The organism is Candidatus Anaeroferrophillus wilburensis (genome assembly GCA_016934315.1).
Classification (GTDB): domain Bacteria; phylum Desulfobacterota; class Anaeroferrophillalia; order Anaeroferrophillales; family Anaeroferrophillaceae; genus Anaeroferrophillus; species Anaeroferrophillus wilburensis.
In genome coordinates this window covers 57,672-107,418 of the sequence record JAFGSY010000010.1, presented here as the reverse complement: position 1 = coordinate 107,418, position 49,747 = coordinate 57,672, and the positions used below count along the sequence as shown (strand labels likewise).

Genomic DNA, 49,747 nt, shown 5'->3' with positions numbered 1-49,747 from the left:
GGGGTAAATTGTGGGGTAAGCGAATTTTGAAAAAGAAAAAGCACCTAGCAGAGCTTGCTAAGTGCTTGATATTATCTGGAGCCGATGAGCGGACTTGAACCGCTGACCTACTGATTACGAATCAGTTGCTCTACCACCTGAGCTACATCGGCACACCATGAGGGACATTTTCTAGCATGGGAATTCCAGCCAAGTCAAGCGAATATCGCTGATCTTGAGGCAGATTGCGGGCGGCAACAGACAGCCATTCAGCGGTGAATCCGGGTGAATTTTGCCCCCTCAATGGTCAGGTTATACATCAGACCTTTGTTGCTGAAGACAAAGCCGACCACAGGGTCCTTGATATCGATTGTATTGATGTCTTCACCGGCCCCCCACTTGACCAGGGCAACGGAACCGTCGACGCCGGCTTTCCATCCCTTGCTCCGCTGAAAATCAGCCAGGGCCTGCTCCTGCATAAACACCAGCACAACCGATTTTGACTGTGCCCCAAGCTGGAAACCAATTGAGGCGGCAGCGGTACTGTAGTAGGCTGTGGTCTTGCCACCGATCCGCAGCGCTCCCTCACCATATTCGCCGCCAACACCAAAACCGGCTTTATAGACCTTGGGAAACGCCAGGACGCCTTTGGCTTTTTTGAGAAATTCTCCCCCTCCGGGAACTTCCTGACGAAACCGTTTGAGGGTTGCATCGACGCCGATGGTAATCTCCTCAGCAGAAGCGGCATGCAGATTCCCTGGAAACAGGACGACCATAAAAATCGCTATCAACAGGGCAACAGCCCTCATAAGCAGCCAAAAACGAGCAAATGTTTTCATTTTTTCATCCTTTCATCTCATCGTCTTATGAAGACCAAATATTATATCACTATGACATTTTTTTACCTGCATGGCAACTCCACCCTCGACAACCAGCTGTTTTTCCCGGCAAAACAGTCCACAAGCACCAGATACCGCAACAGGATGCCATTAGCCGTTTTTAATCCCTCTAGCAGGACAAATACCTTGACATTTTACGACACTCTTCTTACCTTCAAGGCGTTAACTATCCACATCATCAGGAGGCCAGCATACTATGAATCAGGCAAAAACCGTCGCCCTGTTGACCGGCTTGACGGTCCTCTTTGTTTTCGTCGGCAGGATGCTGGGCGGCAACCAGGGAATGGTTTTCGCGTTCGTTCTTGTTTCAGCGATGAACTTCGGCTCCTACTGGTTCAGCGACAAGATAGTTTTGAAAATGTACCGTGCCCAGGAAGTTTCCGCCGCCACTCATCCCGATCTTTTTTCCATGGTCGGCGAGCTTGCCCAGCGGGCAGAACTGCCAATGCCAAAAGTGTACGTCATCCCTCAGGACACTCCCAACGCCTTTGCTACCGGCCGGAATCCTGAACATGCCGCCGTAGCGGTCACCAGAGGCATCCTCAGGCTGCTCAGCCGTGAGGAGTTGATGGGGGTCCTGGCCCACGAACTGACCCATGTGAAAAACCGCGACATTCTCATCGGCAGCATTGCCGCCACCATTGCCGGCGCCATCTCCATGATCGCCAGCATAGCTCGCTGGGGAGCCATCTTTGGCGGCTTCGGCGACGATGAAGACGGCGGCGGCAACATCATCTTTGTGATGATCTTTACCATGATCGCCTCCTTGGCAGCCATGTTGATCCAGATGGCCATCTCCCGCTCACGGGAATACCTCGCCGACGAGGGCGGCGCCACCATCAGCGGCAATCCCCACTACCTGGCAGCGGCACTGGCCAAGCTGGACGCCTACAGCAAACGGCTGCCCATGCAAAAGGCTAATCCAGCCACCGCCCACATGTTCATTGTCAACCCCCTGACCGGTGCCAAGATGAGTCAGCTCTTTTCCACTCACCCCTCCACTGAAGAGCGGATCAGTCGCCTGGAAAGGATGGCCAGGAACTGAAGAAAAAAGCAGATTTATCACGCATGTCGGCCGGCAAAAAAAGCGGATCGCAAGCGGCAACCATGTCGGTCATCAAAATTGCTTGGCAGGCACTGGTGGCCCTGGAAGCCAATCCGGCACCCACCGACCATTTCCTAGATCAGTTGTTCAGCCACCAGGGATCAGCGCTTGCCCCCCAGGGCCGGGCCAGAATTACCAACCTGGTGGCCGGCACCATCAAGTGGCGGCGGCGGCTGGACTGGATTATCGACCAGCTGGCCAGCCGCACAAAAAAAGTCGACCCCAAAGTCAGAAGCTTGCTGCGCCTGGCCCTTTACCAGTTGGAGTTTCTCAGCGGCACACCGAACTACGCCGTCGTTTCTGAGACGGTACAGTTGGCCAAGGCAGCAACCCCTGGCCGTGAAGGGTTCGTCAACGGCCTGCTGCGGACCTTTTTGAGGACTGGACAAGAAACCCTGTTTGCCGGTTTGACCGGCAATCCGACCGAGGTTCTTGGCATCACCCATTCCCTGCCGTCCTGGCTGGTCACCCTGTGGCTAGCGGATTACGGCTATCAGCAAACTGAAAAACTCTGCCGCCAGGCAAACAACTTTGCCGGAACCACCTTCAGGGTCAACCGGCTGCAACTCAGCCGTGATGCATTTCTGCAGCAAATACCCGGATACCAGACGGAAACGGCGGCGACTGGGGATATCATCCCTACCCGCTATGCCCCCGACGGCTTCACAAGCCAGCAGACCGGGAGGTGGCTTGCCTCACCGGCGTTTGCCAACGGTACCATCACCGTTCAGGATGAGGGTGCCCAGATGATCAGCTATCTGCTCAATCCGGTACCTGGACAACTAATTCTCGATGCCTGTGCCGCCCCCGGCGGCAAGACCGGCCATCTGGCCGAACTGAGCAATGACCAAGCCACCATCGTTGCCGCTGACAGCAGCCGACAGCGGCTGGAGCTCCTGGAAAAAACCAGAAGCCGTCTGCAGCTGCACTCCATCCAGCCTCTGCTGACCGACCTGACCAAACCATTACCCGGTTACGCACCCTGCTCCTTCGATGCCATCTTGGTTGACGCCCCCTGTTCCGGCCTTGGAGTCATGCGCCGCCGGGCAGACCTGCGCTGGCGCAAACAGCCGCGGGAACTGGAGCAACTGGCCACAATTCAATTGCAAATCCTGACGAATTGTTCTACATACCTGAAAAAAGGAGGGCGACTGGTCTACGCCACCTGCACCAGCAATATCAGGGAAAACCAGGGGGTGGTACGTGCGTTTCTGGCAGCCAACCCGTACTTTTCCCCCCTCCCCCGGCAGCAGAGCGGGCCGGACTGGCTGGCTCCCATGCTTTCACCCAGCGGCTGTCTGGAAACCTTTTTCCATGAAGAGGGAAACATGGATGGTTTTTTCGCCGCTGTCCTGACCCACGCGTAAGCAAGACCTGCAAAATCACTGGATCATCCCGTAAAAGGTAGCCCCATGCGCATGATTGCCCCCTCCATCCTGTCAGCCGACTTTGGTCGGCTGGCGGAAGAAATCCACGCGGTCGACCAGGCCGGTGCCGACCTGATCCATATCGATGTCATGGATGGTCATTTTGTCCCCAACCTGACCATCGGTCCCTTGGTGGTCAAGGCATTGCGGCCGCACACCAAGCTGCTCTTCGATGTCCACCTGATGATTGACAACCCGGATCGCTACATCGACGCCTTTGCCGAGGCCGGCAGCGATATTATCACCGTCCACGCTGAAGCGACAGTCCATCTCCACCGGTTGGTGCAGCAGATCAAGGAACATGGCCTCAAAGCCGGCGTTTCACTCAACCCTGCCACCCCGGTTTCGGTGCTGACGGATATTCTCGGCGATCTTGACCTCGTGCTGGTGATGACCGTCAACCCCGGTTTCGGCGGCCAGCGGCTGATTCCCAACACGATACAAAAGGTGGCCGCCCTCCGCCAGCAGATTGACGAACGGCAGCTGCCGGTGATCATCGAAGTGGACGGCGGCATCAATGTCGATACCATCGACGAGGTGGATGACGCCGGCGCCAACATCTTTGTCGCCGGCTCGGCGGTTTTCAGCACTGATAATTACACCGGCATCATCGCCCGGCTCAAGGGTAATTAAAAAGGCCGGCTGAGATACTCAGCTGGCCTTTATTGTCAACTCTCACCTTTTACAAGGCTCATCCTCTTTTACCACTCAAGAAACCCTTTCAGCTTGCGGCTGCGACTTGGGTGGCGCAGTTTGCGCAAAGCCTTCGCTTCGATCTGGCGGATCCGTTCACGGGTCACATCAAAATCCTGCCCCACCTCTTCCAGCGTATGGTCACACCGCTCACCAATGCCGAAACGCAGACGGAGTACTTTCTCCTCCCGGGGCGTCAGACTGGCTAGCACCTGAGTGGTCCGGCTTGCCAGATCGGAGGTTACCACCGAATCCAGTGGATTGATGGCCTTTTTGTCCTCGATAAAATCCCCCAGATGGCTGTCTTCCTCTTCGCCGATGGGGGTTTCCAGGGAGATGGGTTCCTTGGCAATCTTCAAAACCTTTTTCACCTTCTCCAGGGGAATATCCATCCGCTCCGAAATCTCAGCCGGAGTTGGCTCGCGGCCCAGCTCCTGCAGCAGGTAGCGGGAGGTACGGATCAGCTTGTTGATCGTTTCAATCATATGCACCGGAATGCGGATCGTCCTGGCCTGATCGGCAATCGCCCGGGTAATCGCCTGGCGGATCCACCAGGTGGCATAGGTGCTGAATTTATAGCCCCGCTGGTACTCAAACTTATCAACCGCTTTCATCAGGCCGATATTGCCTTCCTGGATCAGATCTAAAAACTGCAGTCCCCGATTGGTATATTTCTTGGCAATGCTGACCACCAGACGAAGATTTGCCCGGATCAGCTCATTTTTAGCCCGCTCAGCCCGACGCTCACCGGCACACAAGCGGCTGTTGACCCGCTCAAGGTCGGTAAGATTCAACCCGGTCTCCTGGCGGATCTGGCGAATTTTTCCCGCCAGGTTCTGCACCCGAAAGATGAGATCCTCAACATCCTCGGCACTAAGGGAAAATTCCTTCATAAACGCTGTCTTTTCAGCCTCATCCACAAGACAACGCTTGCACCTTTTCTCCAGCACGCGAAACCGCAGGGCAAAATTAGACTCCAGCCGCTCGACCATCTTACCCAGGCTCTGGCCGAGGGTGACAAAATCTTTTAAGGTGCTGACAATTTCATCAATATGCCGCTGTTTCAGGTTGATAGCTACAAAGGAGGTAAAAATTTCCTGCTCCTGGGATCTCATCTGGACGCGCAATGCCTGCCTTGAGGCAACACTTTTGAGACTCTTATCAGGATGCTTCAGCCGGTTGACAATCACCCGGTTATCTTCAAAGAGTGTTACGATCTGCTCAATGTGAGAGAGAATTTTCTGCCGCAGATACTCATCGTCACCAGCCCCATCGCCAGCCTCAACAGCCTCGACAGGGGCATCAGCAACAGCATCGCCCTCATCATCGTCATCATCACCATTTTCATCTTCGTTATTGCCCACAACAAGGTCATCATCAATCTCTTCTTCAACATCCTTGGTAATATCTTTTACCCGCAGGAGTCCTTCTTCCAGTTGCTTTCCCTTGTCCTGCAACATGGCAATGGTCAGATACGATTTAAGCAGGGTCTTGACAACCTCGTGTTCACCTTCATCAATCTTTTTAGCTATTTCAACTTCACCCTCACGGGTTAACAGCGGAACCGATCCCATTTCCCATAAATACATGCGAACCGGATCATGCTGGCGATCGCTAGTTACCTGCAGGGTGGCAGTGCTCTCCTTTTCATCAACATCATCATCTTCATCACTGTCCAAACTGTCGCCGGCTCCCGCAACACGCAGTTGTTTTTCGGCATCAATAATTTCCACATCCATGTCGGAAAAAAGCATGATAATCTCATCCAGTTTTTCCGGCGAAACAGCTTCAGCTGGCAGAATATTATTGATCTCACTATAGGAAAGGTAACCTTTCTCTTTTCCCTGCTTCACCAACTGGTTCAAGCCCTTGATATCAATTTTTGCCAACATTTCCTTATCGGTACCAGTCAATACTGCGCCGCTTTTGCTGTCACTCATGCATTCCCTCGTTTATTCTGATAGCACCATGTGCCTGTTTCATCGTAATCCAACTTTCGCCAGAATAAGGTACTGTCCCGTCTTACCCTATGACCTGTTCGCCCTGCCCAGGAAAATTTCGATAATTATCTCTTTACCTCATGGAGACAATCGTTGCCTGCCGTCGCTATTTTTTGTAACGCTGGATGACCTCCATTTTAGAACGCAGCAACTCGACCAAAGCCTCATCATCAGAACACTCTGCAATGCGACGATCTATTGCCTGCTTTTGCTTGTGAAAATGCTGCATTTTCAATTTATCCCGGCAATCATCCAGGACTTTAAGGGCAATTTCCTCATCTTCAGGAAGATTCATCATTGCCAACCTGGAGTAAAGGGTCAGCAACTCATCGTGCTGCGGGTGAGAAGCAAAAATTCCCGCGAGTTTCTGTTCACCCTCGTCCGCAAGCCGCAGCAGGGGAAGGAAAACACTCGACAGCTCCCGCTCAAAAAACTGCTCTATGCCATCGAGACGATCAAGGTGGCCGGGGAATCTGCTCAGCACCCCCAGAATCAGATCTTCAGGATCAATCACCAGTTCCTGTGATGCGGCGGCCCGTGGTTGATCCTGGCCAGGAGAGGAGGACCTCTTTCTCTGCTGCTTCCTGAGCTTCTGCAGAACCTCCAGGACAACCTCCTCGGCCAGGTGCAGCCGGTCGGCAACGGTCCGCAGAGTCATACCCGCCATGCCCTGATCAGGGATGACCCCAATAAGCCTGACAATCTCCTCCAGAACAGCCAGCCGTTCAGCATAGCCTTTGCCACGGGCTTTGCTTTCCTGCTCGCCCAGGTAAAAATCAAAAAGATCGACCTGGTCGGCCAATGCTTCGTGCAGCTTCGCCGACGGCAGATCACGAGCCAACTGATCAGGGTCCTTCACGCCGGCCGGCAGCAGGACCATAGAAGGAAACACTCCGGCTGCCAAAAAAATCGGCAGCGCACGGCAAGCAGCTGCCATGCCTGCCTGGTCGTTATCAAAAAATACGGCAATCCGGTTACCGTATCGTTTTACCAGGGTAAGATGCTCCTGGGAGAGCGCTGTCCCCAGGGTAGCCACCACATTATGAATTCCGCGGGCATATAGGGAAAGGGCATCCATATAGCCTTCCACCATAAAAACCTGGCCCTGTTCACCTATGGCGCGCTTAGCATGAAACAGGTCATAGAGAAGCCGGCGCTTCTGAAACAACGGTGACTCGGGAGAGTTGAGATACTTCGGCTCCGCATCAGCCAAAGTCCGGCCGCCAAAACCCACAACCCGACCCGCAACATCCCGGATGGGGAACATCAGCCGGTCCCTGAACCGATCAAAAACCTTACCGTTTTCCTTTTTTACAATTAAGCCTGCCTGGACGGCAATGTCAAGGTCAGCTGGCTTTTTTATCGCCTTGACCAGATTGTCCCAACCCTCCGGAGCATAACCAAGGGCAAACTGATCGGCATCAGCTTCCGTCAGCCCCCGTTTTTTCAGATATGCGCCGACAGGGCCGTCCAGCGACCGCTGCAACTGGCGCCGGTAGAAAATATGAGCCCGTTCCAGCACCACCGCCAGCTGTTTTTTCAATGATTGCTGTTCAGCAGCATTTTCCGTTCCGGAACCATGCTGCTCATAGGGGGCTACGTCAAGACCGCAGCGGAGCGCCAAACGAAGGATAGCCTCCGGATAAGGGAGATTATCCATCTTCCTGATAAATGAAATCGCGTCACCGCCAACCCCACAGCCAAAACAGTGATAAATCCCCTTCCCGCCATGGACCATGAATGAGGGGGTTTTTTCCCCATGAAAGGGGCAGAGCCCCTTGTAATTGCTGCCGCTCTTCACCAGTGAAACATAGTCGGCAACAACCTCGACTATGTCCACCCGCTCACGCAGATCGTCGACAAATTCTGGAGGAAAAAAGTATGATGTCATGTAGGGAAAATAGGAAAAGGCTGTAAAGAAAACCCCCTACAGCCGGAATTGCATATTATGCTGATGGTAAAACACGAACACAGAGCCATACAGGCATTCCGTTGATTTGTCAAGATCTTTATCCGCTAGATTTTCTCCGCAGATTACCTCACCGTGCACCGCTGACAGTACATACATAAATCCCTGGCCAGCATCGCTGATGGCTCAGCCATCTGCCAGCGTTCCCGAAAAATCATCAAGGGTCACCCCACTTTTTTTGCCGGCCAGCTCAACGTTCAGGCGGGCCATTCCTTTGTAGATGCCAACATAGTGCGGCATCTTTTCTTCCAGTGCCCGGAGATGACCGGCAATAGTCTCGTTATCACCACGGACGATAGGGCCGGTCAGTGCTTCCACCGGCCCGCTTTGGGCCAGATTTTCGAGGCTGCCGCGAATCAATGGCAGAAGCATCTCCCGGGCACTTTGGGGGTCAGCCCCCACCTGCTCCATCATCGAGATCGCCAGATACTCCAGGGCAATAAAAAAGTTGGAGGCGACTACCGCCGCGGCATGGTAGAGGGGTTTGTCAGCGGCGGCAATCCGCAAGAGATGGCCATCAAGGGCGGCCACCAGCCGGACAGCCAGAGAGTAAGCACCGTCATCACCCTCAAAACAGTAGTAGGAGCCCGGCAGCACCCTGATGGCCGCAGCCGGATCGGCAATGCTTTGCAGGGGATGGAGGGAAAAGGTTTTGGCTCCCTCGGCGGCGGCTGAATGCAAAACTATAGCCGTCAGGGAGCCGCTCGCATGGGCAAACAGCTGGGAAGCGCGGATCGCCCCGGCCGCCGCCAGTTGGCAACAGACAGTTTCGATGAAGCGATCCTGGGTGGTGAGAAAAACCACCTGGGCCGCAGCGGCCGCCGCGGTGGGGTCGGTGGTGCATAAGGGAGAACCAGTCAGCTCCTTTGCTGCCCGATCAAGTTTTTCCTGGTTGCGGTCGCACACTGCAGCTACCGAAAAACCGGCCCGCTCAAGCAACACCGCCAGGGCGCTCCCCACCCGGCCCATGCCGATAAACGCCAAGGTTTCTGCCATACAAGAACCCCTTTCTTCACGCTCATTGCCGCCGTTTCCCGGATTCGAGCCACACAATACACTGGCAACCCTCCAGAAAATCAACAGCGGCAAGCGGTTCGTTTTGCGGATAGTACGGCTGGATGCCGGTTCACGCTTATTCTCGCCGGCCACCCCTGGCCGGCTCCGAGGCTGACTGCCGAAAACCGCTTTGAACCGGCATCCAGTCGCACCCGGCGATCACATTGGTTGAACCATCTATCTATCGACCGAATCTGCCCCTGTCAAATAAAAAAAGGGAAGTGCCAAACGGCACTTCCCTTTTCACGCTACGATGACCAATGTATTAGAAACGCATGGTCATGCCGCCATTAACATAGATTACATCGCCGTCGGTATCGTACAGGTACGGCTCGTCATCACTGTAATCCAGGTAGCTGGCGTTGAGGTTGAAGCTGATGCTGTCAGTAAGATTGTAGACAGCGCCCAGGCTGTATTCAACCTGGTTGATCTCCAGATCGGAATACTCTTCAAAAGCCGGCAGCGCAACGTAATGGTTCATACCAGCAAAACCGGGGTCGGTCGCCGTCGCGCCAGGATTGGCACCGGTATAGGTTCCGGCATTAACATCATCCATTTCCGCTTTGCCTTTGTTCCAGACAATGCTGCCGTTGAAATTCAACTTGTCGGAAAATTCAAAATCAGCGCTGAGCATCAGAGTGTGAACGTCGGTATTGTACTCAATCTCATCCAGTGTGTACCCAAAACTTGGGTGCAGGAATGAGCCTGCTCAGCCGCCGTAGGCTGGTATGGAGAGAAACGTCTCATCCTCCATCTTCTGGAACTGGTAGGCCAGGGTAAAGACCAGCCGGTCGGTGGGCGCAAACCACAGGTCAACGCCGGGGCTGAACATCTCCTTGTCATAGCTGTTGGAGAACCCGGGGATATCCATATCCACCTCTTCCAGGAGATACTTGAAATGGACGTTGGCTGACAGCTTGGGCGCAATGGTCCAGGTGGCGTTGGCCGTCAGCTCATGGGTATTTTCCGGCTCAGATGTCAGGGTTGCCTCACGGCTGTTGTACATGACAAAGTACTCGGTGGCGTCTGATATCCACGGAAGAGCCAGACGGGCAGACGAATAAGGCGCCGCCGGACATGGATCAGGATTCGTTGCCTGCTCGGCCGCCAGCCAGGCGCCAATCGCTTCGGCATCGGCCAGCGCCGCCCCTTCGTGGGCAAACGGTTCATCAATGTCCTGATACTGATACTTCAACCTCAGGCTCAGGTTTTTGAAGTAGCGGCTGTTGATCCCGATACTGAAGGTATCGGTTTCCGTTTCGCCCAGGGCTTCATCCTCACGGTCGATCTCTTCCCGCTCGTAGCCCAGCAGCAGATTGGTCCTCGCAAAAAGGCGGTATTTGAGATTGATGCCATAGGTGTCAATATCCCGATCCAGGGACGACTCCCGGGTGAAGGGAAAACCGTCATGCTCCTGGTCATAGCCATGCAGGCCGAAGGTGGCAGGGTCGACAACCGTTGCCCCGGTGTCAAAAAAGGCCTCGAAAAGGGCATCATCGTAATCAATTTCCACCGTATTGCTGTCCAGCTCTTCATGGGAATAGCGCATGGAAACAGTAAGGTTCTTGATCGGCGACGAGGTCAGCCGGAAAGCCGCCTGATCATAATCGAATTCCGGATCATCGCTGACCGCGAAAGCACCATTGTCGTAGTCATGATTATACTCGGTGGCTGATTTGTTCTCCACCGTCGTATTGACATAGGAACCGAGAATGGTGGTATTGAGCGGCAGCGCCAGCTGAGCCTTGATAATATGGGAATCTTTTTCGGACTCGGGGGTTGCATCGTAAGGGATATAACCATCCGAGTAGGGCGCGAACGTGTCGGCACTATCCCAGATAATCTTCTCGTCGGCCAAGCCGCCGCTGTTGCTGGCGGTATCATATCGGTTGGTTGGCGCAGTGGCACGATCATCAAATTCACGGTAGAAAAAGGTATAGTCAACGGTCAGCAGCCCGAGGTGGGCAGTGGCACCAATCTTGAAGTCTTCAGTGAGCTCATTGACCCGCCGTTCCTCGGCATAGAAATGGCAGCCGGAGCATTTGTTCATCGTCCGGCCCTGCTCATAGCCGCGCCGGGTTTCCCGCCGGTAATCGGCATGGATTTTGATAAACTCGGCCCCGGGAATCAGGAACTCATTCTTACTGGTGAACTCCTCACGGATGATATGGAGGTCCTCACCCCAGGAATCGTGCTGGGCAACCGCCACGTTGGCGCCAATAAGGTCAGGACGGCACATGATCGCTTTGGTGGCCAACGCGGTATAGAACATATTGTCGGGGGCCATTGCCGGAAAGGCAAAATCAGGATCGGTATTCCAGTTCACCAGATCATCATTTTCCAGCCAGTGTTTGAACCGCTGGTAGCTGTTTTCGGTCCGGAAGTAGCGCTTCACATCAAGGTTCAACGCCCCGGACATCTCATCTTCCTCAGTGTAATTTATCATGGCATCATATTTGATGCCCTTCTGCCAGCCATCCACCTCGGCATCAAGGGTAACACCAATCCCCTGTTCCAGATGGTTGAATTCGCCGGCCCCTTCTTTGGAGTCGTCCACATCCACACCCTCAAACCCTACGCTCACCTTCCCGGTAGTCTGGTCGGCTTTGGCAAAGCTGGGTGCCAGGATCAGGCAGACTGCCAACAGAGACAATAAAGCAATCCGTTTCATGATTCCTCCTTACTTTCACGCCATTATCTGGTTAAGCCCCGACCCTGTCCGGGAACTGTCTGGGACGGCAGGTCACTGCCATGAATCTGTACGTGGCACTGGGTACACTTGGTGGCATAGGCCTGGCCCCAGGAATGTTCAGTGATAACCCGCGGGTCGACGGTCGTCGTGTCTACAGTACCTGTGGGAGCAGCAATCGTTCCACTGGGGATACCAGTCCGCCCTGAATGGAAATGGGGTTCGTGACACTGCAGGCAGAGATACGGTTCATTTTGAATTTTCAGGTTGTTGGCCACCGTCCCGTGGGGATCATGACAGATGGTGCAGTCATCGTTAACCGGTGCATGCTCAAAAACAAACGGACCCTGGTAGCGGGTATGGCAGTTGAGGCACAGGTCATTGAGGCGTTCATCGGTTTTCAGGTTGTTGACCATGGAACCATGGTTGGCGTGACAGTCGCTGCAGACCATCTTCCCTTCACGCACCGGGTGGTGGGAAGGATAGTACATCTTGGCCCGTTCCAGCTGGTGGCACTGGTAGCAGAGTTCCGGCTCCGCCTGCTTCAGGGAAGCGGCCTTGACCGGCGCATCGTGCACCTGGTGACAGGTGGTGCAGGCGACATCGTTGAAAGGATGGGCGGTACCGGCCCAGTCCATCTGCTCGCCGTCGCTGTGGCAGCGGAGGCAGACCGCGGAGGACTGATCGGCATCGAGCGTTTTAAAAGAGATAACCATTTCCGGATCTTCACTGTCGGCATGTTTGCTGGCCGGGCCGTGACAGGTTTCGCAGCCCTGCATGCCGATGGCCGTTTCGCTGGCCAGAATCCGGTCGTGGATGGAACCAGCAAATGTTGCCACTAACTGGTCGTGGCAATCGGCACACGCATCGTTGCCGACATACTGGGCTCCTTCAACGGGCACCGGCAGCTGCAGTGTACAGGCCCGCTGACTGGTAAACGTAGTACAGGCAGATGCGGTGAGCAAAACAGCCCCCAACATGCCCATACCCAGCAAGAACCAATTTTTCTTTATTTTCATAACCACTCTCCTATTAAGATTCCTCGTTAAACCCTCTCTCCGTTATATGTGCAGATAACAGAAAAAATGTAAGCGATCACCTCCTCTCTCATGTGGCAAATATATATCGATGCAATAAATTGGGTTAAAGCACTCAACTATGCAGTCAAAACACCATTAAATCCTCCTAATCTGACTGGAGAAATAATAAAACTCACCCATAATGTCAACTAATAAATGAAAACTATTTAATTTTTTTGTGAATAAAATATTATAGCTATATTCAAATACTTAACGCCGGATTACAGCCTGCAACGACCAGAATAAAAACAGCATCAGAAAAAAAAGGAAAAATCCCGGCCTAACTCCCTGAAGCCACTGCTTTTTACTTGACAATCCCTAACATTTTTTTTATTACTCTCCCCTTGCGTAATGGCCGGCAGCCGGTTATCATTACCATACAATAGAGACATGCATCGACACGCTGATGTGGCAATAATCCAGCCACACGCACAACACCGATAGTTAAGGAGAGTTTCCATGGCCGTACCAAAGAGAAGAACATCAAAAGCCAGAAAAAGACAACGTCGGGCGCACCACGCCTTGACCAGTCCGGCTCATGCCACCTGCCCCACCTGTCAGGCGCCGATCATCCCGCACCGCATGTGCGCCAGTTGCGGCACCTACAAAGGGGAAGTTTTCGTTTCAACCAGCACTGACTAACAAGGCGGTCCGATTCCCATTTCCGCATCCCGCTTTTTTTCAGATTTTCATCATGCAGCCGCACTTCACGCACCGCTTCATCGTTTTCTGATGGCGCCCCGAACCTGACGCCGGTCGACAGCATGACAGTAATGTGCCAATAGAAGCTTGAGGGCCCTTTTTTGCCGCATTACCCCAACTGGAAAACCACGCGCATGAGAATAGCCGTTGATGCCATGGGCGGTGACAACGCCCCTGAGGAGATCGTCGCCGGGGCAGTGGACGCAGCTCGGGATTACAATATTCATGTCATCCTGGTTGGTTACCGGGAGCGGATTGAGCACGAACTGCAGAAACATCAGATCAAAAACCTGCCGATCTATATCCAGCATGCTTCGGAAGTTATCACCATGGAGGATTCGCCGTCAAAGGTTCTGCGGCGGAAAAAGGATTCCTCGTTAAGGGTGGGGATTGATCTGGTTCGCGATGGCCGGGCCCAGGGAGTGATCTCAGCCGGCAACTCCGGTGCTGCCATGGCGCTGGCCATGTTCAGCCTGAAAAAGCTGGAACATATTGACCGGCCAGCCATCGTCGCCAACCTGCCAACCCTGAAAAACTCAACCGTTCTCCTCGATGTGGGCGGGAATGTTGACTGCAAACCCCTGCACCTGGCCCAATTTGCCGTAATGGGCAGCGTCTATGCCACCCATATCCTTGAAAGAACGGCCCCCAAGGTCGGTCTTTTAAGCAACGGTGAAGAGAGCAGCAAAGGCAATGAACTGACCAGGGAAACAGACGCCCTGCTCAGGAAAAGTTCTTTGAACTACATCGGTTATATTGAGGGTCGCGACATCTATCCCGGCGAGATTGATGTGGTAGTCTGCGATGGTTTTGTTGGCAACATTGTCCTGAAGACCAGCGAAGGGTTGGCCCTGGCAATAACCGATCTCCTTAAGAGAGAGCTCTCGGCTGGATTTACCCGTAAAATTGGTGCTCTGCTCAGCAAAAGTGCCCTGCGAAACGTAAAAGCCAAAATTGATTATACAGAATACGGCGGCGCCCCCCTGCTGGGAGTCAACGGCAACTGTTTCATCTGCCATGGATCATCGTGCAGGAAGGCGATCAAAAATGCCATCCGTCTCAGTGCCGAATTTGCCAAACAGCGGGTCAACGATCACCTGATCGAAGAGATGAACAAGAATCAGGAGATTCAGAAGCTCCTGCCGAAGAAAAAAATCTGGAACCAGCTTAAGGAACGAATTATCAGCAAAGATCGCGACGAAGAGGATTCTGAATAACAATGGCAATGACCAAAGCAGCAATTGCCGGCACCGGTTCCTATGTGCCGGCAACAATACGCACCAATCACGATCTGGAGAAACTGGTGGACACCTCCCACGACTGGATTGTGGCCCGCTCCGGGATCAGCGAACGGCGGATTGCTGCCGACCATGAACAGACCTCCGACCTGGCCTGCCATGCCGCCCGTCAGGCTCTGGCCATGGCAGCGGTTACCCCGGCTGACCTGGACATGATCATCGTGGCAACCGTAACTCCGGACATGCCCTTTCCCCCGACTTCATCAATTCTACAACATAAACTAGGAGCCAACGGGGCTGCCGCTTTTGATATCAATGCTGTCTGCAGCGGCTTTCTTTACGGATTGTCAGCGGCCAACGGATTTATTCAGAACGGTACGGCCAAAACCATTTTGGTGGTCGGAGCTGAAATTCTCTCCCGCATCGTCAACTGGCAGGACCGAACAACCTGTGTTCTTTTTGGTGACGGTGCCGGAGCAGTAGTCCTGCAGCGGACGGAAAAAACTGATCGTGGCATCCTCTCAAGCCACCTCCATGCTGATGGTCAGTATGGTCCCCTGCTGATGCTCCCCGCCGGCGGTTCGCAGCAACCGGCCAGCCATCAGACAGTGGATGACCGGCTCCATTATATTGCCATGCAGGGCAACGAAATCTTCAAGGTGGCCGTTCGCTGTCTCACCGAGGTCGCCTTCGAAGCCCTGGCACACAACAACCTTGCACCCGAAGATATCGACCTCTTCATCCCCCATCAGGCCAACATGAGAATTATCAAAGCGGTGGACAGCCGCCTTGGTCTGGCACCGGAAAAAGTTTTCACCAATGTCCACAAATACGGCAACACGTCTGCCGCCTCCATCCCCATCGCCCTCGATGAAGCCAATCGCATGGGCCTTCTGCATCCCGGCGACACCCTGCTGCTCGATACTTTTGGCGGCGGCCTCACGTGGGGGGCAATGGTTCTCCGCTGGTAACAGCGAACGCATCAAGCCATTTTCAACTCAAGGCAATTCTTTTTCTGACGACTATCCACTAAGCTGATGTGAAGCCGCGCGGCGCTGCCGAGCGGCAGAGAAGAGAACCACAGCAGAGGAAAAAAATCGCTATCCAATTAAAATCTTTTAATTTTTTTATTTTTTGCTTGACTTTTATCTGCAAAATACTGTTTAAGCGGATAATTTTGTCAAACTATACTCTTTCAATCAACAAAGAAAGACTGATCAGGAAGTCACCGTTTCCTGACAGCAGCCTTTCTGCATAAGTGATGAGCCAACAAATCAACACAAGGAGTTTTTCAGCCTTGGAAAATGAAAAAATTGCCCTTTTATTTCCCGGCCAAGGTTCACAGTATGTGGGTATGGCAAAAGAGCTCCATCATACATTCCAGGCTGCCAGAGAGGTTTTTGCCGAAGCAGGCGATTCCCTCGGACAGGACCTGGCCCACACCTGCTTTGACGCTGACCGGGAAGAACTGAATGAAACAGCGAACACCCAGCCGGCAATTCTGACTGCCAGCATCGCCACCCTTAAGGTGCTGGGGCAGGAATTCGGCATTAAACCGATAATGCTGGCCGGGCACAGCTTGGGCGAATATTCCGCCTTGGTGGCTGCCAATGTGGTTTCCTTTTACGACGCGGTCCAGGTAGTGCGGGCGCGGGGCAAATTCATGCAAAGCGCCGTTCCCCTGGGCCATGGGACCATGGCTGCCGTACTGGGGATGGAGACCGGACACATCGAGGAAATCTGCCACGCCACCACCGACACAGAAAAAGATAAGGTTGTCGAGCCGGCCAACTATAACTGCCCGGGACAGATTGTCATCTCCGGCCATATTTCAGCGGTTGATGAGGCCACCCAGAAAGCCAGAGAAGCCGGAGCCAGCCGGGCAGTGAAACTACCGGTCAGCGCACCCTTTCACTGCTCACTAATGGAACCAGCCGCCCGCAAACTGGCGGAGAAGTTTTCCGCTGTCAGGATCAGCGAGCCGGAGATCCCGGTCATCTCAAATGTTGACGCTGACACCAACTATTCTGCCGCAGGAACCCGTGATCTGCTGGTCCGCCAGGTAAGCAACGCGGTACGATGGGAGGAGTCCATGAACCTCATGATTGCCCGCGGCGTCACCAGGGTTATCGAGGTGGGGCCCGGCAGGGTGCTTTCCGGCCTGATGAAACGCATCAACCGCCGCATTAAGACCCATAATATCGAAACCTGTGCCGATCTGAAAAAACTTGCAGAGGCATTGGGATGAGTACGATTACCGCTGCGTTTGACTTTTCCGGCCGGACCGCATTGGTTACCGGCGGAACGAGAGGTATCGGTAAAGCCATCGTTGCCACCCTGGCTGAACTGGGTGCAACCGTCTATTTCTGTGGCACCAACCGGGAGCTGGGGGGGAAAGTTGCCCTGGAGTTGGAAGATACGGCCGGCAAGGTGCGTTTCCTGCCAGCTGACATCAGCTCCCTGAGCCAGAGCCAGGAGCTTGTCAAAACGATCATCGGCAATGATGAGAAACTTGATTTTCTCATCAATAATGCCGGCATTACCCGCGACAATCTCATCCTGAGGATGAAAGAAGATGAGTGGGATGAAGTAATGGCCGTCAACCTGAAAGGTTGCTTCAATTGCACCAAGGCGGCGGTCAAGGGAATGGTCAAGCAGCGCTTTGGCCGCCTGGTGTTCCTTTCATCGGTCGTCGGCATCATGGGCAATGCAGGACAGGCCAACTATGCCGCTTCCAAGGCGGGAATCATCGGCTTCAGCAAGGCAATGGCCCGGGAACTGGCCGCCCGCCAGATAACCAGCAATGTCATTGCCCCCGGCTACATCCAAACAGAAATGACTGAAGGAATGACCGACAAGGCCAGGGAAGCCATGATTGAGCTGATCCCTAGCCAGCGGTTGGGTACCGTCGGCGACATTGCCAGTGCGGTGGCCTTTCTACTCTCACCCCTTGCCTCATACATTACCGGCCAGGTGCTGCAGGTCAATGGCGGCCTGCTGATCTCCTGATGGCCCTATAATCCATCAATCAATCGCAGAAAATATTCTTATTTAAGGAGGAAACACCACATGTCTATTGAGCAGAAAGTAAAAGAAATCATCGCTGAACAGCTGGGAATTAAGGATATTGCGGAAATCAGCAACGAAGCCTCTTTCATCGATGATTTAGGCGCCGACTCTCTGGATACGGTAGAGCTGGTCATGGCTTTTGAAGAGGAATACGGCGTTGAAATTCCGGATGAAGATGCTGAAAAAATCCGGACCGTTCAGAGTGCCATCGACTACATTAAAGAACATCAGGAATAGCCCCTTTATAACTGCCAGAGAGTACGTTCATTGGTCATGCCTAGAGACGTTCACCACCCCGGTGAACGTCTTTTTTCCTTTACAATTAACCGAAATAATACTACATGAAAAGGCTGCTGTTACAAAGCTCACCTCGTCAAAAACATGAAGGAGGAAGAGGGTGAAAAGACGGGTTGTGGTAACGGGAATAGGCATGGTCACCCCGCTGGGTACGGGCGTTGAAAAAAGCTGGCAGGCGCTGATTGCCGGGCAAAGCGGTATTGGCCCGATAACCAAGTTTGACACTGACGCCCTGGCAACCAGGATTGCCGGTGAGGTAACCGATTTTGATCCTACTGACTTCATGCCCGCCAAAGAGGTCAAACGGGTAGACAGCTTTATCCAATACGGTCTGGGGGCAGCCCAGATGGCCATGGAGATGGCGCAACTGACAATCAGTGACCACCTGAGCACCCGGACCGGGGTCTCTGTTGGCGCCGGCCTTGGCGGCCTGCCATCGCTTGAACATTATTACCGGATCCTGGAGACCAGCGGTCCGCGGCGCATCTCCCCGTTCTTCATCCCCGGCATGATTTCCAATCTTGCCCCGGGAAACATTTCCATCAGATACAATGCCAAGGGACCGAATCTTTCTGTTGTCACGGCCTGCGCCACCGGTAGCCATTCCATCGGTGAGGGGTTTAAAATCATCCAGAGACATGATGCCGACATCATGATTACCGGCGGCACCGAATCAGCCATCACCCCCTTGAGTGTGGCTGGTTTCAACGCCATGAAAGCACTGTCCACCCGCAATGATGATCCCGAGAAAGCCAGTCGTCCTTTTGATGCCGGACGCGATGGTTTTGTCATGGCCGAAGGAGCAGGTGTACTGATTCTTGAGGCCTTGGAATTCGCCCTCGACCGCGGAGCTCCTATTCTAGCTGAAATCACCGGTTATGGTTCGACGGCCGATGCACACCATGTCGCTGCTCCCGCCCCCGGGGGTGAAGGGGCCGCTAGGGCCATTCAGATGGCCCTTGACGACGCTGGCATCACCCCGGAAAAGGTTGATTATGTTAATGCCCATGGGACCTCTACCTATTTCAATGACCTCTATGAAACCCAGGCTTTGAAAAAGGTTTTTGGAGATCACGCCTGCAAGCTGTTGATCAGCTCGAGCAAATCGATGACCGGCCATATGCTGGGGGGAACCGGGGCAGTGGAAGCGGCAATTACCGTTTTGTCCCTGCATCGCGGCATGGTTCATCCGACAATCAACTTGGACAACCCGGATGAAGGCTGCGACCTGAATTATGTTCCTCAGCAAGCCAAAAAGGCCGACCTGCATGCTGCAATTTCCAACTCTTTCGGTTTTGGCGGCACCAATGCCTGTCTGGCCTTCTCCACCTACCAGGAGTAACGTCCGGCCAACAGACAACAATAGGGCCAAGATTTGTCGCACAACTCATACTTTGTTATTTCATGGATGCTGCAGCACCTCACGTTATGGGTTAAAGATAGTTTCTGCTAACCGCCAACATTACCCTCTTGAATCATAATGGATATCCAGTCAACAACCAGCTCATTGCCACCTCTGCTGATCGCCAGTGATCATGGCGGCTATGCATTAAAGGAAGAACTGAAAACAGTCCTCTCGGCAACCTATGAAATTGTCGACCTGGGAACCAATTCCGATGCTTCGGTTGATTATCCGGCATTCGCCTACCAGCTCACGGACCTGATCGCCAACGGCAGTTATTCACGGGGTATCATCATCTGCGGCACCGGCATCGGCATGTCCATTGCGGCAAACCGAAATCCGAAGGTTCGGGCGGCGCTGGCCACCACTCAGTTTATGGCCCAGATGGCCCGGGAACATAATGACGCCAATGTTCTGGTGCTGGGCGGTCGTATTCTGACCTGCGATGAAGCTATTGCCATTACCAAAACGTGGCTGACCACCCCTTTCGCCGGTGGGCGGCATGAGCGTCGGGTAGAACAGCTGGGAGACAATGGATATCGGCCGCCGGCATCAGTGAGGAACGCGCCGCTAGCGGCAGCCGACCGGAAAATCCACCAGCTGATCATGGCTGAAACCCGCCGGGAAGAGGAAAAGCTGGTGATGATCGCTTCCGAAAACTATGTCAGCCAAGCGGTTCTGGAAGCCCAGGGAAGCGTGTTAACCAATAAATATGCCGAAGGCTATCCCTTCAAACGATATTATGGCGGCTGCCAGGTGGTCGATGAGATTGAACAACTGGCCATTGACCGGGCAAAAGATCTTTTTGGCGCCGAGCACGCCAATGTCCAGCCGCTCTCAGGTTCCTCGGCCAATATGGCCGTCTATCTGAGCGTCCTGGAACCAGGGGATACTATTCTCGGAATGAACCTGGCCCATGGCGGTCATCTGACCCATGGTGCAGCGGTAAGTTTTTCCGGCCGGCTCTTTCGCTCCGCTTATTACGGGGTTGACCAGCAAACCAACTACCTGGATTATGATGAAATAGAAACCATTGCCGTTCGAGAGCAACCGAAAATTATTATTGCCGGTGCCAGTTCCTATTCCCGTGAATTGGATTTTCCGAAATTTCGCCAGATTGCCGACCGAGTCAACGCCCTCCTGGTAGTTGACATGGCGCACATTGCCGGCCTGGTGGCTGCCGGCGCCCATCCGTCACCGGTACCTTATGCCGATTTCGTTACCACCACCACCCATAAAACCCTCCGGGGTCCCCGGGGCGGCATGATTCTGTGCAAACAGGAATTCGCCAGCCGGATTGACAAGACAATCTTTCCCGGCATTCAGGGAGGACCCCTGATGCATGTTATTGCCGCCAAAGCGGTTGCCTTTCAGGAAGCAATGACGGAGCAGTTCCGCCAGACTCAGCACCAGACAGTCACGAATGCCCGCCACCTGGCTGCCTGTCTCCAGCAGCATGGTTTCACCATCGTTTCAGGCGGCACCGACAACCATCTCTTTCTCATTGATCTCACTACTCAGCCGCTGAAAGGGAAACGGGCCGAAGAGATTCTTGATGAAGCCGGGATTACCATCAACAAAAATGGTATCCCCTTTGATCAGCGGCCGCCCACTGATCCCGGCGGCATCCGGATCGGCACCCCTATCGTTTCAACCCGCGGCATGCAGGAAGCCCAGATGGAAACCATCGCTGACTTCTTTGCCGCAGTCCTCCGCGATCCGGAAAACGATCACCTGAAACAGGATGTCAACCGGCAGGTAAAAGAGCTGTGCAGCCAGTTTCCGGTGTACCGGAATATTCTTACCTCCTGAAATAACTGACGCGATGGAATCTGAACGCTCTCGACCTGATTGGCACACCTACTTTATGCAGATCGCCCAGCTGGTAGCCACCCGCTCTACCTGTCTGCGTCGCCAGGTGGGGGCAGTGATCGTCAAAAACAACCGGATCCTGTCAACCGGTTACAATGGTACTCCTTCAGGGATAACCCACTGCCTTGAACGGGGCTGCATCCGAAGCGAACGGCAGATCCCCTCGGGAGAACGCCACGAGCTGTGCCGCGGCCTCCACGCTGAACAGAATGCCATCATTCAGGCAGCATATCATGGGGTATCGGTCAATGATGCCGATATCTTCTGCACCAACCAACCCTGCATTATCTGCTCTAAAATGATTATCAACGCTGGCATCAAAAAGATTTTCATTAGCGACTCCTACCCTGATGAACTGGCTGAAGAGATGCTCAAAGAGGCGGCGATCTCCCTGGTTCTCCTATGAAATGTCCCTTTTGCAGTTTTCTGGAAGATAAAGTTATTGATTCGCGCCTTTCTAAAGACCAGAGCACCATCCGGCGGCGGCGGGAATGTCTCTCCTGCGGCAAGCGGTTCACCACCTTTGAAAACATCGAAATCTCCATTCCCCTGATAGTAAAGCAGGATGGCCGACGGGAACCCTATGACCGGCAAAAGGTTGAGGTAGGACTTAAGAAAGCCTGTGAGAAGAGGCCGGTGGGCATCGAGGAAATTGAAAAAATCATTACGATCATCGAACTGCACTTGCAGGAAAGCGGTGAAAAAGAGATTCCCAGTTCAGTCATCGGCGAAAAGATCATGCAATTGCTCAAAGAACTGGATGAGGTGGCCTACATCCGCTTTGCCTCAGTATACCGGCAATTCAAGGATATCAATGAGTTCATCCAGGAACTGCAAGGCTTAATCAACAACAACCAGAAGAAAACATGATGGCTTCGTAACAACTTCATCTTCTTTGTTGCGCTGCAACCGTCGTCACTGCGGCGTGCTCACCGTACGCCTCATTCCTCAAATTTTGCACGCCTCGAAGCTGACGCCGTTACTGTGCCATCCGGTTTTCAAAGCGTTGTACCGGTTATTGCGAGTTTGTTAAACATGACTGCTGAAGAGTATCTTGACTTAGCCCTGCTGCTGGCAGCCAAAGCCAAAGGCCGCACGTCACCCAACCCCATGGTTGGCGCCCTGATTGTCAAAGAAGGGGATATTGTCGGCCGGGGATTTCACCCGGCAGCCGGTCAACCCCATGCCGAAATTTTTGCCTTGCGGGAAGCGGGCGAACAGGCTCGCCAGGCGACCATGTATGTTACCCTTGAGCCGTGCAACCATCAGGGACGCACGCCCCCCTGTACTGAAGCCATTATTGCCGCCGGCATCAACAGCGTCGTTATCGGGATGAAAGACCCGAATCCCAAGGTCGCCGGTCGAGGCATTGCCAGGTTGCAGCAGGCAGGGATCAAGGTCACCGTCGGCATCCGCGAGAAACAATGCCGGCAACTAAATGAGGCATACTGCAAATTCATTACCACTGGCATGCCCTTTGTAACCCTTAAAATTGCCGCCAGCATGGATGGCCGCATTGCCACCCGCTCCGGCCACTCCCACTGGATTACCAATGAAGAATCACGCCACTATGTCCATCAGCTGCGCGACGAAACCGACGCCATCCTGATCGGCATCGGCACCCTGCTGCATGACAATCCGAAACTAACCACACGTCTGCCCCATGGGCAAGGCAGGAACCCCTATCGTATTATTGTTGACTCCCACCTGAGGACTCCCCTGCATGCCAATATTTTTGGTGATGATGCCCGGGAAAAGCTGATTCTGGCAACCTGCGTCAGTCAGCAGGATGCCCTGCGTTCCTACCAGGAGAGAACAAAAAAGATTCTCCAGATTCATGCTGACGAGAATGGTCAACTTGACCTGCCGGTGCTGATGAAAAAGCTGGCCAGCATGGGAATCATGACCCTTTTGGTGGAAGGTGGCTCTGAGATCAGCGGTTCAGCACTTGAGGCAGGCATTGTGGATAAAATCTGCTTTTTTTATGCCCCTATTCTCATCGGTGGTCGGGGAGCAACGGGCATGCTGGGGGGACAGGGACATGATTCCATCGCTGACTCCCAGGCGGTAACCGGGATAACCATTAAACATTTTGGTACCGATCTCTGCCTGGAAGGCTACCTTCGGCCCCAAAGCAAAAGCGATAATGATTAACACTGCAAAACGCCTGGGCTGCTATCTTCTCTATCCACCATCACTAGTATACCAAGCACTAACCACCGGCCGCAACCTTCTCTATGATTTTCACCTGCTAGAAACAAGCGGCGTCCCTGTCCCGGTCATCTGCGTCGGCAACCTAACCGTCGGTGGTACCGGTAAAACCCCAATGGTCGCCTGGCTGGCCAACCATTTCATCAGCCACGGGAAAAAAGTCGCCCTCCTTTCCCGTGGCTACCAGAGACGAAACAACAACAATCCACTGATGCTCCTGCCCGATGAACCAGCCGACAGAGATTTTTTGATTGATGATCTGGGGGATGAAGCGGCGCTGCTGCACAGCCGCTTTCCCGACGCAGCCTTGATTCTTGATACCAACCGCCGGCGGGGAGCCACAGCGGTCTGCAGCCGTTGGCAGCCGGACATTATCATCATGGATGACGGCTTTCAGCATCGCCGTCTACAGCGTGATATCAATCTGGTTATGATTGACAGCCAGCGGTTGTTCGGCAACGGCCATCTGCTGCCAGCCGGCCCTTTACGGGAATCGCTGGCGGCCCTTGAGCGGGCTGATCTGGTGGTCTTGAATAAATTTGACCTGCCCCACCCTGACTTCGGCGGACAGATCGGCAAGCTCTTTAACCACATCTCCCCCCGGAGGGTCTGCACGGCAATGTACCGGCTGAGTAGCTTCCACTTCCTGAGCAGAGAGAATCCGCCGATGGCAGCCCACCAGATGGCTGGCCAAACCGCGGTGGCCTTCGCCGGCATTGGCAACCCTGACTATTTTTTTCAACAGCTTGAAGGATTGGGAATCACCCTGAAAAAAACCCTTACCTTCCCTGATCATTGTCCCTATACCGCTGCCGCCCTGGAAAAAATCAGCCGGGCTGCAGCCGGCTGCGACCTGGCCATCACCACAGCTAAAGATGCCGTTAAAATAGCTGCCATTCCTGCTGCCGGCGAGCTGCTGCCCCAACTGACCATTGCTGACATTGAGCTCCAGATCAACCAGCCGGAGCGCTTCAACAAGCTCCTTGAATCCCGCCTGGCTTTGCGCTATAGTGCCAAAAAAACCCACCAGCAGATATCCTTGGCGGATAATGATAAAAATGACAGCTGAAGCTTGTCCGGCGGCCGTATTTCTTGACCGGGATGGCACCGTGACCGAAGAGGTCGGCTACGTCAACCATGTTGACCGCTTAAAGTTGATCCCTGGTGCCGCCCAGGCTATCCGCCGCCTTAATGAAACACAGATACCGGTTATTCTGGTTACCAATCAGGCCGGAGTGGCACGCGGTTATTTCCCCGAATCGCTGGTCACCGAAGTACACCAGCGTCTTACAGAGCTGTTGGCAGCCGAACACGCGCACCTGGATGCCATCTACTACTGCCCCCATCATCCAACCGTCGGCAGCCCACCCTATTGCCAGCCGTGCGGCTGCCGCAAGCCGGACACCGGCATGGTGGAACAGGCAATTGAAGACCTGAACCTGCACCATCGGCATTTTTTTGTCGTCGGAGATAAATACTCTGACATCAGGATGGCAACCAGGATCGGCGCCCGGGGCATCTTTGTTTTAACCGGCTACGGCAAGGGGGAGTATGAGATGTTTTCGCCATCATGGAAGGTGCAGCCGGATCATATCGCAGCTGATCTCCTGCAGGCAACCGAATGGATTTTACAACAGTTAAGCAGGAATAACCCAGCACCACCTCATACGCAGGAGAAACAAGATGGTCCTCAATCATGAACTAATGAATCTGCTTGTCTGCCCCCAGTGCAAGAAAGAACTGGAACTCACCGCCGATGAGCAATGGCTGCTCTGCCACAGCTGCCAACTGCGCTACCCAATCCGCAATGATATCCCGGTCATGCTTATTGATGAAGCCGAATCGATGGCTGCCAAAGAACAGTAAGAGCATATCCCTCCAGGAAAACAAGCCCCGCTCTAAAACGGTCCCAGACCATACTTGTCCAGCCGCACTGGTGTCGCCTCGCAAGAACCGGCAGTAATCTTTCGCATCACCCCGAAAAAACAGCAGGCTTGTCATCAGGCTTTCAGCTATGGCAATTGACGTCACAAAATGATATGAAGGCAACAACGTGCATAACGCTTTTTAACCTTGCTCTTCTTGCCAAAAAGATGAAAACACTCACTTCGGAACACATTGCTAAAATCATGATCCGCACCACCAATTGGCTTGGCGATGCGGTTATGACAACCCCGGCTATGGCACAGATACGCGCCTCTTTCCCGGAGGCTGAAATAGTAGTGATTGCCAATCCGCTGGTTGCCCAGTTATTCACCTGCCACCCGGATTGCGATCGGGTGCTGATTTTTGACAAGCGCAGCAAGGACCGGGGAATAACCGGTTTCCTGCGCTTCAGCCAGCAGTTACGCAGGGAGCAGTTTGACCTGGCGTTGCTGTTTCAAAATGCCATTGAAGGCGCACTTATGGCCTTTTTGGCCGGCATCCCCCGGCGAGGGGGTTATCCTACGGACGGCCGCATGCTCCTGATCAACTATCGCTCACCGATGACTACCGCAACGAAAGAGCTGCATCATACGGACTATTACCTCCAGATGCTTGCCGGTCTTGGCCTTGAGGGCAGCAGGCCGCCACTGCGGCTGGCAAGCACAGAAATGGAACTACAGCAAGCCCATGAAATCTTGGGCGGCGGCAGGTGGATCGCTATCAACCCTGGAGCCAGTTATGGCTCTGCCAAACGCTGGTTTCCCGAACGTTTTGCCGCTGTAGCCGACCAACTTGCCGAGAAGCACCAGGCGCGGATTGTGCTCATCGGCGGACCTGGAGAGCAGCAAATCGGCCATGATATTGCAATAAAGATGGAACAACCGGTGTTAAACCTGATCGGCAAAACCTCAGTCAGAGACATGATTGCTGCCATCAGCTGCTGCTCGCTGATAATTACCAATGATTCCGGTCCCATGCATGTTGCAGCGGCGGTCGGCACTCCAATTGTGGCAATTTTCGGCCCCACGGACCATACTACCACCTCGCCGCTGACCACGGATTTTACTCTCATCAGAAAACCGACGCCATGCGCCCCCTGCCTGTTGCGGCAATGTCCGAAAGATCACCAGTGCATGACCGCAATCACCGCTGATGAGGTGTTTGCCGCTGCTGATGCCATGCTGGGTGCCAGGTAATGAAAATTCTGATTGTCAAGGTCAGCGCCTTGGGCGATATTATCCATGCCTTGCCAGTGCTTGCCTACCTGCACAGCTGTTCGCCAACCATGACTATTGACTGGCTGGTGGAAGAATCATTTGCCACTCCACTTGAAGGACATCCACTGATCAGCAAAGTCTGCTCAATAAATACCAAAGAGTGGCGACGGCAGGGGCTGCTGAGGGTAGTCAAGGGCTTTGGCAAAACGATCCGCAGGCTGCGACAGAAAAAATATGATGTCGTTCTCGATCTGCAGGGAAACAGCAAAAGCGGCTTCTTTACCCTCTTTTCCGGCGCTCCGCTGCGCTACGGCTTTGATGCCCACGGTGCCAGAGAATGGCCAAACACCCTGGCAACAAACCGGAAAGTAGGTAAAAAGAAGGAACTCATCCATATTACTGAACAGAACATCAGCATTGCAGCTGAGGCGTTCCCCGGAGGAAAAACCCGTCTTCTACAAGGTCCTTTGCAAGCGTCCCCGCTTTGCCATGAACCGGTGGAAAAAAAGCTGCAGAATATCGACCTTGGCAATGGACCCGTGGTAATCTGCCATTATGGCACCACCTGGAAAACAAAATTATGGGCAATCGACCAATGGCAGGAACTGCTGCAATCCCTCTGGCAAACCAGGACCATCACTCCTCTGCTGACGTGGGGCAATGAAGAAGAGCTGGCAGCAGTGCAGGAGATTGCTGCGGGGTGCCGCCACGCCGTTATTTGGCCCCGGGGCAGCTTGGGAGAATTTATTGCCTTGCTGGAAAGGGCTGATCTGGTGGTCGGCGGGGATACGGGGCCCATTCATCTAGCAGCGGCATTGGGCACTGCGACCGTATCCTATTTTCGCGCTACCGACAGCCGGCGCAATGGCCCACGCGGCCCCGAACACATCTGCCTGCAGGCAGCCAAAACCTGCTCGCCATGCCTGCAGCGGACCTGCCCGCAAGACAATGAATGCCGACACAGCATCCTGCCCGCAGCCATGCTCCAAGCCATAAACACCCTGCTGGACAAACAGGACTCCTGAAACCGATATACCATGACACCAACACCTGCCACTCAGTTCAGGCAACCGCCAGAAATTGACCAAAACGGTTTATGGCTGAGCCTGCTTGGCAAGTACCATAAAGGAATGAGAAAAATAGGTCCGGAAAAATTGTGGCCACGTTTTGAAAAGCTGCTTCTTTGATTGCAGCCAATAGATGGCATAAGGGTCCAAACCTGACATCCGGCAGAGGTGGGATAAAGTGGAGGGGTCGAACCAGCAGGTATGTTCCTCGTGTACCGATGGTTGATTACGACGTAGAATTTTCCAGATCTGTTTGCAGTAGAAGGGGTTCGGAGTTGAAATAATCAGGGTTCCTGTCGGTGTAAGATGTCTGCCCATATTGCGCAGAAACTGGCCAGGGTTATCCAGATGTTCAATAATTTCACCGGCAATAATAGTGTCAAACCGCTGTTCGAGAGACATGGTCACCACGTCGGCAGTTTGCACATGAAAACCCTGCTGGCGGAGGATCTCAATACCCTCGTCATCAATGTCAACCCCGAACGCCTGGACATTAATCTCGCATATCTGGCGAAATAGTAAGTTGGGCTTTTTCGCCAGCCTGTCCAACGTATCATGGCGCAACCGCCGGCTGTCCACCACCCCAAGATCGAGGACACTGCCCTGAGCAACAAAGGGACGAATAACCGCCATCCGATCTGTTATCGGCGCCTTAAAGTTCAAGCCTTTCATTGTTTTCATCGTCACCTGCCCCGCTCGTGGTCACCATCCCCAATAAGCCCTGTCAGATACATCACCTGGTAATCATGGTTACTTTTTTTACCGCATTTCCAACCAACGATTCATAAAAGGCGGCAACGCCGCCCCGCCAGCACCTTTTTTATGGGTGCTGATAACCCGCTGCAAAACCTTCTGCCAGAAATGCCGATGTTCCGTCAGACTCTGCCGCCAGGACATGCCATCATAGACAGCAATAAAACGGAGCACATCACTTCTGGTCAAATGAATGTTGCCCGGCGCATGCAGGGTAGAATAGAGGAGACCGGCAATATCCTTAACAAGCCACCGTTCAGGAGTAGCGGGACGAACCTCAAGCCGGTGCAGGTCCATGACATAAATGCGTGGCTTGTTTTGTTGCTGCGCCAATGCGGCCAGGTCAATCCGCAGGTGACACAGATAATAGTCCCGGTGATTGATGCCGTTGCTATGCAAGGTTCTTGAAATGCCGGCAACGGTGCGAATCACCGCCCATTTCAGGAGAACATCCTCTTGTGCCGACGTTAGCGTCGGCAGCCAGGACTCAAGGTCCTCCGTCTGTTCCAAGGCATCGGTTACCACAAATGATTTCCGGGTAGCAGGGTTTACCCCTTGCTGGCCATACGCGGCAAGCCTCATGGTAGGCACTCCAAGATGCTCCAAAGCGAGGATTCCCTGCCACTCATTCTTTGCCCCCAGAACCGGCAGTCGCAGCTGAAGTAGATTTTTCACTATCTCTTTCCAGCCAACCCCAAGGTGAGCTTTGAGGTAAAAGCCACGGCCACCCCGTTCAAAATAGATGGTCCGGCGGTCAGCAACCACCTGTTTGACCGGTCGGCCATCAATTGCCAAAAAAGCATCCACCGTCTGTTCGCTCTTGAAGACCGTTTTGAGATCGTCACGAATGAAGATCATTGCTTTTCCCGATCCTCCCGGTTTTTTGCTGCCCGGGCAACTATTATCCGACTTGCCGCTTCGATCAGGCTGTAAAGATCATGCTTCTCACAGTAGGCTATCCCATTGCGCCGCCACTGTTCCTTTTCCCCGGAAGCAACCATCTCAGCCAGCCGTCTATTCAGATCTTGCTGGTCAAATGGCTCCGGACAAACCACTCCGGCCCCGGCCTCAACGATGTGAGCGGCAAATCCGCAATTGGCGGTCGTCAGTACCGGCAAACCGCAGACCATCGCCTCAAGGAGAACCGTGCCGGTATTTTCCACATAGGGAGGGTGAAGGAGCACATCGGCACTATAGTAATAGGAGCCCATATCAGCTTGCGAACCGGCAAAAACAACCCGGTCGCCAAGACCAAGACTGTTGGCCTGGCGACGATAAGCTGATTGTTTATCGTCGCCGACAACCACCAGGCGGATTTTTTTGCTCCATGCGGCAGGCAGACTCGCCACTGCCAGCAGGGCCCGATCCAGACCTTTGGTGCGAAAGCGTGAGCCAATAAATAAGAGCATGATTTCCCCTGGGGCAATGCCCAGTGTCTGCCGCAACGCCTGAATTTCACCTGGACGTGGTTTGCTGCTCAGCAGCCGTTCCCGGTTGATCCCGGGGGGCAGCAGGTGGAAACAACCGGGGTAGCTCTGATAATAGCGGATAAACTTATCCTGTTCCTGATGAGCAATAAGGAGAAATTCGGTGCCAGACCCCCGGGAAAAAACAGCCTCTTCCTGGCGGCGAAAAGCCCGATGCCTGGGGCTCAGGGTAAACAGAAACCCCTTGGTTTCTTCAACCCGGGCAGCATAGCAGGGATCACCAGCATAGTACACATCCAGGCCGGGGATTTTGGTGAATCCCACCAAACAATCATAGCAATTATTCATCGTTTCCCGTTTAAATGTACGGGCCAACTTATCATTGCTGCCATGGTTGGTCAGTGACCAGGTATTGACTTCGTGAATGCCGATCTTTTCCGGCCGTTTTCCCAGCCATTTACCGGTATAGATATCCACCTGATGCCCTTGTCTGGCACACTCGAGGGCGATCCGCAGCATGGTACGCTGCATGCCGCCGTACTCAAAATAGAGTGACACCACAAAGGCAAGTTTATAGGTTTTATCAGCCATAAAGAGAATTACAATAACACCCGTTCAGCTGATGAACGGCTTTTTTTCTGTTTGCCCAATCGAGCCCGGATCTGCGCTGCCTCTGGAAGGGGAGCCAGATAGGTATCGATAAAGTGTTGCCACTGGGCATGGGAAAAATCCGTATGCCGATGCAGCTGACCCAGATCCCGGACAATATTGCGCTGTTTTAAGGGGAAAAAACGGACTTTTTCCAAATCAATAAACACCGGGCTGACCCTGACAGAGGATGGATCAGTTGCCTCCGAACAGATCTCAGCCGGTGGTGGCGTCAGTCTGACAAAAATATGCTTGCCATACAAACAATTATGGCGAAACCCCTGTTGGTGCATATTCCGGATCATTCCGCTAAGGGGAGGAAAGAGTAGCTGGGCAAGAAAAGTCTCTGGCAACCCCCTGATCCGCCATTCTCGCAGCAGTTCATCAAGGCTCTGGTAACCAGTCAATTCACGGGTAATCAGGATTCCCTGCGCCCTCCCCTGGAAAACCCGGTCTGCACCATAGATTATTTCCGGCACTGGCAGAGCAGCAGCCCGGAAACGGATAAGATTAAGCAGCTCTTTACGGGAGGTTGGAATTCCCCGGAAAGGGTGACGGAGGGTCCGTGCCATATGGTTTTCCTGACGCTTCATAAAAACCGACAGGACACTGCCACCTTCCCCCTTCAGTTCCAGACGGCAAACCCCGCTCCAACCGCCACGACGTCGGTTGGGGGGCTCAAACCAGTCGTGCTCAAGATCCCAAAGGGTGTCAAAATCATTAAGTCCATTATCCTGCAGCAGTTGCAACCAGTGAGGATTAGAGTAACAATGGCGGTACTTCATGGTCGGCATTTACTGGGGAGAAACGCCAAGAACATAGACGCGCCACATGGAATAGAACTTAAGGAAGTCAATCTTGCCAATGATATTTATACCAACCTGTCGAAACTCATTCTCCACCTGCTGCCGGGGCAGAACAAAACGGTTCTGATAAGCCCTTCCCTGGCGGGAACGTTCCATTTTCTTCCGCCGCCATGACTTGAGATTGCCATCGACCCATAATGACAGAATAATGGTTCTGCTGGCAACCCGGGAAAACTCCCGATAAATTGCCAGCCTATCTTCTACCTGACCAATATGGTGCAGCAGGCGCATGCAGAATATGCTCTCCACCGTTTTTTCGGGAAGTTTAATGGCTAAAGCAGAGCTTTGTAAAACGGTGAAACGGCGGCTCACCGGTTGCGGCTGTTTGGCCACCGCCACCGCAAGCATCGCCTCACTGGCATCAGCCCCATAGAGCCGACGGAGGGGATCTTCCGCCAGCAGCGGCCAGAAACGACCGGCGCCGCAGGGAATATCTAGAATTGACTGGGGATTGCCGGCAATCGCCAACGCCTGACGGGCCATCTGCTGTTCCCGGCGGTCAGACATGCGGCGGCCAAATGCCTCCTGATGTTTTTCATAATATTGCCGGGAATGACCCTCATCATATTTTTTTGAAAATTCAAAGTCTTGGACTATCTTCCCCATCTCTTTGCACCCATCCCAATCAAAACACTGGCCAACATTTAATCGATTGCGGCGTTATGGTCAGCTGCATCTTGTGTCAGCACGGACCGTATCAAATCTATCGTCAAGGCGGTGGCGCCAGCGTGCCTGGCTACCACCTGATAGCCTCGCTCACCAAGCTCATACCGCTCCGCAGGACTGTCCAGTAAGCGGCCCATGACCGTAAACAATTCGTTTCCGTCAGCGACCATAAGCCCACCCCCAGCCTCCAGCAACAGCCGCGAAATCTCTTTGAAATTGTGCATCTGGGGACCGAAGAGGACCGGTTTTTTCACCGCTGAGGCTTCCAGCAGGTTATGGCCGCCAACCGGCACCAGGCTGCCACCAACAAACACCACATCAGCCACCCCATAGAGCTTCTGCAACTCACCAACGGTGTCCATCAACAGCACGGTTCCAGCGGCAAGAAAGGATGCCGTCACAGGCAGTTCACTCCGGCGGGCAAAAGAGATTCCCCGCTGCCGCAGCATCTCCCCCACCCCTTTGCATCGATTTGGATGTCGGGGCACCAGAACCAGAAACAGCTTTTTCCCCTCGGCCAAAAGCTGCTGATAGGCTGCAACGACCTCCTCCTCTTCACCAGCGTGGGTGCTGCCGGCAATCCAGATAAGTGCGTCGTCAGGAAGCTGGTAGCGTTCCTTGACAGCTTGAATGTTCGCCCCAGGAAGAATGTCACCAAGATCAAACTTCATGTTCCCGGAAACATGCACTAATTCTTTTGGCGCCCCCATTAACTGAATCCGTTTGGCATCCTGGTCAGTCTGCATGCAGAGCAGGGAAAAACGCTCCAGTATCCGCCTCAGGAACCACCGGAACCGACGGTAACGGGGAAAAGAACGGTCCGATATCCGGCCATTGACCAGCACCACAGGAATGTTTTGTTCATCGGCCAGGCGGACAAAATTCGGCCAGATCTCCGTCTCAACAATAATAATCAACTCCGGCCTGATAGCCGCCAGAACCCGACGGACAACCCAGGAAAAATCAAACGGAAAGAAAAGGCAGCAGTCTACCTGAGAAAGGTTGCTAGCAATTTCATGACCGGTCTCTGTTACACTGGAAAGCACCAGGGCAACATCCGGATAGGCCTTTTTCAGCCCTTTAACCAGGGGCACGGCCGCCCGGGTCTCGCCCACCGAAACGGCATGAATCCAGAACACCTGTCGCCGCACCAAAAGACTGAGCTTTGCCGGCGGGATACGTCCTAATCTCTCGCCGATCCCCTGCCGCAACGTCCCGGAGCGCACCCCTCTGAAGGCGTAGTAGGGTACCAGGATCAGAGAAGCCAGCAGAAGAATGAGGTCATACAGCAGATAAACCATAGCACCTCAAATGAGCCCGAGCCTTCTCGTTCACATGTTCCATGGCTTGAGATAGACGTTCCTGAAGCAGGGCAAGTTCCTCGCCCGGTTGACAGACTACCGGTTCTCCAAGAACAAAAACGCCGCGGCTAAAGGGATAGGGCAGCAGAAAACGATCCCAGGATTGAAAACGCCGCCCCCGGCTGCAGGCAAAAGCGAGCGGCAGCACCGGTCGGCCGGTTAATCTGGCCAACTGAGCAACCCCCGGCTTCAATCGATGCCGCGGACCACGAGGGCCATCAGGCGTTATGGCCAGATCGCCGGGTTCCTGCGCCAGCAGGACCATCTCTTTCAACGCCTCTTTTCCTCCTCGTGAAGATGAACCACGCACAGCATCATGGCCAAAATAGCGCATGGTCCTGGCAATCAGCTCACCATCCTTCGAAGCACTGATAAGAATCCTGGCCCCCGCCTTACTAGGGTTACCTTTGACCATCAGCAACAACTGGTCATGCCAGAAAGAGATAATGACGCCGCGCTTATCCTGCCGGCACTGACGCCAGTATTCCATCCCCAGATAATCAATCCGAATCAGCAGTGAAAGCCCACGGATGACTAATGAGGCCAGCAAGGGAACCACCCGCAGAAGAAGCCAGTCACCAAGCTTTTTCATGGTTTATCGTCAAACTGCAGATCATAAAGATTTTTGTACAGTCCACCCTTGGCCAGCAGCTCTTCGTGAGTTCCCTTGTCGATCAGTCTGCCCGCTTCCAGCACAACGATCATATCCGCATTGCGCACAGTTGACAGCCGGTGGGCAATAACAAAGGTTGTTCGGTTCTTCATCAGATTGGCCAGGGCTTTCTGAACCATCGCTTCACTTTCGGTATCCAGAGCGCTGGTCGCCTCATCAAGAATCAGAATCGGGGCGTCGTGGAGAATCGCCCGGGCAATACAGAGCCGCTGCCGCTGACCACCGGAAAGACGGACGCCCCGGTCACCGATGCTGGTCTCATACCCTTCGGGCAACTGGCTGATAAACTCATCCGCGTAAGCCTGCAGCGCCGCCAGCCTGACGTCCTCATCACTGGCTTCCGGACGCCCGTATCTGATATTATTTTTTATCGAGTCATGGAAAAGAAATGTTTCCTGATCCACCAGGGCAATACTGGCGGTTAGGCTGGCCATGGTAAACTGGCGGATATCGATGCCATCTACGGTAATCGAGCCCTGCTGGGGATCATAAAACCTGTTCAATAAACCGACAATGGTGGATTTTCCCGCCCCGCTGGGACCCACCAGAGCAACCACCTCTCCCGGAGACACGGCAAGGGAAAACTCCTGCAAAACCGGTTGGACCTCATAGGCAAACGTAACCCGATCAAAAACCACTGAACCTGCCACCTGGTCAACCGCAAGAGCATCGGCAGCATCGACAATATCAGGTTTTTCATCTGTCACTTCGAAGACCCGCTCAGCTGCCGCTACCGATTTCTGCACCTGGTTATTGACCCTTGTCAACCGTTTAAACGGACTGTACATCATACCGATGGCAGCGATGAAGGAAAAAAGTTCACCCTGGGTTATGGACCCGGAATACACCCGCCGCATGCCATACCAGGCAACGCCGGCGATGCCGAAGGAGCCCAGCAGCTCAACCATGGGACGAGCCACTGAATCATATTTGATCACCTTTCTCATAAAGCGATAGTAGTTGAGATTTTCATCCCGGAAGCGCGCCCGCTCATCGTCCTCCCGGCCAAACGATTTAACAATCTTAATGCCGGCAAAGGTCTCCTGCAGGATGGTGGTCAAAAACCCCATCGTCTGCTGCCCGCGGCGGGTGTTACTTTTAATCTTGCGCCCTATGGCTGCTGCCGGGACCACCGCTACCGGCAACACCAGGAAAGCCAGCAGAGCCAATTTCCAGTCGGTATAGAATGCCAGGCCAATGAGTCCCACCAGGGTAAAACTTTCTCGGATGCCGTCCACCAGCACATCCGCTGCAGAACGTTGCATGACCCCAACATCATTGAGAATCCGCGACATAAGGTTGCCGGAAGCATGACGGAAAAAATATCCCATCGATAACGCCAGGGAATGGGAGTAGATATCATTGCGGATATCCTGGACAACCAGTTGGCCGGCGGTCTTGATAAAGTATTCCTGCAGATAACGGGCCGTACTTTTAATCACGGCCAGCGAAACAATAACAATCGGTACATAGATGATCACCGAACTCTCACCGGCAGCAAGGATCTTATCCACCAGCGGCTGGATCAACTTAGCAACGGAAACATCGGCGCCAGCCACCACCACGGAAGCAACCACGGCAATGGCCACCCGGGCAGCATAGGGACGGGAATACCCCAAAAGGCGTCGGTATATAGTCCAGCTGTCTTTTTTCAAACCATGTGGTCCTATGGACAAAGGGAAGGGTTCTGTTGCCGGAAACAGACACGAGACAGAAGGGGGAAAAACAACAATAGCAACATGATCGTCAGCACCTTGTGAAGATGGGCAGCAAACCGATCAGCCGGGGTAAACAAGGTTGCTATTTCTCCCACGGATCTTTGATTGCCAATGCAACCAGGGGATTAATCACCTTGATATTTTCAATATTGGTTACCTTTTTAATGAAGCCAACAATCAATTCCCAGTCAAGGTGGGTAATTTCTTTGGCTGTTTTGCCTTTGCAGTCAAGCTGGCCGCCAGCCACCAGATTATGTCCTCCTGCAGTTCCGCCCAGCACTTCCACCAAACGGCGTATGGTTCTGCCGGCTCGGGCCTTCTGGTTCATCGCCCGGATAGAAACCAGCAGTTTTTCCTGATGTAACCCGGTAACAATCGACCAGCTCATGCGCTCATGCCGCAAGAGGAAATCCGCCATTTCAGCCACCATATCAGGATTGCCGATCTCACCCAGCCGGGTACCAATGACATTTTTATAGAAAAAAGCATTGTCCACTGCCTTCCTGACATAACGGAAATATTCCCGCGGCTGGCGGCTGAACTCGATCATTGATAGGTTTTTCAGGTTTGCCAGGGGAATGAGGTCATTAAATATTTTCAGATCCTGCTTGGTGGCCTCCCGTCCAAGGCTCTGGGTTTCAGAGGTAATCCCGTAAACCAGCGCCGTAGCCAAACTGGCAGAAATGGGGATCTCCAGCTCCTGGAGATATTCTGCAATAATCGTTGAGCAGGCACCATAGTCAGTCCGGATGTCAACGATGGGGGTCTCTTTCAGCAGGGGACGGGTTGATGCTTTCCGGGGGTGATGATCGACAACCATGGCTGGCACCATCCCCAGGGGCAAGGCATTGTTGCCAGCCCCCGGCTGGGTATCCACCAGGGCATAGGCAAGCTGTTTTCTCCCCCGGATACGGCCGAAAGGCGTTGGGTCGATGGGCAGGTAACGAAACAGGGTCCGGTTTTCAGAGCGGCCGACTATCCCGCCGTAAGCCACCTGGACCCGGCAGGGCGTCAAATGCTGAAAAATGGTCGCCAGCCCACAGGCAGAAGCCAGCGCATCAGGATCCGGATTATTATGGGTAAGAACCAGTACCCGTTTCCGTTCCCCGATGGCCGTCATAAGCATATCACGATCTATAGGCACTCTCTGGGCCTCCTCTTTTTTGCAAGTCCCCTCTATATCATAAGAGCGAGGTGGACATCAACCAAAAGCACTTCTCCCGGACAACCTTCGACATTTGCCTGAAACCGTTTTCCGGATTGCGAAAAAAGCTAAAGTTTTTCACAGGTTCTGCCGTATATACAAAAGTTTCAAGAAAAGAAGAACCATTATTTACCAGTTGTCAAGCCGTCGGCAATCTGTTAAGAGTTGAGGTTGGCACAGTCCCCGCCTTCACCGGCTAGCAGCAGTCAAACATGGTATTCTTTTCCATTCCAAGGCAGGATTTTATATGTATCGACACCTCCTCAGGGAAAAAATAGGTACTGTTGACGATATCCCCCCGCTGCCAGCCCTGGCGACAAAAATCATTAATGGCTGTTTTGATGACCGGACTGATTACAAAAGCCTGGCGGCTCTCGTCCGCCAGGATCTGGCACTTTCCGGCAAGGTTCTCTCCCTGATCAATGCCAGTGCCTACTCCCCCGTGGAAAGAATTGACGACCTGGGACACGCCATCTCCCTGTTAGGGAAAAAAACCATTCGTAACCTGGTCCTGAGTATCAGCATCTATAATTCGTTTACTCCCGAGGGAAAAAAGGGTGAAGCACGGATGGTCGGCTTCTGGCAGCACAGCCTTGCCTGTGCTGTCGCTGCCGAGGCCATTGCCCGCAAGATCGGCTATCCCTATCCTGAAGAAGCATTTCTTGGTGGCCTGCTCCATGATATCGGCAAACTTATTATCTTTATCAGGTTTCCTGATGAACTGGAAATCTTTCTCGATCATCTGCAGCAGCAACACCAATCCACCAGTCCTGATATGCAACCTCTGATGCTGGAGGATAAAATCTTCGGTCTCGGCCATCACCAACTGGGAAAGTGGGCTGCAGAACGCTGGCAATTCCCCGAAACAATCGTTAACAGCATCTGGCTTCACCACCAGCCCATCACCTCTTTTGCCAAAAAGGAGGATCAGCTGCCGGTCATGATCCGGTTTGCCGATGCATTCTGCAATATCCACCATCTGGGGTCAAACTACTTTATCAACCAGGACGTTGACCTCCCCTGCCATCCTCACCATATACAAAGTTTCACTGTCCTGCAAAAGTTCTTCAAATGGAAGGATGAGGAGATTGCTGATCTTTTGTCTGAGACCATGGATCGCATGGGTGAATTCAGTGACACCCTGGGCTTGGCTGACAACCAGAGCTATTTTGAAGCAATCAAAAAGGCTAACCGCGAGTTGGGAAGAATGAACCTGGCACGGGAGCAGCTAGCGCATGAACTGCGGCTTAAAAACCGCATCCTCAAAGGCATCTATCGTCTCGAGCAGGAAATCAGCCAGTTTCATACACCCGCTGAACTGACCCGCATTATTCTCCAGGAAACCATTGAGACCTTCAAAAGTGATCTGGCACTCTGCTTCTTGAAAGCAGAGGACAGCCAACCGGCCGGACTGGGATATGCCAATAAAAAATTTTTCAACCCCCAGGATTGGCTGGCTCAAGACAACAGCCACAACAGCAAGAATCACCTCCCAAAAAATCAGAAAAAGTCACTTGATTCCATTGAAAAACTGCTGCTGGCCCCCGATCTCTTTCTGGCTTCGGAAAAGATCATTCCTCTGCTGCCCCACTCGACCCTGCTGGCCATCCCCCTCTCCTATCGAAGCGGTAACAGCAAGGGTACTATCGGCCAGTTGATCATCGATTGCCGCAAAATCATCCATTACGGGGGAGAAAAAGAATCGCTGCTGCAGATCCTGCACATCTTTGCGTCCGCCGTTGCCAATAACGTTCACAAGGTTATGCTGTTTGACAACCTGAACCAGCAATCAGAAGAACTTGCCGAATTACATCGCCACACTGAACAGATCCAGGAACAGCTCTACCATACTCAGCGGTTGGCCACTGTTGGACGACTGGCTGCCGGTGCCGCCCATGAGATCAACAATCCCCTGGCGGTTATTTCTGCCAATATCCAGGTAATGCAGAAGCAGGATCCCAAGAGCAGAGACCGGAAAAAAGAGCTGTCTCATTACCAGACGGTGCTGCAGCAAACCGAAAAAATTTCCAAGATCATCTCAGACATGATGACCTACGCCTATCCGGCCAAACCACAACGGCTGACGGCAAACCTGCAGGAGATTATTGCCCAGGCCATCAGCGCCGTGGAACACCGAACTTCCTATGAAAAAATAACCATCAACAACCTGGTGCCCGATGATCTGCCATTGGTGAACGTCGATGCCATGCAGATTGGCCAGGTACTGATCAACCTGCTGATCAATGCGCAGCAGGCAATCCCTGATGGCGGCACCATCACACTCAAAGGTCAGCAACAGGAAGACCATGTGGTCGTTGAATGCTCCGATACCGGCACCGGCATCCCACCGGAGCAACAGAGCATCATTTTTGACCCTTTTTTCACCACCCGTGAGGCCGGTGAGGGAACCGGGTTGGGCTTGGCCATCTGCCATTCCCTGATGGAACAGAATAATGGCAAGATTACCGTCAGAAGCAAAGTAGGAACAGGAACCACGTTCACCCTTTTGCTGCCCATCGCCCGGCAAACCACCAGCAACCCCATCAGTGAAGCCCTGCACCATGACACCGAAAACAACCGGGCTGTCAACTGGAAGCCAGACCGTGCCCGCATTCTCCTGGTGGAAAACGATCCAGAACTGGGCAATATTTTAGCTGAAAACCTCTCAGCCGGCTTTGAGGTTGAAGTGGTCACCAGCGACAAGGAGGCTGTTGACATTGTACGACAGAAACTCTTCAATCTGCTGATTATTGATCTGGACGTGGGGGGCAACCCGGCAAAAAATATTTTGCGGTGGACCGCTAAATTCTTCAATGACCTGCCGATTATCGCCCTTACCGGCCCGGATGCAGCAGCACAACAGGAAAAGCTCAAAAACCTTGGCATAACTGTCTGGCACCAAAAACCGTTCAAAACAGACGAGCTGGTGGCCACAGCCACCATGCTGCTCACACAACCAACCGCAGGATAACCTCTATTCTGAACCTTCATGAAAACAGCTGACAAGGGGCTTATTCCTCTCAAAACCGTTTCAGAAAAGCTCGGCCTGGAAGAAAGCCTGCTGCGTTTTTATGAAAAGATCTTCTCCTCCTGCCTGCCGGCCAAGATTACCGATGGCGGCCGGCTTGTCTACCCATATGCAGTCATAGAGCTTTTCAGTAAAATCCACCAGTTGAAATCCCAACAGCTTTCCGATGAAAAGATCAACATCCAGCTCGGTCCTTATCTCCCGGTCGGCAAACAACAGTCCTCCCGGTCATTGGCCCGAATCATTACGGTCACCAGCGGCAAAGGCGGGGTGGGGAAAAGCAGCATATCGCTTAACCTGGCAATCGCCCTGCGCCTGCGGGGGAAAAAAGTTATGCTGGTCGATGGCGATCTTGGCCTTGCCAACCTCCATCTACTTGCGCGGATACCGGTGAAACACACCTTGGAAACACTGATCAAAATGGACCTTCCGCTGGTTGACATCATCACTACCGGCCCTGCCGGGGTAGCGATGATTGCCGGTGCCAGCGGCATTGCTGAGATGGCCAATCTGCCCACCTATAAGAGAAACCACCTTCTTGAACAACTGGAAAAGCTCGAGCAGGTAGCCGACTATATTATTATTGACACCAGCAGCGGCATCACGCCTTCGGTACTGGACTTCATCCGCGTTGCTGATGATCTCCTGCTTGTTGTCACCCCTGATATCACCTCCCTGGCCGATGCTTACGGCGTCATTAAAACCTGCAGCCACCAACACATTGATACCAGGATAGGTATCTTTACCAACCAAGTAAGCAACTTAAGCCAGGCAGCCGAAGTATATCAACGATTAAACAGCTGTTGCCGGCAGTTCCTGAACCGCACACTGGCGAATCTTGGTTATTTGTACCGCGACCGCAGTGTGGAACGGGCAGTCAGAAATCGGCAGCCGTTTATCATGGAACCAGTAAAAAGCCGGGCGTCTTTTTGCATTCGCCAGCTGGCGGAGCTTCTGGACAGCCCGGAGTTTGATGTTGCCACCCGAAATACCCCGGCCTTCCGACGCCTGCAAAACCTTATTCATGAAACGGAAGAAGATGGAAGATTTTCTCAGATTTTTTAGTCTGCACCGAGATCCTTTCCAGGATACCATTGACCCGGATATCTTTTATCCGACGGAAATCCATGAACAAACCATGCTGAAGCTAAACACCGGACTGCAGCAACGGCGACCGATCATGATGCTCTGGGGACAAAGCGGCACCGGCAAGACAACACTTTCCCGGCTGCTGTTGCAACAGCTAAAACCGGAAAAGTTTCTGACCCTGCTGATTCTACCACCCCCCCAGATCAGCCAGGCAGCCCTGCTGGACCTTTTCTGTCATCACCTGCACGGCCCGACCGGACGTCAGATACCTAAACAGGAAAAACTGCTCTGGCTGCAGGAAACCGTAACCCGAGAGGGAGAAGCAGGTCGTCAGTTAGTTCTACTGGTTGATGAAGCCCATTTCCTGAAATCGGAATGTCTCCATCTGATCAGGTCGATGAGCAACTGGGAATCATCCTGGGGGAAATTGCTGTCAATCATTTTTGTCGGTGAACCGCCATTTCTCAAACGACTCCACCATCCAACCCATGCCTCGATCAGAAGCAGGATATCCTTGTCACTGGAGCTCCCCCCCCTGAACGCCGGTGAAACGGAGCAGCTGATAAAATTCCGCCTGTTGGTTTCCGGCGGCAATCCACAGCTTTTTGAGCCATCCTGTTTCAGTCTCATTCATGAAGCCAGTGGCGGCATTCCACGGTTGATCAGTAAAATTGCCGGCAATGCCCTGCTCGAAAGTTTTTGTCGAAAAACCCTTCAGGTAACCCCGGAGATGATCAGCACCGCAATTGCTGAAAGCTGCTAGAAGAGAAGAAAGGATATCGTCCATGTCAGAGCTCCGCAAAGATCCCGTTACTGATCGCTGGGTGATCATTGCCAAAGAACGGGGGAAACGCCCTTCCGATTTCACTGACATCGTCAGAGAAGAAGCAGGTAAAGGCTTCTGTCCCTTCTGCCCCGGCAATGAAGATGTCGTTCCTCCTGAAGTTCTCGCCTATCGCAAACCAGGAAGTCCCCCCAACGGACCCGGCTGGCGCCTGCGGGTGGTTCCCAACAAATTCCCGGCCCTTACGGACAAGGAGGCGCTGGAAAAACATGGCAACGGCATGTATGATGTCATGAGCGGCGTGGGCATGCACGAAGTCATTATAGAAAATCCAGCCCATGAGGCAACCCTCAGCACCATGGCTGTCCATGAAGTTGAGGATGTCCTCTGGGCCTACCGGGATCGGCTGGCAACACTGGCGGCAGACAGCCGTTTCAGTTCGGTGATCATTTTTAAAAACCAGGGAATGGCCGCCGGTGCCACCGTCCAGCACTCTCACTCACAACTCATTGCCCTGCCCATTATTCCCCGGCAGATTAAAGAAGAGCTTGAGGGAGCAAAAAACTATTATACCTACAAGGAACGTTGCATCTTCTGCGACATTGTCGATCAGGAACATCAGCAGGAAAAGCGGGTAATCAGCGAAAATGACGAATTTATCGCCGTCTGCCCCTACGCCCCCCGGTTTCCTTTTGAAGTCTGGATTATTCCCAAAACCCACAGCGCCCACTACCAGGAAACCAGCAAACATGATATCGAATCATTTTCCATGATGCTCTCTGAAACGCTCAAGCGGCTGGATCAGGTTCTCGATACACCGCCGTATAATTTTTTTCTCCATTCAGCACCGTTCAGGCAGGATGATTCAGCGTATTATCACTGGCACCTTGAAATAATACCCAAATTAACCAGAATTGCCGGTTTTGAATGGGGGTCCGGATTCTACATCAACCCGACCCCACCCGAAGAATCAGCTAAATTTCTCCGGGATGCAATCATCACAAATAAAGAATGACAAACGTGTAACAACGGTAAAAAGCTTCAAAAACCGGATGGCACAGTAACGGCTCCAGGTTCGAGGCAGGCAAAACCTGAGGAATGAGGCAACCATAAAAGTTCGCCGCAGTGACGAAGGTTGCCGCTTAACGAAGAAGGTGGCGTTGTTAGGAAGCCATTGAGAATAATACCGTGTTGCAACCAGCCAGCGAGGGGAGCATGCCAATGGGTAAAAAAATTCTTGTGGTCGATGATGAAGATAATATCCGCCTGCTGTACCAGGAAGAACTGGAAGAGGAAGGCTACCAGATAAGCACTGCCGCCACTGCTGAAGAAGCACTGGAAATCATCCCGGCCTTTCAGCCGGATTTAGTCATTATGGATATTAAGATGCCTGGCATGTCGGGGGTGGAGGCCTTAATCAAAATCAAGGAACAGAACCGGGAGCTGCCGGTTATTCTCTGTTCTGCTTATGGCGAGTATAAACAGGATTTCTCCACGTGGGCTTCGGATGCCTATGTGGTAAAGTCTGCCAATCTCGGCGAGCTCAAGGAGCATATCAAACATTTGTTGACCGGCCTGCCCCGGGAAAAGAGCTGAGCAACACACCGGCAAAGGCGTTGACAAGGAGCAGATTTTCTTGTACGAAGGATGTCTGCTCGCCTTGATTGGCGACGAGACCATAGTGCAGAGATGAGGGGGATTAGCTCAGCTGGGAGAGCGCCACGTTCGCAACGTGGAAGTCGAGGGTTCGAGTCCCTTATCCTCCACCAGAATTTTTCAAAAGACCCGCCCCGTTTCCGGGCGGGTCTTTTTTCTGGGCGACTGCCGGCCGGACCCATTTCACCACACCCACAGCCTGACTGGCAGCAGCAGCAAGGTGCGGCATAGTTCCCTCTTCACTGCCAAACTCATCCGACACCACATGCCTTCACTGTCAAAAAAACGACAAACATTGCTGATTTTCATGACATTTTCCGGCAAAAAATCGCCATGGCATCCCGTCTCTTGCATATAAAAAAACAGTCAATTCCCCGGCTCACAGTTGAGCAGATGCTCATTGGCTGCGGTTTTTTACCTTGGGAGACTCAGATTACGTGCTTTTTACAGAAAACGCCCAGAAAAACGGCAGACTATTTTTCAGCCAGCAACATTTCCTTTTTATTCATCCTTCTATGGTGTGTTTTTTGCAACTCTTTGCTATCCATGCTATACAACACACTACAGGGGACCCCTACCTGCAACGTCATGGCCCTGGCAAGGAGGCTGCACCATGAATAAAATCCATCACCTGGGTATCTGTTCACTGTTTTTACTGCTGGTCTTATTGACCGGCTGTCGCAGCTGGCTTCCCTGGCATCTCGGCAGCTCCAGCCACCAACCGGCATCGGTGACCCAGCCAGCGGCTGCCGCCGACCAGCCCGTTGAACCAGAACAAGACATCGCAAGCGCCGACGCCCCGAATGAAATAGTGGCTGCTGTGGGGATGGAATCTACTGCACCACCTTCTCCCATGGACCAGGCGGCAGATATGACCCAATTCATGGAGGACATCACCGCTGATCTGCTGCAATACTTTCTTGATCAGGAACTGATCAAGAATGCCGCCCTAAAGCAGGATTACCGCTTTCTTTACTCATCGTTTGTCGATCAAAGCAACTATGATGAAACTACACCACTGGGCAGGCTGCTGGGAGATGCCCTGGCAACCAACATCCAGAATGAAGGGTTCCAAGTCATAGAAATCCGACTCAGCAAAGCCATGAGGATACATAAGGAGTATGGCATTGTGGCCCTTTCCCAGGACCTGCAGAAACTTATGGATGAACATCAAGCCAGTTTCATCATCACCGGATCATACACCTTGACTCCGGTGGGAGTCTATGTCTCTGCTAAAATCATTGGCAAGACCTCGCAGATTATCTATTCCTCCGCCGGCCGCTGGCTGCCCCGAACAACGCTGATCGATTATCTGCTCAATTACCAGGAGCCCGTTATCAAAATAGAAGAGATGAACTGACATGCCGGCGAACAAAGAGATCAAGGCAGCTCGTGGCCAGCGAACCATGTTATTAGGTGCCATACTGCTCTCGCTGTTGCTCACAGCTACCCTCAGTGGCTGCCTCACCTCCGGGGAACTGAGCTATAGCGATTACCTGTATGAACGAACCTATAAAACCGGGGTCATTGCCGAACATCTGATCACCTCCCTGTCACCGCCACATAACAGTCATGATACGGTTATCGTGGTGACCTCGTTTGTCACTTTGGCTGACTTTTCCCAAACCAGCCATTTTGGCATGGTGATGGGGGAACAGATGTTGAGTCGGCTGGCTGCCCTCGGCTTTCGTGTCCGGGAAACCAGATTGAAGGACATTTTTTATCAGGGCAAGAACGGCGAGTTTGTTCTGACCCGTGAGTTTACCAGCTTGGCCCATGAAATGAAGGCAGATCTGGTGCTGGTGGGAACGTATATGGAAACCCGGAACAACGTCTTGATAAATACCAGACTGGTGGATTTTAAAAGCAACGAGGTGGTCAGCTCCTTTGATTGTCAACTGGCCAAAAACGAAGATATTATTGAGTTACTGGTTCATTAACGCCTGCTCTCCAGCGACCCCTTGTATCGTACCATCATCGCTTATCGACAACCAGTAGAGCTGCTTTTCAAATTCACCATCGGCAGTCAGTGACGTGCAGCCGGTCACCATCTCCAATGGCGGCAGGCTGCGAACGGCACTGATCACCTGCTGTGGGTCACTGGTATCGCCGGTGATTGCTTCACCGATCTCCTTGAGCAGGCAAACGGTGTCAAAACCGTAGGCATCGTAAAGAGAGGCTGGTTGAGCAAACATGGCCTGATAGCGATTCCGATAGCATACCAACCGCTCGGGAGCATCGCTGCCGGCATAAAAGGCATCAACAAACTGCACCCCTGCCACACCCGACTCTTTTTTGAGTTCATCATGGAGTTCATGCCAGCCACGGCTGCCAAAGATATGCACTCGGGTCATACCATAGTGGGCCAGTTGCGGCGCCAGCAGCCGCAGGCGGCGGGCATTGTCGGGAATCACCAGGAACTGCTCCGGCAATTGACATTCAGTTGCCGGTTTTTCCCCCTCCTCGACTGGTACCGGTAAGCAGTCGACAAGCAGACGACGGATGGGTATACCAAAATCGGTTGCCGAGGCCTGATAAGAAACCAGGCGAGAAGGGGCAAATCCAGCCCGACCGGCAGCGGCAGCAAAAAACTGGCTGAAGGTGCGGCCAAAAACCGTATCCGGATAGAAAACCGACGGCACCGTAACCGCCGCCCGGGAACTCATCAGCCGGGCCAGCTGTTCGGCCTGATTGCGGGATGTCAGAAAATGCTGAAAGACACCATGCTCCCCATTCACCAGGCCAGGCTGAGAACTGAGGAGAATAAGGGGAATCCCCAGGTCCAGTGTTTCACGGGCCACGGCACTGGCAACCGAACCAACTACCGGACCGACAAGCAGGGAAACGTGTTCCTTGACAGCCAGCTCATGTACCAGGGGAATGGCTGCATCAGCCAGGCCACCGGTATCCCGAACCAGCAAAACAATCTCCCGGACCAATGCGCCACCAGTCGCCTGTCCATAGACACTCAAAGCCAGTTCCATCCCTTTCAGGAACCGGCGGCCATAGGATGAAAAATCTCCTGACAACGGCAGCAGGCAGCCAACCCGCAGCAGCGACAGCTTTCCTGTTGGCAAGCCCCCCTCTTTCCCCGTCAAAAAACTCCTCTTCGCTGCCGATTGACCATCACGATCACCAACCATCGGCGGCGCAACAACCCTGACTCTCTCCCGAACAGCGGAAATTGCCGATGCCGGCGGGGGCATACAGAGGGAAATTCCCTCCAGACAAACAACCATAACTGCAAGAAGTAAAAGAAAGCGTCGGCAACGCATAGGATAAAAAATCACCTCTGAAATTTTCGAAAAACCCTTATTATGAGCTTGACATTAGATCGCCGCCACAGGCTGAACATCGGGCACAACAAGGGCGGGTATAATAGCTTGACACAGCAAGCCATGTTGGCACCTGCTTGTCATGATGATCTTTTGACGAAGCCAGCAACACTGTTTGACAGAAAAGATCATTTCTAGTACACCAAGACCATGAAAAAATGGCTCGACAACTATTTTATCATCACCGGCAACCATTCCACCATCAAGCGGGAGCTATATTCCGGCCTGACAACCTTTATCACGGTTGCCTATATTATCGTTGTCAATCCAGCCATCCTTGAAGTCGCCGGCATTCCCCGTGGACCATCGATGGTGGCCACCATTCTCAGCGCCGCGGTTGGCACCCTGCTCATGGGACTTTATGCCAAGCGTCCGTTTGTCATCGCCCCATACATGGGAGAAAACGCTTTCATCGCCTACACCGTCGTCAAGGTGCTTGGTTATTCGTGGCAAACCGCCCTGGGAGCCATTTTCATCGGCGGGGTATTATTTGTCCTGCTGACCCTGTTGAAAATCCGCTCCTGGTTTGTTCAGGCGATCCCCGCCTCGCTGAAATATGCCTTTGCCGTCGGCATCGGCTTCTTTCTCACCCTGATCGGCCTGGTCACCACCGGCCTGGTAACAGTCGGTGTTCCCGGTGCCCCGTTGACCGCAGGAACGTTCACCTCATCCACCTCGCTGCTGGCAATCGGCGGCTTTCTGCTGATCAGCACCCTGACAATCCGTAAAGTTCCCGGTGGCATTCTGCTCGGCATGACGGTCATCACTTTCCTTGGCTACTTGACCGGGATTACGCCGCTGCCGAAAACTTTTTTCAGCCCGCCACCGTCACTCGGGCCGATTTTTCTCCACCTCGATATTGCCGGGGCATGTACCTGGGGGTTTTTTTCGGTCATTTTGACCGTCTTCATCATGGATTTTGTTGATACCATGGGGACTCTTATTGGTCTCTCGGCCCGGGCCGGCATGCTGGACGAGCATGGCAACCTGCCGGAAATCGAGAAACCCATGCTGGCTGACGCCCTGGCAACGGTTGCCGCCGCCCTGTTGGGCACCACCACTACCGGCACCTTCATCGAATCCGCTGCCGGCATTGAAGCGGGAGGACGCACCGGACTGACAGCGGTAACTGCTGCCCTGCTTTTCCTCACCGGGCTGTTCTGCGCCCCCTTCATCACCTCCATCCCTGCCTATGCCTACGGACCAACCCTGATAGTGGTCGGCTCATTGATGATCAGCGCCATAGAGCATATAGACTTCCATGATTATACCGAATGGCTGCCCAGTTTCATCACCATCGTCCTGATGTGCTTTACCTACAATCTCGGCATCGGCATCACCGCCGGATTTATGGTCTATCCACTATTGAAGCTGCTGACCGGCAGGGTCCGGGAGGTACACCCGGGCATGTGGGGCCTCTTTGCCCTTGCTTCATTGTTTTATTGCTTTTTTCCTTTCCATGGCAGCTGAGGAAAAAAACGGCCTGTTATGGCCGCCCTTGATAAAAGGCAGGCTGGTAAGACGCTATAAACGTTTCCTGGCCGATGTTCAGCTGGAAAACGGTCAACTGGTTACCGCCCACTGCCCCAATTCCGGCCGTATGATCAGTTGCAGTGAACCAGGGCGCCCGGTTTATCTCTCCCGGGCCAACAATCCCAAGCGCCGCCTGCCCTACACCTGGGAGTTGATCGATATGCCGTCATCACTGGTCGGTGTTAACACCATCGTTCCCAACCGACTGGTAAAAAAAGCAATTATCGAGCACCAGATCCCCGAATTGGACGGCTATCTGATAATCAATAGCGAAGTACCCTACGGCCAGAATTCCCGTATTGATCTCCTGCTCAGCAATCCGGAACAGGAAAAACGCTGCTACGTTGAGATAAAAAATTGCACTTTAGTGGAAGATGGTCTGGCCATGTTTCCCGATGCCGTCACCAGCCGCGGCCTAAAACATCTGGTGGAACTGGAAAAACAGGTGGCAGAAGAGCAGCGGGGAATCATCTTCTTCCTCATCCAGAGAATGGATGCCCAACGTTTCCGACCGGCAGACCATATCGATCCAGCCTATGGCCGGCAACTGCGCCATGCCCGTGACCACGGAGTTGAACTAGTCATCTACGACGTCTTCATAGATACTAAACGGATAAGCATCGGCCATCCGCTGCCGGCCAGTTTCTAACTGAAGTCACCTAGTAGAGTCAGGCATCTTAAGAGCAGCGTTTACCAGCATATCCACCCTATCAGCTTCGTCAGTTTTCCCCCGCTTCCGGCACCCGCCGCAATACACTGCAGCTTTTTTTTGCAGTTCGCCGGCTGCCTGCCACCACTGTTCCGGTGTCAACCTGGCGCCCTGCAAGAGTTTGCAGAGGGACTGAATCCGGTAACGATCAAGGAACAAAACCGTACGGGAGAGTTGATCCTCATGTCCGCCGCGCTTGACAATCAACGGCTGCCGAACAAGAAAAATAGGGTGCTGTGCCGCAATTCTGAGCCACAGATCATAATCTTCGCAAGCTGGCAGCTGCTCGTCAAACAGGCCAACCAGATCGAAAAGCTCCCGTTTGATCATCACCGCCGAGGGACTGACAATACAGAGCGGCAGACACCGGGAAAAAATATGACCGGAGTACTTCCGGTGT

At 53.2% G+C, this 49,747-nt stretch carries 46 protein-coding genes and 2 tRNA genes (1 of these 48 running past the window's edge); 29 read left to right on the top strand and 19 right to left on the bottom strand.

The features are described from left to right. Positions 1–76 precede the first annotated feature (76 nt). A tRNA-Thr gene (locus JXO50_02205) sits at positions 77–152 on the bottom strand. Between the two features lie 96 nt (positions 153–248). Beyond that, positions 249–788, bottom strand: coding sequence for a hypothetical protein (locus JXO50_02200; protein ID MBN2331896.1), 540 nt, complete (start codon positions 786–788; stop codon positions 249–251). A gap of 286 nt (positions 789–1,074) precedes the next feature. On the opposite strand from JXO50_02200, the gene htpX reads away from it, so the two are divergent. From htpX to JXO50_02185, 3 genes are read left to right on the top strand one after another with little or no spacing between them, the layout of a single operon-like run. Next, positions 1,075–1,923, top strand: a complete 849-nt coding sequence (htpX, locus tag JXO50_02195) for a zinc metalloprotease HtpX (GenBank protein ID MBN2331895.1) — start codon at positions 1,075–1,077, stop codon at positions 1,921–1,923. A 23-nt stretch (positions 1,924–1,946) separates the two neighbouring features. Then, positions 1,947–3,350 (top strand): 16S rRNA (cytosine(967)-C(5))-methyltransferase RsmB, encoded by a 1,404-nt coding sequence (rsmB, locus tag JXO50_02190; GenBank protein ID MBN2331894.1) that lies wholly within the window; start codon positions 1,947–1,949, stop codon positions 3,348–3,350. A gap of 45 nt (positions 3,351–3,395) precedes the next feature. After that, positions 3,396–4,043, top strand: coding sequence for a ribulose-phosphate 3-epimerase (locus tag JXO50_02185; GenBank protein MBN2331893.1), 648 nt, complete (start codon positions 3,396–3,398; stop codon positions 4,041–4,043). Positions 4,044–4,111: 68 nt separating this feature from the next. Here the strand turns inward: JXO50_02185 and rpoD are convergent, their stop codons facing one another. The 6 genes from rpoD to JXO50_02155 all read right to left on the bottom strand — a co-directional run bounded on the left by rpoD (position 4,112) and on the right by JXO50_02155 (position 12,836). Beyond that, complete coding sequence (rpoD, locus tag JXO50_02180) at positions 4,112–5,992, bottom strand: RNA polymerase sigma factor RpoD (GenBank protein ID MBN2331892.1); 1,881 nt, start codon at positions 5,990–5,992, stop codon at positions 4,112–4,114. A gap of 217 nt (positions 5,993–6,209) precedes the next feature. Further along, a complete protein-coding gene (locus JXO50_02175) occupies positions 6,210–7,994 on the bottom strand; it encodes a DNA primase (GenBank protein ID MBN2331891.1) in 1,785 nt (594 codons plus the stop codon). A 204-nt stretch (positions 7,995–8,198) separates the two neighbouring features. Further along, entirely contained in the window at positions 8,199–9,068 is an 870-nt protein-coding gene (locus tag JXO50_02170) for a DUF2520 domain-containing protein (protein MBN2331890.1), read from the bottom strand. Between the two features lie 325 nt (positions 9,069–9,393). Beyond that, complete coding sequence (locus JXO50_02165; protein MBN2331889.1) at positions 9,394–9,762, bottom strand: hypothetical protein; 369 nt, start codon at positions 9,760–9,762, stop codon at positions 9,394–9,396. A gap of 75 nt (positions 9,763–9,837) precedes the next feature. Continuing rightward, positions 9,838–11,799 carry an MtrB/PioB family outer membrane beta-barrel protein gene (locus JXO50_02160; GenBank protein MBN2331888.1) on the bottom strand — a complete coding sequence of 654 codons (1,962 nt, stop codon included), beginning with the start codon at positions 11,797–11,799 and terminating at the stop codon, positions 9,838–9,840. 23 nt (positions 11,800–11,822) lie between these two features. Next, positions 11,823–12,836 carry a DmsE family decaheme c-type cytochrome gene (locus tag JXO50_02155; GenBank protein ID MBN2331887.1) on the bottom strand — a complete coding sequence of 338 codons (1,014 nt, stop codon included), beginning with the start codon at positions 12,834–12,836 and terminating at the stop codon, positions 11,823–11,825. 519 nt (positions 12,837–13,355) lie between these two features. On the opposite strand from JXO50_02155, the gene rpmF reads away from it, so the two are divergent. From rpmF to waaC, 16 genes are all read left to right on the top strand, one after another. After that, positions 13,356–13,538, top strand: coding sequence for a 50S ribosomal protein L32 (gene rpmF, locus JXO50_02150; GenBank protein MBN2331886.1), 183 nt, complete (start codon positions 13,356–13,358; stop codon positions 13,536–13,538). Positions 13,539–13,732: 194 nt separating this feature from the next. Next, positions 13,733–14,815, top strand: a complete 1,083-nt coding sequence (gene plsX, locus JXO50_02145) for a phosphate acyltransferase PlsX (GenBank protein ID MBN2331885.1) — start codon at positions 13,733–13,735, stop codon at positions 14,813–14,815. An 8-nt stretch (positions 14,816–14,823) separates the two neighbouring features. Beyond that, on the top strand, positions 14,824–15,807 hold the full coding sequence (locus tag JXO50_02140; protein MBN2331884.1) for a ketoacyl-ACP synthase III: 984 nt from the start codon (positions 14,824–14,826) through the stop codon (positions 15,805–15,807). Positions 15,808–16,097: 290 nt separating this feature from the next. Next, positions 16,098–17,084 (top strand): ACP S-malonyltransferase, encoded by a 987-nt coding sequence (gene fabD, locus JXO50_02135; GenBank protein ID MBN2331883.1) that lies wholly within the window; start codon positions 16,098–16,100, stop codon positions 17,082–17,084. Beyond that, positions 17,081–17,845 (top strand): 3-oxoacyl-[acyl-carrier-protein] reductase, encoded by a 765-nt coding sequence (fabG, locus tag JXO50_02130; protein MBN2331882.1) that lies wholly within the window; start codon positions 17,081–17,083, stop codon positions 17,843–17,845. Before fabD ends, fabG begins: the two co-directional genes overlap by 4 nt. Positions 17,846–17,905: 60 nt before the next feature. Further along, positions 17,906–18,142: an acyl carrier protein gene (acpP, locus tag JXO50_02125; protein MBN2331881.1), complete on the top strand. Its 237-nt coding sequence runs from the start codon at positions 17,906–17,908 to the stop codon at positions 18,140–18,142. A gap of 160 nt (positions 18,143–18,302) precedes the next feature. Next, the gene (gene fabF, locus JXO50_02120; protein MBN2331880.1) at positions 18,303–19,544 is read left to right on the top strand and encodes a beta-ketoacyl-ACP synthase II; all 1,242 of its coding nucleotides are present in this window, start codon (positions 18,303–18,305) and stop codon (positions 19,542–19,544) included. 138 nt (positions 19,545–19,682) lie between these two features. Then, positions 19,683–21,416 (top strand): ribose 5-phosphate isomerase B, encoded by a 1,734-nt coding sequence (gene rpiB, locus JXO50_02115; GenBank protein MBN2331879.1) that lies wholly within the window; start codon positions 19,683–19,685, stop codon positions 21,414–21,416. Between the two features lie 13 nt (positions 21,417–21,429). Continuing rightward, on the top strand, positions 21,430–21,882 hold the full coding sequence (locus JXO50_02110; GenBank protein MBN2331878.1) for a cytidine/deoxycytidylate deaminase family protein: 453 nt from the start codon (positions 21,430–21,432) through the stop codon (positions 21,880–21,882). Then, on the top strand, positions 21,879–22,346 hold the full coding sequence (nrdR, locus tag JXO50_02105) for a transcriptional repressor NrdR (GenBank protein ID MBN2331877.1): 468 nt from the start codon (positions 21,879–21,881) through the stop codon (positions 22,344–22,346). Before JXO50_02110 ends, nrdR begins: the two co-directional genes overlap by 4 nt. Before the next feature lie 165 nt (positions 22,347–22,511). Then, positions 22,512–23,630: a bifunctional diaminohydroxyphosphoribosylaminopyrimidine deaminase/5-amino-6-(5-phosphoribosylamino)uracil reductase RibD gene (gene ribD, locus JXO50_02100; protein MBN2331876.1), complete on the top strand. Its 1,119-nt coding sequence runs from the start codon at positions 22,512–22,514 to the stop codon at positions 23,628–23,630. Continuing rightward, on the top strand, positions 23,623–24,756 hold the full coding sequence (gene lpxK / locus JXO50_02095) for a tetraacyldisaccharide 4'-kinase (protein ID MBN2331875.1): 1,134 nt from the start codon (positions 23,623–23,625) through the stop codon (positions 24,754–24,756). Before ribD ends, lpxK begins: the two co-directional genes overlap by 8 nt. After that, a complete protein-coding gene (locus tag JXO50_02090; protein ID MBN2331874.1) occupies positions 24,746–25,387 on the top strand; it encodes an HAD family hydrolase in 642 nt (213 codons plus the stop codon). Before lpxK ends, JXO50_02090 begins: the two co-directional genes overlap by 11 nt. After that, positions 25,371–25,553, top strand: a complete 183-nt coding sequence (locus tag JXO50_02085) for a Trm112 family protein (protein MBN2331873.1) — start codon at positions 25,371–25,373, stop codon at positions 25,551–25,553. Before JXO50_02090 ends, JXO50_02085 begins: the two co-directional genes overlap by 17 nt. A 227-nt stretch (positions 25,554–25,780) precedes the next feature. After that, entirely contained in the window at positions 25,781–26,809 is a 1,029-nt protein-coding gene (waaF, locus tag JXO50_02080; protein MBN2331872.1) for a lipopolysaccharide heptosyltransferase II, read from the top strand. Next, positions 26,809–27,855, top strand: coding sequence for a lipopolysaccharide heptosyltransferase I (gene waaC / locus JXO50_02075; GenBank protein MBN2331871.1), 1,047 nt, complete (start codon positions 26,809–26,811; stop codon positions 27,853–27,855). The genes waaF and waaC overlap by 1 nt, the downstream gene beginning before the upstream one ends. Positions 27,856–27,924: 69 nt before the next feature. Here waaC and JXO50_02070 read toward each other — a convergent pair whose 3' ends face one another. The 9 genes from JXO50_02070 to JXO50_02030 all read right to left on the bottom strand — a co-directional run bounded on the left by JXO50_02070 (position 27,925) and on the right by JXO50_02030 (position 37,153). Next, positions 27,925–28,578: a class I SAM-dependent methyltransferase gene (locus JXO50_02070; GenBank protein MBN2331870.1), complete on the bottom strand. Its 654-nt coding sequence runs from the start codon at positions 28,576–28,578 to the stop codon at positions 27,925–27,927. A 78-nt stretch (positions 28,579–28,656) separates the two neighbouring features. Next, complete coding sequence (rfaP, locus tag JXO50_02065; protein ID MBN2331869.1) at positions 28,657–29,508, bottom strand: lipopolysaccharide core heptose(I) kinase RfaP; 852 nt, start codon at positions 29,506–29,508, stop codon at positions 28,657–28,659. After that, positions 29,505–30,668: a glycosyltransferase family 4 protein gene (locus tag JXO50_02060; GenBank protein MBN2331868.1), complete on the bottom strand. Its 1,164-nt coding sequence runs from the start codon at positions 30,666–30,668 to the stop codon at positions 29,505–29,507. The genes rfaP and JXO50_02060 overlap by 4 nt, the downstream gene beginning before the upstream one ends. Before the next feature lie 8 nt (positions 30,669–30,676). After that, on the bottom strand, positions 30,677–31,510 hold the full coding sequence (locus JXO50_02055) for an inaA protein (GenBank protein MBN2331867.1): 834 nt from the start codon (positions 31,508–31,510) through the stop codon (positions 30,677–30,679). A gap of 9 nt (positions 31,511–31,519) precedes the next feature. Further along, a complete protein-coding gene (locus JXO50_02050) occupies positions 31,520–32,197 on the bottom strand; it encodes a class I SAM-dependent methyltransferase (GenBank protein MBN2331866.1) in 678 nt (225 codons plus the stop codon). A 38-nt stretch (positions 32,198–32,235) separates the two neighbouring features. Beyond that, the gene (locus JXO50_02045) at positions 32,236–33,558 is read right to left on the bottom strand and encodes a 3-deoxy-D-manno-octulosonic acid transferase (GenBank protein ID MBN2331865.1); all 1,323 of its coding nucleotides are present in this window, start codon (positions 33,556–33,558) and stop codon (positions 32,236–32,238) included. Then, positions 33,539–34,210, bottom strand: coding sequence for a lysophospholipid acyltransferase family protein (locus tag JXO50_02040; GenBank protein MBN2331864.1), 672 nt, complete (start codon positions 34,208–34,210; stop codon positions 33,539–33,541). Before JXO50_02040 ends, JXO50_02045 begins: the two co-directional genes overlap by 20 nt. Then, on the bottom strand, positions 34,207–35,946 hold the full coding sequence (locus tag JXO50_02035; protein ID MBN2331863.1) for an ABC transporter ATP-binding protein: 1,740 nt from the start codon (positions 35,944–35,946) through the stop codon (positions 34,207–34,209). The genes JXO50_02040 and JXO50_02035 overlap by 4 nt, the downstream gene beginning before the upstream one ends. A gap of 145 nt (positions 35,947–36,091) precedes the next feature. Then, complete coding sequence (locus JXO50_02030; GenBank protein MBN2331862.1) at positions 36,092–37,153, bottom strand: DHH family phosphoesterase; 1,062 nt, start codon at positions 37,151–37,153, stop codon at positions 36,092–36,094. Between the two features lie 307 nt (positions 37,154–37,460). On the opposite strand from JXO50_02030, the gene JXO50_02025 reads away from it, so the two are divergent. From JXO50_02025 to JXO50_01990, 8 genes are all read left to right on the top strand, one after another. Further along, the gene (locus tag JXO50_02025) at positions 37,461–40,184 is read left to right on the top strand and encodes an HDOD domain-containing protein (GenBank protein MBN2331861.1); all 2,724 of its coding nucleotides are present in this window, start codon (positions 37,461–37,463) and stop codon (positions 40,182–40,184) included. An 18-nt stretch (positions 40,185–40,202) separates the two neighbouring features. After that, positions 40,203–41,306: an AAA family ATPase gene (locus tag JXO50_02020; protein MBN2331860.1), complete on the top strand. Its 1,104-nt coding sequence runs from the start codon at positions 40,203–40,205 to the stop codon at positions 41,304–41,306. Next, on the top strand, positions 41,266–42,093 hold the full coding sequence (locus JXO50_02015) for an AAA family ATPase (GenBank protein MBN2331859.1): 828 nt from the start codon (positions 41,266–41,268) through the stop codon (positions 42,091–42,093). Before JXO50_02020 ends, JXO50_02015 begins: the two co-directional genes overlap by 41 nt. A gap of 22 nt (positions 42,094–42,115) precedes the next feature. Next, positions 42,116–43,129: a galactose-1-phosphate uridylyltransferase gene (gene galT, locus JXO50_02010; protein MBN2331858.1), complete on the top strand. Its 1,014-nt coding sequence runs from the start codon at positions 42,116–42,118 to the stop codon at positions 43,127–43,129. A gap of 206 nt (positions 43,130–43,335) precedes the next feature. Then, complete coding sequence (locus JXO50_02005; GenBank protein MBN2331857.1) at positions 43,336–43,710, top strand: response regulator; 375 nt, start codon at positions 43,336–43,338, stop codon at positions 43,708–43,710. Between the two features lie 97 nt (positions 43,711–43,807). Further along, positions 43,808–43,883 (top strand) — tRNA-Ala (locus JXO50_02000). A 500-nt stretch (positions 43,884–44,383) separates the two neighbouring features. Beyond that, positions 44,384–45,130, top strand: a complete 747-nt coding sequence (locus JXO50_01995; protein MBN2331856.1) for a hypothetical protein — start codon at positions 44,384–44,386, stop codon at positions 45,128–45,130. Position 45,131: 1 nt separating this feature from the next. After that, positions 45,132–45,710: a hypothetical protein gene (locus tag JXO50_01990; GenBank protein MBN2331855.1), complete on the top strand. Its 579-nt coding sequence runs from the start codon at positions 45,132–45,134 to the stop codon at positions 45,708–45,710. Here JXO50_01990 and JXO50_01985 read toward each other — a convergent pair. Continuing rightward, positions 45,696–46,976: a penicillin-binding protein activator gene (locus tag JXO50_01985; protein MBN2331854.1), complete on the bottom strand. Its 1,281-nt coding sequence runs from the start codon at positions 46,974–46,976 to the stop codon at positions 45,696–45,698. The genes JXO50_01990 and JXO50_01985 overlap by 15 nt on opposite strands. A 279-nt stretch (positions 46,977–47,255) precedes the next feature. On the opposite strand from JXO50_01985, the gene JXO50_01980 reads away from it, so the two are divergent. Further along, the gene (locus JXO50_01980) at positions 47,256–48,575 is read left to right on the top strand and encodes an NCS2 family permease (protein MBN2331853.1); all 1,320 of its coding nucleotides are present in this window, start codon (positions 47,256–47,258) and stop codon (positions 48,573–48,575) included. After that, positions 48,565–49,287, top strand: coding sequence for a DNA/RNA nuclease SfsA (gene sfsA, locus JXO50_01975; GenBank protein ID MBN2331852.1), 723 nt, complete (start codon positions 48,565–48,567; stop codon positions 49,285–49,287). Before JXO50_01980 ends, sfsA begins: the two co-directional genes overlap by 11 nt. Before the next feature lie 6 nt (positions 49,288–49,293). Here the strand turns inward: sfsA and JXO50_01970 are convergent, their stop codons facing one another. Further along, on the bottom strand, positions 49,294–49,747 hold the 3' portion of the coding sequence (locus tag JXO50_01970) for a glycosyltransferase (protein ID MBN2331851.1). It continues 416 nt past the right edge of the window; only the last 454 of its 870 coding nucleotides appear in the window; its start codon lies beyond the right edge, outside the window; it ends in the stop codon at positions 49,294–49,296.

What these genes read in the sequence shown, in the direction of transcription:
- JXO50_02200 (MBN2331896.1), bottom strand. Translation starts at nt 788, where the DNA reads ATGAGGGCTGTTGCCCTGTTGATAGCGATTTTTATGGTCGTCCTGTTT.
- htpX (MBN2331895.1), top strand. Translation starts at nt 1,075, where the DNA reads ATGAATCAGGCAAAAACCGTCGCCCTGTTGACCGGCTTGACGGTCCTC.
- rsmB (MBN2331894.1), top strand. Translation starts at nt 1,947, where the DNA reads ATGTCGGCCGGCAAAAAAAGCGGATCGCAAGCGGCAACCATGTCGGTC.
- JXO50_02185 (MBN2331893.1), top strand. Translation starts at nt 3,396, where the DNA reads ATGCGCATGATTGCCCCCTCCATCCTGTCAGCCGACTTTGGTCGGCTG.
- JXO50_02175 (MBN2331891.1), bottom strand. Translation starts at nt 7,994, where the DNA reads ATGACATCATACTTTTTTCCTCCAGAATTTGTCGACGATCTGCGTGAG.
- JXO50_02170 (MBN2331890.1), bottom strand. Translation starts at nt 9,068, where the DNA reads ATGGCAGAAACCTTGGCGTTTATCGGCATGGGCCGGGTGGGGAGCGCC.
- JXO50_02165 (MBN2331889.1), bottom strand. Translation starts at nt 9,762, where the DNA reads ATGCTCAGCGCTGATTTTGAATTTTCCGACAAGTTGAATTTCAACGGC.
- JXO50_02160 (MBN2331888.1), bottom strand. Translation starts at nt 11,799, where the DNA reads ATGAAACGGATTGCTTTATTGTCTCTGTTGGCAGTCTGCCTGATCCTG.
- JXO50_02155 (MBN2331887.1), bottom strand. Translation starts at nt 12,836, where the DNA reads ATGAAAATAAAGAAAAATTGGTTCTTGCTGGGTATGGGCATGTTGGGG.
- rpmF (MBN2331886.1), top strand. Translation starts at nt 13,356, where the DNA reads ATGGCCGTACCAAAGAGAAGAACATCAAAAGCCAGAAAAAGACAACGT.
- plsX (MBN2331885.1), top strand. Translation starts at nt 13,733, where the DNA reads ATGAGAATAGCCGTTGATGCCATGGGCGGTGACAACGCCCCTGAGGAG.
- JXO50_02140 (MBN2331884.1), top strand. Translation starts at nt 14,824, where the DNA reads ATGACCAAAGCAGCAATTGCCGGCACCGGTTCCTATGTGCCGGCAACA.
- fabD (MBN2331883.1), top strand. Translation starts at nt 16,098, where the DNA reads ATGAGCCAACAAATCAACACAAGGAGTTTTTCAGCCTTGGAAAATGAA.
- fabG (MBN2331882.1), top strand. Translation starts at nt 17,081, where the DNA reads ATGAGTACGATTACCGCTGCGTTTGACTTTTCCGGCCGGACCGCATTG.
- acpP (MBN2331881.1), top strand. Translation starts at nt 17,906, where the DNA reads ATGTCTATTGAGCAGAAAGTAAAAGAAATCATCGCTGAACAGCTGGGA.
- rpiB (MBN2331879.1), top strand. Translation starts at nt 19,683, where the DNA reads ATGGATATCCAGTCAACAACCAGCTCATTGCCACCTCTGCTGATCGCC.
- JXO50_02110 (MBN2331878.1), top strand. Translation starts at nt 21,430, where the DNA reads ATGGAATCTGAACGCTCTCGACCTGATTGGCACACCTACTTTATGCAG.
- nrdR (MBN2331877.1), top strand. Translation starts at nt 21,879, where the DNA reads ATGAAATGTCCCTTTTGCAGTTTTCTGGAAGATAAAGTTATTGATTCG.
- ribD (MBN2331876.1), top strand. Translation starts at nt 22,512, where the DNA reads ATGACTGCTGAAGAGTATCTTGACTTAGCCCTGCTGCTGGCAGCCAAA.
- lpxK (MBN2331875.1), top strand. Translation starts at nt 23,623, where the DNA reads ATGATTAACACTGCAAAACGCCTGGGCTGCTATCTTCTCTATCCACCA.
- JXO50_02090 (MBN2331874.1), top strand. Translation starts at nt 24,746, where the DNA reads ATGACAGCTGAAGCTTGTCCGGCGGCCGTATTTCTTGACCGGGATGGC.
- JXO50_02085 (MBN2331873.1), top strand. Translation starts at nt 25,371, where the DNA reads ATGGTCCTCAATCATGAACTAATGAATCTGCTTGTCTGCCCCCAGTGC.
- waaF (MBN2331872.1), top strand. Translation starts at nt 25,781, where the DNA reads ATGAAAACACTCACTTCGGAACACATTGCTAAAATCATGATCCGCACC.
- waaC (MBN2331871.1), top strand. Translation starts at nt 26,809, where the DNA reads ATGAAAATTCTGATTGTCAAGGTCAGCGCCTTGGGCGATATTATCCAT.
- JXO50_02070 (MBN2331870.1), bottom strand. Translation starts at nt 28,578, where the DNA reads ATGAAAACAATGAAAGGCTTGAACTTTAAGGCGCCGATAACAGATCGG.
- rfaP (MBN2331869.1), bottom strand. Translation starts at nt 29,508, where the DNA reads ATGATCTTCATTCGTGACGATCTCAAAACGGTCTTCAAGAGCGAACAG.
- JXO50_02060 (MBN2331868.1), bottom strand. Translation starts at nt 30,668, where the DNA reads ATGGCTGATAAAACCTATAAACTTGCCTTTGTGGTGTCACTCTATTTT.
- JXO50_02055 (MBN2331867.1), bottom strand. Translation starts at nt 31,510, where the DNA reads ATGAAGTACCGCCATTGTTACTCTAATCCTCACTGGTTGCAACTGCTG.
- JXO50_02050 (MBN2331866.1), bottom strand. Translation starts at nt 32,197, where the DNA reads ATGGGGAAGATAGTCCAAGACTTTGAATTTTCAAAAAAATATGATGAG.
- JXO50_02045 (MBN2331865.1), bottom strand. Translation starts at nt 33,558, where the DNA reads ATGGTTTATCTGCTGTATGACCTCATTCTTCTGCTGGCTTCTCTGATC.
- JXO50_02040 (MBN2331864.1), bottom strand. Translation starts at nt 34,210, where the DNA reads ATGAAAAAGCTTGGTGACTGGCTTCTTCTGCGGGTGGTTCCCTTGCTG.
- JXO50_02025 (MBN2331861.1), top strand. Translation starts at nt 37,461, where the DNA reads ATGTATCGACACCTCCTCAGGGAAAAAATAGGTACTGTTGACGATATC.
- JXO50_02020 (MBN2331860.1), top strand. Translation starts at nt 40,203, where the DNA reads ATGAAAACAGCTGACAAGGGGCTTATTCCTCTCAAAACCGTTTCAGAA.
- JXO50_02015 (MBN2331859.1), top strand. Translation starts at nt 41,266, where the DNA reads ATGAAACGGAAGAAGATGGAAGATTTTCTCAGATTTTTTAGTCTGCAC.
- galT (MBN2331858.1), top strand. Translation starts at nt 42,116, where the DNA reads ATGTCAGAGCTCCGCAAAGATCCCGTTACTGATCGCTGGGTGATCATT.
- JXO50_02005 (MBN2331857.1), top strand. Translation starts at nt 43,336, where the DNA reads ATGGGTAAAAAAATTCTTGTGGTCGATGATGAAGATAATATCCGCCTG.
- JXO50_01995 (MBN2331856.1), top strand. Translation starts at nt 44,384, where the DNA reads ATGAATAAAATCCATCACCTGGGTATCTGTTCACTGTTTTTACTGCTG.
- JXO50_01990 (MBN2331855.1), top strand. Translation starts at nt 45,132, where the DNA reads ATGCCGGCGAACAAAGAGATCAAGGCAGCTCGTGGCCAGCGAACCATG.
- JXO50_01985 (MBN2331854.1), bottom strand. Translation starts at nt 46,976, where the DNA reads ATGCCCCCGCCGGCATCGGCAATTTCCGCTGTTCGGGAGAGAGTCAGG.
- JXO50_01980 (MBN2331853.1), top strand. Translation starts at nt 47,256, where the DNA reads ATGAAAAAATGGCTCGACAACTATTTTATCATCACCGGCAACCATTCC.
- sfsA (MBN2331852.1), top strand. Translation starts at nt 48,565, where the DNA reads ATGGCAGCTGAGGAAAAAAACGGCCTGTTATGGCCGCCCTTGATAAAA.